Raw genomic sequence first — 56,593 nt, forward strand, 5'->3', positions numbered from 1 at the left:
GGGGAATGGGGAATGGGGGATTCGGGATTCGGGATTCGGGATTCGGGAATGGTCGCTGCAGATCCGCAGCGGCTGCAGGTAGATGCTGACGTGTCAATGGTGGCCATCGACGTTGCCGACCTGGTGCGGCAGGCATGGGTCAGCTGGGCACAGATGCAAGCTACGACCGGGAATGCCGAGCGTCGCACCTGCCGGATCGAGGTGCCGGCTTCGCGCGTGCGACAACTGCCTGGCTGGGCGTGCGAGGGTCACACGTGGTCGGCCTGCAGAAAGCCCAGCACGCTGTCGTTGAAGGCGGCCGGCGATTCGAGGTTGCAGATATGCCGGCCGGGCACCTGCGCGTAGTGGCCGCGTGGGGCGGCATAGGCGATCTCGCGCAGATCGGCCGGCGGACAGACCGGATCGTCGTCGCCGGCCAGTGCGAGCAGTGGCAGTTCCAGGGTGTCGAGCGCGCCGCGGAAGTCGGCGTCGGCCACCGCCTGGCAGCAGGCGATGTAGCCCTGCGGCGAGGTCGACACGAAGGCGGCCACGATCGTGTCCAGGCGCTGCGCATGGCGGGTGGCAAATGGCGGTGTGAACCAGCGCTGCAAGGTGGCATCGACCAGCCCCGGCAGGCCTTCGCTGCGCACCTGTTCGATCCGCGCGTTCCAGCTCTGGCTGCTGCCGATCTTCTGCGCGGTGGCGCACACCACCAGCCGGCGCAGGCGCTGCGGCGCATGCAGGCCCAGCCATTGGCCGGTGAGTCCGCCGATCGACAGGCCGCAGAAGTCGCTCTGCGCGATCTGCAACGCATCCCACAGCGCCAGCACGTCCTGGCCCAGGTCGGCAACGCGATACGGGCCGGGCGGCGTGTCCGAATCGCCATGGCCGCGGCGGTCGTAGCGCAGGATGCGGTAATGCGGCGCAAACGCGGCGATCTGCGCGTCCCACATGTGCAGGTCGGTGCCCAGGGAATTGCAGAAGGTCAGCCAGGGGCGGCCTTCGGTGCCGTCGAGACGGTAATGCAGGCGATGCGTGGGCAACTGGAGATAAGCCATCGGAGCACCGTCAGCGGGATGAGGAACCGGCCAGCACGCGATCGATCCAGACCGAGGACATGCCGCGCCAGCTGTCCACATCGAACACCGCCTGCAGTTGCGCCTGCGTGAGCACCGCGCCTACCTGCGCGTCGTCACCGAGCACCTCGCGCAGATGGCGCTGCTGCGCCTGGGCGCGTGCCACCGCCTGTTCGACCAGCGCATGCGCCTGTGGCTTGCCGAGCCGTGGTGCCAACGCAAACACCGCTGCCTCGGCGTACAACGCGCCGCCATGGCTGTGCAGGTGCGCGCGCATGGCCTCGCGGTCCAGTTGCAGGTCGGTCAGGCAGCCTTGCATCTGCGCCAGGCTGCCGGCAGTCAGGCACACGATCTGCGGCAAGGTCTCCCATTCGGCATGCCATTGCCCGGCGGCGCGCTCATGCGGCTGCGCCATCGCGCTGAACAAGGTCGCCACCAGGCCGGGCACGCGGGTGGCAGCAGCAACCGCGACGACGCTGGAGACCGGATTGCGCTTGTGCGGCATCGCCGAGGAGCCGCCCTTGCCGGCTGCGGCCGGCTCGAACACTTCGCCGACTTCCGACTGCATCAGCAACACCACGTCGCCGCCGATCTTGCCCAACATGCCGGCCAGCAGGCCGAACGCACAGCCAACCTCGACCAGGCGATCGCGTGCGGTATGCCACGGCATCGCGGGCAACGGCAGCGCCAGCGTGGTTGCCAGCGCCTGGGCGACATCCAGACCGCGCTCCTGCAACGACGCCAGCGTGCCGGCCGCGCCCCCGAACTGCAGCACCAAGCCATCGTGCTGCAGGGCCTGCAGGCGCTGGTGCGCGCGCTGCAGCGCATCCAGCCAGGCGGCGACCTTGAGCCCGAACGTGACCGGCACCGCCTGCTGCAGCAAGGTACGTCCGGGCAGGCCGGTGTTACGTTCGCGCGCGGCCAGCGCAGCCAGCTCGGCGCACAGGCCCTGCAGGCGCGGCAGCAGCAGGTCGAGCGCGGCGCGCAGCTGCAGTACCGTGCCGGTGTCGATGACGTCCTGGCTGGTGGCGCCCCAGTGCACCCAGCGCGCGGCCTGCGCATCGTGGGCGGCCACGCGCGCGGTCAGCGCCTTGACCAATGGAATGGCGGGGTTGCCGGCAAGTGCGGTGGCCTGCGCCAGCGCGGCCAGATCGTAATGCTGCACGTCGCATGCGGCCGCAATGGCTTGCGCGGCCTCGGCGGGAATCACGCCGCATTGCGCCTGCGCGCGAGCGAGCGCGGATTCGAAGTGCAGCATTGCCTGCACCCGCGCCGTGTCATCAAACAACGCGTCGCAGGCAGGCTCGCCAAACAGGGATCCCAACAGGGAAGACGTCGCAGTCATGCATGGCCTCTGGTGGCGTGCCGGCAGCATGGCACCGATGCGCGGGAGTGCCAACTGGCGTGCGCGGTGGGGCGTGGTGCAAACGCAGGTGTGCGTGGCGTGCACACGCGTTTGTCTGGCGTGGTCATGCGCGCGGCCTGCGTGTTTCGCCAATGCAACTGACCCTGCGGATCACGGCGCGGCGCGCCGGTCACGTGCCGATCGCGACGGGTCATCGACGGCATCGCGTATTGCCACGTGGTTGCTTGCCGCGCTGCATCTGCGTGCAGCGTCTGCACGCGGATGCAGGCGTCGTGCTCACGCGGACACATCGCAGCAGCCAACAGCGCGCCGACGATGCGATCAATAGTGGAAGAACACGGTTTCCGCATCGCCCTGCATATGAATGTCCCACACGTAGTCGCTGCCGCCACGCGACTGGGCCAGCAGCGTACCGCGACGTTCTGCCGGCACCAGGGCCAGGATGGGATCGCTGCCCAGCTGCGGGTCGTCGGCGAAGTACAGCCGCGTCGACACCCCACGCAACAGGCCGCGCATGAACACCAGCACGGTCAGATGCGCGGCCTGCGGCACGCCGCCGGGGCCGGCGACCCGGCCCGGCTTGATGGTGCTGAAGGAAAAACGCCCCTGCGCGTCGGTCGGCACGCGGCCCCAGCCATCGAAGCCGGGATCGTGCGCCTCGCAGCGTGCGTCGGCGGCATGCGCATAGATGCCGGCCGCATCGGCTTGCCACAGTTCCAGCACTGCGTCGGCCACCGGATTGCCGGCGCCATCGAACACGCAACCGCTGACCCGCACGTGCGTGCCTGCGGCCTGCGCAGGCGCGAGCTGCTGGCGATACAGCGGCTCCAGCCCGAGCCGGTAATACGGGCCAACAGTTTGCGACGGGGTGGTGTGCAGGCTCATCGATTCACTCCCAGACCGTTTGCTTGCGACCGCGCAACACGATGTCGAAGCGGTAGGCCAGCGCGTATTCGCTCACCGCGTTTTCCCAGTCGAAGCGGGACACCATGCGTTCGCGCGCCAGCGCATCGTCCACGCAGTTGTAGATCGGGTCGTGCGCCAGCAGCGGGTCGCCGGGGAAATACATCTGGGTGATCAGCCGCTGCCCGATGCCATCGCCATGCAGCGAAAAATGGATATGCGCCGGCCGCCAGGCGTTGTAGTGATTGCGCCACGGATACGCGCCCGGCTTGATGGTCTTGAATGCATAGCGGCCATGGTCGTCGGTGAGCACCTGGCCGGTGCCGCGGAAGTTGGGGTCCAGCGGTGCGTCATGCCGATCGCCGGCATGTTGATAGCGGCCAGCCGCATTGCATTGCCACACCTCCACCACGCTGTTGCGCACCGGCTTGCCGTTTTCGTCGAGCACGCGGCCAGACACGATGATGCGCTCGCCCAGCGGCTCGCCCGCGAAGCCGGCAGTGAGGTCGGCCGCATGCGCGCCCAGGGTGAGCCGATTCAACTGCGGCCCGGTGACTTCCGACAGCGTGGCCGGGATCTCGATTGGCGCGCGCGTGGGCCCGCGCAATGCGGTGGATGCGTAGGGTGGATGCAGGTAGGCCGGCTGCGTGCCGATCCGCGGCCGGCGATAGCCGAGCAGCGGATCGATCAATGTGTCAGAGCTGGGGTCGCGCATGCGGGATCTCCATCGGTTGCGCTGCGGCAGGATCAAGACGTGGGTGTGCGGTCACGGCAGCGGCGGTTGCAATCGGCGCACTACACGCGCTCGATTGCCAGCGCCACGCCCTGCCCCACCCCGATGCACATGCTGGCCAGCCCGAGCCGCCCGTCGACCGCTTCCAGTTGCCGCAACAAGGTCAGTGCCAGCCGCGCGCCGCTCATGCCCAGGGGATGGCCCAGCGCGATGGCGCCGCCATTGGCGTTGACGTGCGCGGCATCGTCGGCCAGGCCGAACGCGCGCGTGCAGGCCAGCACCTGCGCGGCGAAGGCTTCGTTGAGTTCGATCGCATCGAACTGCGCAATGCCCAGGCCCAGGCGTGCCAGCAGGCGCTGCGTGGCCGGCACCGGGCCGATTCCCATGTAGGCCGGCTCCACACCCGCCGAGGCGAAGCCGAGCACGCGTGCGCGCGGGGTCAGCCCATGCGCGTGCACGGCCTGCTCGGATGCCAGCAACATGGCGGCAGCGCCATCGTTGAGACCGGACGCATTGCCGGCCGTCACCGTGCCGGGCTGGCGGAACACCGGCTTGAGCTTGGCCAGCATCTCGGCGGTGGTGTTCGGGCGTGGATGCTCGTCGCGATCGACAGCGGTCGCCTCGCCCCCTTTGCGTGCGGTCACGGGCACCGGGGTGATCTCCCCCTCGAAAAATCCCGCTGCCTGTGCGGCGGCGGCGCGTTGCTGGCTACGCAGCGCGAACGCGTCCTGGTCTTCGCGCGCGATGGCGTGGCGCTGGGCGACGTTTTCGGCGGTTTCGCCCATCAGCTCCACGCCATAGGCGCCCTGCAGGCGCGGATTGACGAACCGCCAGCCCATCGTGGTGTCTTCCAGCTGTTGGGTGCGGGCGAACGCGCTCTCGGCCTTGCCCATGACCCAGGGCGCGCGGGTCATCGACTCGACCCCGCCGGCGATCGCCAGCCCCAGTTCGCCGGCACGGATGCCGCGCGCCACCGTGCCGACCGCGTCCAGCCCGGAACCGCACAGGCGATTGAGCGTGCTGCCCGGCACCGAACTGGGCAAGCCCGCCAGCAGCAGGCTCATACGCGCGACATTGCGATTGTCTTCGCCTGCCTGGTTGGCGCAGCCCAGATACACGTCGTCGATCAGCGCCGGCTCCAGTTGCGGATTGCGTGCCATCAACGCGGCGATCGGGACCGCGCCCAGGTCGTCGGCGCGCACCCCGGCCAGTGCGCCGCCGTAGCGGCCGATCGGCGTGCGGATGCCATCGATCAGATAGACCGCGCTCATGCCTCGGCTCCGGCTGCCTGCTTGCCGTGCGCCGCGTCGGTGCGTGCCTGCAGCGCGCGCAGCGCCTGCAATTCCGCGGCACTGGGCGGCGTGGTCTGCGCCAGAGCGTCGGCAAAGCGGATCGGCCAGCCGGTGGCCGCGCGCACCTGCTCGCGGGTGCTGCCGGGATGCAGCGCGGTGACGGTGAGTTCGCGGGTCACGGAGTCGGGCTCCATCACGCACAGGTCGGTGACGACCACGCTGGGGCCGGCGCCGGGCAGGCCTGCACGCTGCCGCGCATCGCCACCGTCCAGATGCCCGACCGTGGTGACGAAGTCCAGCGCGGGCACGAAGCTGCGTGTGGATTGGCGCATGATGATGAACACCTGCTTGGCGCTGGCCGCGATCTCCGGTGCCCCGCCTGCGCCGGGCAGCCGCGTCCTGGGCGCCGCGTACGGGCCGATCACCGTGGTGTTGAGGTTGGCATGGCGATCGATCTGCGCCGCGCCCAGGAAGCCCACGTCCACGCGGCCACCCTGCAGCCAGTAGCGGAAGATCTCCGGCGTGGAGACCACGGTATCGGCGGTGTCGGCCAGTTCACCGTCGCCGATCGACAACGGCAGCACGTCCGGGCGCGCGCCGATCGGGCCGGATTCGTAGATCAGGGTGACATCCGGCGCATGCGTCAGCCGCGCCAGGTTGGCGGCCGTGGACGGCAGGCCGATGCCGACGAAGCACACCGCGCCATCGGGCAGGCGCCGCGCCGCCGCCACGGTCATCATCTCGTTGGTGCTGTAGTCGCTCATGCGGCCACCTGCAGCAGCGATTGCGCGTACACGCGCTGGAACGCTGCGAAATCGTCGGTGTCGAGAATGTGCGCCTGGATCCAGGCCTGGAAGCGTGCCCGGTCGCGCGCGATGGCATCCCAGGCCAGATAGAAGCGGTTGTCGCGCGCGTAATAGCCATGCGCGTACGAGGGCGCGGCGCCACCGGGCACGTGGCAGACCGCATCGACCACCCAGCGCGGCAGGATGCAGGCGTTGGGCGGCGCCTCCAGCGTGTCGACGATTTCTTCCACCGTCACGATCACCTTGCGCGCGGCCAGCGCGGCCTCTTTCTGCACGCCCAGGATGCCCCACAGCAGCACATTGCCGCGGCGGTCGGCCTGCTGCGCATGGATCACGGTGACATCGGGGTTGATCGCCGGCGTGGTGGCCAGCGTCTCGCCGGTGTAGGGGCATTGCAGGAAGCGGATGCTGTCGTTGACGCGCGGCAGGTCCGAGCCGACGTACCCGCGCAGCACCGCAAACGGCAGGCCCGAGGCACCGGCCACATACGCGTTGGCCATGTCGGCATGGCTGTGTTCGCGGATCTGCAGCGGCTGCGGCCAGCCGCGTTCGACCGCATCGCGCAGCCGGTGCAGCGAGCCGACGCCGGGATTGCCGCCCCAGGAAAACCGCAATGCCGATGCGCAGCCGGCGCCGATCAGCTGGTCGTAGATCAGGTCCGGGGTCATGCGCACCAGGCGCAGGTCGCGCTTGCGCTGGCGGATCACCTCGTGGCCGGCCGCATGCGGAATCAGATGGGTGAAGCCTTCCATCGCCACGCAGTCGCCGTCGGCGATCAGTTGGGACATCGCTTCTGAAAGGGGGACGATCTGGGCCATTGCCTGGGTCCTGCGCAGCGAGCGTGCGGTCACGTTAGGCGCAGCTGCACGGCCCGGTCAATGCGATTATCGGTGTACCAATTCGATAATCGCACAATTTCGCTGCGCGACTGACGCTCCAACATTGTCTCCGGTGTATACATAGCTTCGCTTGCAAGCAGACGCCAGCGCTGGCATGGGCGTCAACTGGTTGCCAGCCGGCGCCCCACTGCCGATCCGCACCCCAGGTTGTATACAAACCCCAGGAGTCACGGTCATGTCCCAGTCCAAGCAGCTGTTTCCCCTCAACGCGTGGTATGCCGTCGCCTGGGACCACGAGATCAAGCACGCGCTGACCCCGCGCAAGGTCTGCAACCTGGATGTGGTGGTCTACCGCAGCACCGCCGGGGCGGTGATCGCGCTCGAAGATGCGTGCTGGCATCGCCTGGTGCCGCTGTCGATGGGCAAGCTGCGCGGCGACGATGTGGTGTGCGGGTATCACGGGCTGGTCTACAACAGCCAGGGCCGCTGCGTGCACATGCCCTCGCAGGAGACCATCAATCCCTCTGCGTGCGTGCGCAGTTTTCCGGTGGCCGAGAAGCATCGCTATGTGTGGATCTGGCCGGGCGACCCGGCGCAGGCCGACACCCGCCTGATTCCCGACCTGCACTGGGCGCACGACCCCGCCTGGGCCGGCGATGGCCGCACCATCTACGCCAAGTGCGACTACCGGCTGGTGCTGGACAACCTGATGGACCTGACCCACGAGACCTTCGTGCATGGCTCCAGCATCGGCCAGGACGAGATCGCCGAAGCGCCGTTCGAGGTGATGCATGGCGACCGCTCGGTGGTGGTGTCGCGCTGGATGCGCAATATCGACGCGCCACCGTTCTGGGCCAGCCAGATCGCGCGCCATCTGGATTACCGCGGCAAGGTCGACCGCTGGCAGATCATCCGCTTCGAAGCGCCCGGCACCATCGCCATCGATGTCGGCGTGGCCATCGCCGGCACCGGCGCGCCGGAGGGCGACCGCAGCCAGGGCGTCAACGGCTACGTGCTCAATACCATCACGCCCGAAACCGACACCACCTGCCACTACTTCTGGGCGTTCATGCGCAACTACGCGCTGCACGATCAATCCCTGACCACGCTCACCCGTGCAGGCGTCACCGGCGTGTTCGGCGAGGACGAGGCAGTGCTGGAAGCGCAGCAACGCGCCATCGACGCGCATCCGGATCACACCTTCTACAACCTCAACGTCGATGCCGGCGGGATGTGGGCACGCCGCGTGATCGACCGGCTGATCGCCCAGGAACAGCGCGCGCAGGAACTGTCGCTGCGCATGGTGGGCTGAGGCAGCGCGCCGGGAGCTCCGTATGTCGCCCACCACTCCGTTTCGCAGCAGTGCCGCGCAGACCACGCGTGCGCTGCTGTCGCTACGCGAACTGATCCTCGACGGCACCCTGCCCGCCGGAACGCGCCTGTCCGAGCTGGCGGTGGTGCAGCGGCTGGGCATGTCGCGCACCCCGGTACGCGCGGCGTTGCAGCGGCTGTGCGAGGAAGGCCTGGCCAGCGCACTGCCGGGCGGCGGCTATGCGGTGCAGGCCTTCAGCGAACGCGACGTGCACGATGCGATCGAGCTGCGCGGCACGCTCGAAGGCCTGGCCGCGCGCATCGCGGCCGAACGCGGCGCATCGGCCGCGGCACTGGCCCAGGCACGCCAACTGCTGGACACGCTCGACGGCATCGTCGGCCCGCCGCTGCAGGCCATCGACTTCAGCGCGTACGTGCAGGCCAATGCGCAATTCCACGCGCTGCTGGTGGCCATGGCCGGCAGCGATGTACTGGGCCGCGAACTCACCCGCGTGCTGCAGCTGCCGTTCGCCTCGCCCAACAGCCTGGTCATGGCGCAGACCACCAGCACCGAGGCGCGGCTGATCCTGACCCTGGCGCAGGACCAGCACCGCGAAATCATCGCCGCCATCGAGGACCGCCAGGGCGCGCGTGCCGAAGCGCTGATGCGCGAACACGCACGGCTGGCCCATCGCAATCTGCGCCACGTGCTGCAGACCCCGGCGGCGATCACCCGGGTGCGCGGTGGTGCATTGATCGGCCGCGCCCATCCCGCCACCGCTGGCAGCAGCCAGCCCGCCCTTCTGCCTGGAGTTCCCCATGCGTAAAGACACCCAGTGGCACCGCGCCCATGTCGTCAGCATCGCCGATGCCTGCGAGGGCGTGCGCGAGATCGTGCTCGACCCGGGCACCGCGGCACGCGGCTTCGAGGTCGGCAGCCATCTGGATTTTCGCCTGCAGCTGCATGGCCGCGCCGACGTGCGCTCGTACTCGCTGGTGGGCGAGCCGCGTGCCGACGGCTACTACCAGATCGCGGTACGGCAGATGCCCGACAGCCGCGGCGGCTCGCGGCACATGTGGACGCTGCAGCCCGGCGATGTGGTGGAGATCTCCCCGCCCAGCAACAACTTCGCGCTGGATGAAGGCGGCGAGGAGATCCTGCTGATCGCCGGCGGGATCGGCATCACCCCGATCATCGGCATGGCGCAGCGGCTGGCGCGCCGCCACCGCGCGTTCCGCCTGCTCTATGTCGGACGTACGCGCCGTGCAATGGCCTATGTCGACGAACTGGAAGCGCTGCTCGGCGAGCGCCTGCAACTGCACTGCGACGACGATGCCGGCCGGCCGGAGCTTGCTGCCGAGCTGGCGCGGCTGTCGCCCACTGCCGAGGTGTACGTGTGCGGCCCGCTCGGCATGCTCGAAGCGGTGCGCCAGCACTGGCACGCGGCCGGGCGTTCGCGCGCGCGGCTGCATTTCGAAACCTTCGGCAACAGCGGGCGGGTGCCGGCGCAGGCCTTCGTGGTCAAGCTGCCCGGGCTCGGGCTGGAAGTGCCGGTGGCCGAGAACGAATCGATGCTGGATGCACTGGCCGACGCCGGGGTGGAGCTGATCGCCGAATGCCGGCGTGGCGAATGCGGGCTGTGCGCGGTCGAGGTGCTGGACAGCGCGGCCGATATCGATCACCGCGATGTGTTCTTCAGCGACGAACAACGCCGCGAGAACCGCAAGCTGTGCGCCTGCGTCTCGCGCGCGGTGGGTGGCAGCATCAGCATCGATACCGGCTACCGGGGCGAGCTGGGCTGAGCGCGGCCGTCGACACGCCGACGCTCACGCGGCGCGTGTTTGCATCCTCACGCGCATGCGCGATCATCTGCGCATGGAGTCGACTCACTACAGGACGGTCCCGGCGCCGGCACTCAACCCGCGCCAGGAACAATTGGTGGCATTGGTGCGGCAGCAGGGCTTTGCCGAGGTGGAAGGGCTGGCGACGCGCTTCGAGGTGACGCCGCAGACCATCCGGCGCGACCTGACCCTGCTGTGCGATGCCGGCTTGCTGCGCCGCTATCACGGTGGCGTCAGCATGCCCTCGAGCGTGGAGAACCTGGCCTACACCGCGCGCAAGGCGCTGCAGGCGCGCGAGAAACAGCACATCGCCGCGCAGGTCGCCCGCTTCATCCCCGACGATGCTTCGCTGTTCATCAACCTGGGCACCACCAACGAAGAGGTCGCGCGCGCCTTGCTGCAGCACCGCGGCCTGCGCGTGATCACCAACAACCTCAACGTGGCGGTGATGCTCAGCGCCAATCCCAGCTTCGAGGTGATCGTGGCCGGCGGCGTGGTGCGCGGGCGCGACCAGGGAGTGACCGGCGAGGCGACGGTGGAGCTGATCCGGCAGTTCAAGGTGGACTTCGGGGTGATCGGCATTTCCGGCATCGACCTGGATGGCACCTTGCTGGATTTCGACTACCAGGAAGTGCGCGTGGCCCAGGCCATCATCGAACACTCGCGGCAGGTGCTGCTGGCCGCCGACCACAGCAAGTTCGGCCGCAACGCCATGGTGCGACTGGGCGCGATCGCCCAGGTGCACGACTGGTTCACCGACCGGCCGCCGCCGCAGGAACTGGCCACGGTGCTTGCCGAGGCCGGCACCCGCGTGCACCTGGCCGCGCCCGGCAACGCCGGCTGAGCCGATTGTTCGTTTGTGTGCGTTTGCGCAATGCACACCCCGATTGAATCGCCCGATCGATCCACCCTGGCGATCGAATTTGAGTTCCCGATAGGCTCAAACATTAGAACGTCGCCCGCAGCCCGGGCGTCGCAGCTCTTCACGTTCCAAAAAGGTTTGATGTTCGAATATGTTCGAACATGACAACTTGGGTTCGCTCCTGCGCGCCCGGACGGAGACACCGATGGGCGAGACATACGATCTTCTGGTGATAGGCGGCGGCATCAACGGGGTCGGCATCGCCCGCGATGCGGCCGGGCGTGGCCTGTCGGTGTGCCTGTGCGAGCAGGACGACCTGGCCGCGCATACCAGCAGCGCCAGCACCAAGCTCATTCACGGCGGCCTGCGCTACCTGGAGCAGTACGAGTTCGCGCTGGTCGGCAAGGCGCTGGCCGAGCGCGAAGTGCTGCTGCGGCTGGCCCCGCACATCATCTGGCCGCTGCGCTTCCTGCTGCCGCATCAACCGCATCTGCGCCCGGCCTGGATGATTCGCGCCGGCCTGTTCCTATACGACCATCTCGGCGGCAGCAAGCGCAGCCTGCCGCGCTCGCGCCGGCTGTCGCTGCGCACGCACCCGGTCGGCCAGCCGCTGCAGGAATCGCTGCGCACCGGCTTTGTCTATTCCGATGCCTGGGTGCAGGACGCGCGGCTGGTGGTGCTCAATGCGATGGACGCCGCCAGGCGCGGTGCCCAGATCCGCACGCGCACGCGCTGTGTCGGTGCCTGGCGCGATGCGGGCTTCTGGTACGCCGAACTGGAAGACCGCGACGGCCGCCGCCGCACCGTGCAGGCGCGCGCGCTCGCCAATGCGGCCGGGCCGTGGGCGGTGTCGTTCCTGGACAAGGTGGCCGCGGTGCCGCACAAGCACGCACTGCGGCTGGTCAAGGGCAGCCATATCGTGGTGCCAAAACTGTTCGACCACGACCATGCGTACATCTTCCAGCAACCGGATCGGCGCATCGTGTTCGCCATTCCGTACGAGCACGACTTCACCCTGATCGGCACCACCGACGTGGACTACCAGGCCGACCCCGCCGCGCCCAGCATCGATGCGGCCGAGGTGCAGTACCTGTGCGAGGCGGTGAACCTGTATTTCCAGCAGCAGATCACCCCTGCCGATGTGGTGTGGAGCTATAGCGGCGTACGCCCGCTGCTCGACGATGCCGAAGACAACGCCGCCGAAGTCACCCGCGATTACCAGCTGGAAGTGCTCACCGACGGCGCACCGTTGCTCAACGTCTTCGGCGGCAAGCTGACCACCTATCGCAAGCTGGCCGAAGAAGCGGTCGACCGCCTGACCCAGGCACTGGGTGCCCGCAAGCCGGCATGGACCGCGCGCGGCGATGCATTGCCCGGCGGCGAACAGCGCGATATCGCCAGCCTGCTCGAACGCGTGCGCACGGCACGCCCGTGGCTGCCGGCACCCACCGCGCAGCGGCTGGTGCGCAACTACGGCACCTGCGCGGAGCAGCTGCTGGGCGATGCGCAGGATATCGCGGCATTGGGCACGCACTTCGGTGCCGATCTGTACCAGGCCGAGGTGGACTACCTGTGCGCCCACGAGTGGGCCGTGACCGCCGACGACATCCTGTGGCGCCGCAGCAAACTCGGTCTGCGCATCGACGCGGCCGGGCGCGCGCGCCTGGAAGCGTACCTGCAGACGCAATCGGTCCGGCAGGCGGATGCCGTGCCGGCCTGATCGAACCGCGTTGCCGGCGAGGACGGGTCGTTCGGCAACGTATCCTGGCGCATTCGCCGGCATCATCCTGAGTCACGTGGAGGGCACCCCCAGATGAGCATTACCCAGCACCCCTGCGCGCCGATGCGCGCATCGCACCATCCTGCCTGCGTCGTCGCCCTCGGCATGGGGTCGCGCGCATGAGCCGCCAACTGGTGGGTGAGTTGATTTCCGAAGCGGTGGCGATGTTCATCATCATCGCGCTCGGCGATTCGGTCGCGGCCATGTACGTCCTCTACGATCCCAGCCCGTACCAGAACGCCTATTGGGGCGTCTGCATCGCCTGGGGCCTGGCGGTGACGCTGGCGATCTATGTCACCGGCTCGGTGTCCGGCACCCATGCCAATCCGGCAGTGACGCTGGCGCTGGCATTGTTCCGCGGGTTCTCCTGGAAGAAGGTGCTGCCGTACTGGGGCGCGCAGGTGATCGGTGCGTTCCTGGGCGCGGCCATCGTCTACCAGCTGTATGGCCCGGTGATCGACCACTACAACCAGGTGCAGCAGCTCACCCGCGAAGCCGGTGGCGCCGCCGGAGTGTTCTTCACCGCCCCCGGCCTTGCGGTCACGCCAATGCATGCGCTGGTCGACCAGATCATCATCACCGCGTTCCTGATCTTCGGCATCTTCGCCATCACCGAGCAGTTCAACGAAGCTGCGCCGACCGCCAATTCCGGCGCGCTGATGATCGGCCTGCTGGTGGCCACGCTGGGCGCATCGATGGGCTATCTGGAAGCCTGGGCGATGAATCCGGCGCGCGATTTCGGCCCGCGTCTGTTCGCCTACCTTGCCGGCTGGGGCGAGGCCGCGTTGCCGGCCAAGGACAACTACTGGTGGATTCCCATTGTCGGCCCGTTGATCGGCGGCCCGATCGGCGCGCTCGCCTACCAGTGGCTGATCCTGCCGTTCCTGCCGGCACGCGTGCGCCATCTGCAGGGCGGCAAACCGCTCGATCCGCGCTGATCGCCCTGCTGCACGACTGACAGCACAGCGCCGCCGCCGGGCAGGCTGGGTTTTATCGGCCTTTCGCGCAGCGGCGTGCACTGCCCCCTTTCTCGCCGTGCGTCAGCGCCGGCATTGTTCGAGGAATCTCCGATGGAAAAGCAATACGTCCTTGCGATCGATCAAGGCACCACCAGTTCACGGGCGATGTTGTTCGATCGCAACGGCAAGGTGGCCGGCGTGGCGCAGCGCGAGTTCGGCCAGATCTTTCCGCAGCCGGGCTGGGTGGAACACAACCCGCGCGAGATCATGACCAGCGTCTACACCACGATCACCGAGTTGCTCAACAACGCGCAGATCGATGCGCGCTCGATCGCCGGTATCGGCATCACCAACCAGCGCGAGACCGCGGTGGTGTGGGACAAGGCCACCGGCCAGCCGATCTACAACGCCATCGTCTGGCAATCGCGGCAGACCAAGGACATCTGCACGCAGCTCAAGGAGGCCGGGCACGAGCAGATGGTGCGCGACAAGACCGGCCTGCTGATCGATGCGTACTTTTCCGGCACCAAGGTCAAATGGATCCTCGACCACGTCGACGGCGCCCGCGAGCGCGCGCGTAACGGCGAGCTGGCCTTCGGCACCATCGACAGCTGGCTGATCTGGAATCTCACCGGCGGCAAGGTGCACGTCACCGACTACACCAATGCCTCGCGCACCTTGATGTACAACATCCACACGCTGGAATGGGATGCCGAGCTGCTGGCCATGCTCGACGTGCCGAAGGAGATGCTGCCGGAGGTGCGCTCGTCCAGCGAAATCTACGGCATGACCCAGACCCAGTATTTCTATGGCGAGCAGGTGCCGATCGCGGGCATCGCCGGCGACCAGCAGGCGGCGTTGTTCGGCCAGGCCTGCTTCGAACCGGGCATGGCCAAGAACACCTACGGCACCGGTTGCTTTGCGCTGATGAACACCGGCGACAAGGCGGTCGCATCCAAGGCCGGCCTGTTGACCACGATTGCCTGGGGCATCGACGGCAAGGTCGAATATGCGCTGGAAGGCTCGATCTTCGTCGCAGGGTCGGTGGTGCAATGGCTGCGCGACGGCCTGCGCATGCTCGGCAAGGCCAGCGACTCGCAGGCCTATGCCGAACGCGCCGGCGACAACGACGGGGTCTATCTGGTGCCGGCCTTCGTCGGCCTGGGCGCGCCGTACTGGCGCAGTGATATCCGCGGCGCGGTGTTCGGGCTGACCCGCGGCACCACCAAGGAACATTTCGTGCGCGCGGCGGTGGAATCGATGGCGTACCAGACCCGCGACGTGTTGACCGCGATGCAGGCCGATTCGGGCATCGAACTGAAGGAACTGCGCGCCGACGGCGGCGCAATCGCCAACGATTTCATGGCGCAGTTCCAGAGCGACATGCTCAACGTGCCGGTGCTGCGCCCGGAAGTAGCCGAAACCACCGCGCTCGGCGCGGCCTATCTGGCCGGCTTGGCAACCGGGTTCTGGAGCAGCCGCGAAGAGATCGCCAAGCAGTGGGCGGTGGATCGCCGCTTCGAGCCGACCATGGCCGAGGACAAGCGCGAACAACTGTATGCCGGCTGGCAGCAGGCGGTGGAAGCGACGATGGGCTTCCGCATCAGCTGACCGCTGCCATCAAGACGACAACGCCCGCCATCAGGCGGGCGTTGTCGTTTTCGTCAACCACGTGCATGGTTGTTACTCCCTGCACGGATCACGCATTGCAGAGCTGCACGCTGCAGCCCTGCAACGCAGCAGCGATTACTGCCCGCCGGTATTGGCGCGGCCGGCAATGGTGTCCGGATCCCAGTGCTCCTTGATCAGGCCCTTTTCGATGCGGAACATGTCGAACCAGGTGGTGGTGTAGGTCTTGCTCGGATCGCGCGGATCCGGCAGCGTGCGCACCGACACCAGCGTGACCAGGTCACGGTCGGCGGTGATGGCCACCAGCGGCAGCTGCACGCGTTCCTGCACCGGTGTCGGCGGCACGAACGCGGTCAGGAACGCGATGAAGGCATCGCGGCCGTTCGCCACGTTCGGGTTGTGCTGGATGTAGTTCTTGTCCATGTATTTCGGCGCTTCCTGCACCTGCCCGGCCTCGAACACGATGCGCCAGAAGTCGTAAACCAGCCGCTTGTTGACAGTCTCGGGCCAGGTGGAGCCGAGCAGCATCTTCTGGTGGTTGGGATTTTCGGTCACCGCGGTCTGCGCGAACGCAGCCACCGGCGCTACCAGCATGACCAGTAGCAAGGCGCGGGAGAACAGCTTATTCATGGAAGACTCCTTATGTGGAGACGGGCGCTACGCTGGCTGGAACGCCAGCACGGTGCGCCGCTGATTGGGGGAATGACGCGCCTTGGCAGACAGGGTTTCTACGCGTCGCCGCCAGCCTAACGGCCGCGTCTGCTCGCCCGCTAGCCGCCCTGGAGTGCACCAGGGCACTTCCGGCATTGGTGGTAATCCGAAGGTAACCACTGCAGCCGAATTCTCAGGGGCACACGAGGGATCTCCGGCATCGGTCATGGCCACACTTACTCCGGCAGTTCCACCAGTGGCAGGCCGGCATAGTTTTCAGCCACCGTCGCGCGCCCTGCCTCGCTGCCCAGCAGATACTCCAGCTCCGCGGCATGAATGCGTGCGGTGAACGCGTCCTGGTCGGCGAAGGTATGCAGCAAGGTGGTCATCCACCATGAAAACCGTTCGGCCTTCCAGACGCGTTGCAGCGCCAGCGCCGAGTACCGTTGCAGCACCTCGGCGTCGCCACGCGCGTTCCAGCGCTCGAACAATTGCGCAAGCAGGCCGACATCGGCCAGGGCCAGATTCAAGCCCTTGGCACCGGTGGGCGGCACGATATGTGCCGCATCGCCGGCCAGGAACAGGCGCCCGTACTGCATCGGCTCGGCGACGAAGCTACGCAACGGCGCAATGCTCTTCTCGATCGATGGCCCGGTGATCAGTTGCGCAGCCAGCGTCTCGGGTAACCGCGCACGCAATGCATCCCAGAACGCCTGGTCGCTCCATGCCTCTACCCGCGCATCGGCCGGTACCTGTACGTAGTAGCGCGAACGCGTCGGCGAGCGCATCGAACACAACGCGAAGCCGCGCGGGTGCTGCGCGTAGACCAACTCGTCGTGGACCGGCGGGGTGTCGGCAAGCACCCCAAGCCACCCGAACGGATACACCCGCTCGAACAGGCGCAGTCGCTCGGGCGGAATGCTGGCGCGGCTGATGCCATGGAAGCCGTCGCAGCCGACGATGTAGTCGCAGTCGATGCGCTGGCGCCGGCCCTCATGGGTGAACTCCACCGCGGGTGCGTCGCCATCCACCCCGCACAGCGTCACGTCCTGCGCGCTGTAGTACGTCGGTGCAGCGCTGCGTGCACGTGCCTGCATCAGATCGGCAGTGACCTCGGTCTGGCCGTAGACGGTGACGCTGCGCCCGCAACCGCGCAGCAGGTCGATCCGCTCCCGGCGGCCATCCAGCGACAGTTCGAAGCCGTGATGCGGCAGGCCCTCTCGCTGCACGCGTTCGCCAACCCCTGCCCGCTGCAACAGCGCCACACTGCCCTGTTCCAGCACGCCGGCACGAATCCGTCCCAGCACGTGGTCCGGCGTCTGCCGCTCGATCACCACGGTGTCGATGCCGGCCCGTAGCAACAGCTCGCCCAGCAACAGGCCGGATGGGCCGGCGCCGATGATCGCAATTTGGGTGCGCATGCAATGCTCCTGCCCCAGCTGACGGATGCAGGCCAGTGTGGGTAGCCAAGCGCGTGCAGTGAAGGGATGATTGCGCGCAGTGCTTGGACTTTTCGACGATGCCCAGACGCGCGCACGCCATTGCTGCAGCCACCGCGGTGCCCGCCTTCGGCCTGTACGGCGAGCAGCACGCCGACACGCCCGAGTTGTTGCATTGGGAGTCGATTGCCGCACGCAGCCGGCTACATGACTGGCACATCGCTCCGCACCGGCACGAGGACCTGGCACAGTTGCTGTACGTGCAACGCGGGCCGGCGACGCTGCAGCTGGATGGCCGCAGCCAGCGCCTGCGTGGCGCGCGCGTGATCTGGCTGCCGCCGCTGTGCGTGCATGGCTTCGGGTTCGATCCGCGGGTCCGCGGCCACATCATCACCTTGTGCATGCCGCTGGTGCGCGGCGCCTTGAGTGCTGCACCACTGTTGCAGGCTGCCCTGACCATCCCGCAGGTCCTGCACGCACAACGCGCACGCGGGCTGCTCGACGTGCTGTTCGCCAGCATTGCCGACGACCACGCCTGCCGACGCGTCGGCCATGAGGCCGCATTGCACGCCGCCGCAGCGCAGTTGTTGATCTGGACCGCCCGCACGGCGCTGGAACACGCGCAGGATGCCGCTGCGGTAAGTCCGTATGCCGACCCGGCACTACGCCATCTCCGCGGCTATCAGGCCTTGATCGACCAGCACTACCGTGCGCATTGGCCGATCTCCCGCTATGCCGAGCAATTGGGCCTGACGCCGGGCCATCTCAATGCGTTGTGCCAGCGACTGGCCGGCGCCTCGGCACTGCAATTACTGCAGCGCCGCATCATGCTCGAAGCCCGCCGCAGCCTGCGCTACACCAGCCTGAGCGTGCAGCAGATCGCCGCCGACCTTGGATTTTTCGACGCTGCGTACTTCAGCCGCTATTTCGTACGTCACGCTGGCTGTTCGCCGACGCGCTTTCGCGCTTGCGATTAAGAGCGGCCGATCCGTGGGCTGGTTGTAGGGTTTTCAACAAAGTAACCAGCGGACTGTCCGGTGCGGTGTCCTCGCCGGTTGCCGGACCGTGTGGCGGCATGGATGCCGCCACCGAGCCCCCCAGGGACGGGTTCACGGCGTGTCCCGCGAGCGGTGAAGGCAGCACGCACTCGATGCCGTCAGTTTGCTGCAGGGCCCTTGCCCGCCCACCATCGCGGGACACGCCGCAAGTACGTCCTTGTAGGCTCCGGCGCGGCATCCATGCCGCTCAGGGTCCCGCGACGGCGAGCGGGCAAGGACCAGTCCAGATGGTCTGGTGTGCACGGCTAAGAGCCGTGCTGGATGCGCCTTGTTCGACCATGGAGCATCGGCTCCATGTCTGATACACCGCAGTGCAGACAGCTTTTCGAACCAGCGCCGACCAATTGTCTGATGCGGTGTCCTCGCCGGTTGCGGGACCGTGTGGCGGCATGGATGCCGCCACCGAGCCTCCAGGGAAGGATTCACGGCGTGTCCCGCAACCGGTGAGGTCACCGTGCCCTCACCGCTGCGAGTGTGCTACAGGGCCCTTGGCGCAGTCGGTCGCCCCACACCGGTCAGAACGGGTATTGCGGCACTTCGTTCTTGATCGTCAGCCACTGCCAGTGGGTGTACTGCTCCCAGTCGGCCGGCCCGCCGACACTGGTGCCGTTGCCCGAGGCACCGGTACCGCCGAAGGGGTTGATGACTTCGTCGGACACGGTCTGATCGTTGATGTGCAACAGGCCGGTATGGAGCTTGTCGCCCAGGTTCATCGCGCGCGACACCGACGCCGACAGGATGCCGGCGGCCAGGCCGTACTCGCCATGGTTGGCCAGTTCCGCGGCTTCTTCGTCGGTGTCGAACACGGTGATGTTGATCACCGGCCCGAAGACTTCCTCGTCGAATGCACGCATGCCCGGACGCACGTTGGACAGCACCGTCGGCGCATAGAACAGGCCTTCGTTGCTGGCACCGGCTTCCACCACCGCACCGGCGGCGACGCTGTCGTCCACGATATCGATCACACGCTGCAGCTGGCGCTGGTCGATGATCGGACCCAGGGCCACGGTGCCGCTGACCGGATCGCCAACCGGCAGATGCCTGGCCTTTTCAGCCAGCCGCTGGGTCAGCGCATCGGCAATGCCACGCTGGACCAGCACGCGGCCGGTGGCCATGCAGATCTGCCCTTGATGCATGTAGGCGCCGAACGCCACGGCAGAGGCCGCCCTGTCCAGATCGGCGTCGTCGAGCACGATCACCGCGTTGTTGCCGCCCAACTCCAGCGATACCTTCTTCAGGTGCCGGCCCGCGATCTCGCCGATGCGTCGCCCGGCAGCGGTGGAGCCGGTAAAGGCAATCATCGGGACATCCGGCGATTCGACCAGCGCCTGGCCGATGGCGGCATCGCCGTGCAGCACGTGCAACAAGCCCTTCGGCAGGCCCGCTTCCTCCAGCACCTGCGCGATGACCACGCCACCGGTGTACGGTGTGCGCGGGTCAGGCTTGAGCACCACCGCATTGCCCATCGCCAGCGCCGGAGCCACCGACCGCAGCGACAGGATCAACGGGAAATTGAACGGGGAAATCACCGCGATCACGCCCAGCGGCAGATGCCGGGCCAGGCTGAGCTGGCCGGCGCCGGTGGGCAGCACCTGGCCGACGGCCTGCAGCGGCAGCGCCGCCGCCTGCTGATAGAACACCACTGACTCGTTCACTTCGCGCTGGGCCTTGGGCAGGATGCCGCCGGTCTCGCGCGCGATCAGCAGCGCCGCTTCCGCACTGCGTGCTTCCATCAGCTGCGCGGCACGGTGAAACACGGCAGCGCGCTCACGCGGCGTCGTGGCTGCCCAGGCACGTTGCGCTTTTTTCGCCAGCGCCACGGCAGCGGCGACATCGGCCAGATCGGCCTTGCCGACTTCGTGCAGCAGCTTGCCGGTGGCCGGTTCGATGATCTGCGCGGTGCCGCCGTTGCCGGGCACCCAGTCGCCATTGAAGATACAGCCATGCCACGCCGGGACGGACGACGCGGCAATCGCGGTGTTGGGGAGAGCGTTCATGGTCTAGCCTCCTGCTGAGGGGGTGGTGTTACAGGGTGGTGGACGCCAGCCCGCCATCGACCGGCAAGGTGATGCCGTTGATCCAGCGCGCAGCATCGGAGGCGAGAAACACGATGGCCTCGGCCACCTCGTCGGCGTACGCCGGACGCGTCATGCGCTTGGCGTCTTCCTTGACGCGCTCCTCGCCGAGCATGGTGACGAAATCGCCGAGAATCGGCGTAAACACCGGTCCGGGCGCGACGTTGTTGACGCGCACGCCATGCTCGGCGAACCAGGGCCGCGACTGCAGCAGGGTCCATACGATCAGCGCTTCCTTGAAATACTGGTAGCAGGTGTCGTGGCTCACCGGATGCGCCTGCAACCACGCAGTGCCGGACGTAAAGCTGTCGGTGGCGGCCAGCTGCTTGTGCAGCTCCAGGCGTTGCGGCCATTCGGCGCCCAGGATGGAGGCCACGTTGATGATGGAACCGCCAGCCGTCATGCGCGGCAGCAGCGCCTGGCTCAAATGGCGCAGACCCAGGTAGTTGACGCGCGCCACGACCTCCAGCGGTGCGGTGCCGGGAACGCCGGCCACGTTGGCCAGCGCGTCGATGCGCTCCGGCAAGGCCTGCACCAGCGCATCGATGGACGCCGGATCGCCAAGATCGGCCTGGTGGAACCCGTGCAGCGACATCTGCACCGGCGTGCGATCGACGCCGATCACCCTGGCGCCATGGAAACGGGCCAAGCGCGCCACTTCGGCACCAATGCCCGATGCCACGCCGGTGACCACGATCGTCTTGTTCTGCAAATTCATTGCCACTCTCCGAAGAGGCCGGCCGTACCGGCGCTAGAACACATGGACGTACTGCAGGTTGACGTTGTTGCCGGAGGCAGCGTTCTTGACCTCCACCGGCAGATACACATTGGCAAACAGCATGTTGTTGGCATCCATCCGCCATACACCGCCGGGGCCGGCATAGAACACGCGTTGGCGGGTGTCGGCCACGCGCTGCCCGTTGGTGCGGTTGTCGCGGAACTGGGTGAGGTAATAGGCATTCACGCCAAGGCGGATGTCGGGCACCACTTCCCAGGACGTGGCGAAGTTGATCCAGCCCGCATCGCCGGCCTGGCCGTTGCGGAACGCAAAACCCGGCGGCAGGTTCGGACGCCGCTCGCTGCGGAAGTTGTAGATGTAGTTGATGCGTGCGCTGACTTCCCAGTTGGGCGTCGGGAGCACGGTGAACGCGTATTGCGGCACCAGCGACCAGTAGCCGGCACCCTGATTGAGGTCGCGGTCGCGGTCGAACTTGCCGGTCGGCGCGATCGCATTGATTTCGAAACGCTGCGAAAACACCGGCCTGCCATTGCGGATCACCGGCAGCATCTGCAGATAGGGGCCAAAGGTCAGGTCACCCACACCGGCACCGTTGTCGCGCAAGCTGGCAATGCTGTTGCGCCCGAACGAGGCATCCAGGTTGATCAGCGGCAGCAGCGTGTTGATGCCCACTGCACCGCCAAAGAGCTTGTACGGCGTGACATAGGCGACCTGGGTCAGCAGCAGGGTCGAATCGATGCGCGGGCGATCGAACACCGGCACGTCGTTGCCGCGGGAATCCTTGATCGCATCCAGTGAGCTCTGACGCAGATAGGTGATCACCGCCCAGCCGGGAGTGGTGCGGGTGAAGCCGTCCAGATAGCTGGTACCGCCGGTATTGATGCCGTTGGTCAGCGTCGTACTCTGCGGCAGGTTCTGCGCCGCGGCGGTGCCCGCAGCGAGCAGCGCCACCATGGCAAGCGCTGCGCGGCGCAGCCCCGACGCGCGGGAAGACAACCCAGACAGGACCGATCGATAGTTCACTGCAAACATCTCCAGCATGGGGAGGGACAGCGGACACTGCGGCGGAACAACGGTCAGGCAGGCGCGATCGACACGCCGGCGACGGCGCGTGCAAAGCTCAGGTAGAAAGCGGGCCGTGCGCCTGCACGGCAGCTGCGGATCAGGCGGTGTCCAGACGGTCCAGCCGGTCGAGCGCGCGCAGCAACGGCGCCTCGCTGCTGCCAAGCACCACGCTGAGTTGCTGTTCCATCCGCAGCACTTCGGCCTCGGCGGCGCTCAGCAGGGTCACGCCGGCGGTGGTCAGCGACAGATGCTGCATGCGTCGGTCCTGGCGTCCCCGCACCTGCCGCAGCAGGCGGCGCTTGACCAGGCGTGCTACCACGATCGCCAGGTTGGGCGCCGACACGTGCAGCACATCGCCGATCTGGCGTTGATTGATGCCCGGGTTGCCGTCCACCAGCATCAGCAGCGAGAAGTCCACCGGCTTGAGATCGAACGCTGCCACGCAGTCCTGAAACATCCGCCGCACCAGCAACTCGGTGCGGGTGATGCGGTAGCCCAGCAGCCGCAGCAGGCGCGCCTGATCCACCGTGGTGACGGCATCCGGCGGCAGGGCGGCATTGGCAGTGACGGACATGACGGTTCTCGCAGCGAAGACGACGGGCGGACCGGTGCGCGCAACGCACACTGCCCGCAACGCCGGTCCGCGGCGTGAGCTGCATTGTAGACGCGCTCAGGCATGCCGAGGGGGCCTTGGCCCCGTCGTGCAGGCAGGCCACAGCATGCAGGTGCCGGTCCAGCGCCAGCACATGGCGGGCGTCTGCGGCGGCAGGCAGGTGTGGGAAGCGACGGTCATCCAGGCACGGCTGAGACATGGGTTACAGGTCGGCAAGTGATTGCGTTCCGGAATAGTTATGGATCATAACTACATTGCCAAGCTGCAGCGCAGCATGGTCGCGCTCGCCAGGCTGACCAATGCGCCTGGTGGTGGTGCGGCAACCGGCTTGCGGCCGGCGCGCCGGGCACGGGTGCGTGCGGTATGCCGGGCCTGGCAGCGGTGGCGGCAAGCACGACGACAACGCTGCGGTTGTCACCACGCGACGCTTGCGCATCCAGCCCAATCGCCCAGCGGGATTCCTCAACTGGCGAGGCGCTCGCTCGATGCATCTGCGTGCCAGCTAGGCCAACTGCTAACTGGTGGCCTACGGGTTACGAATTACCGATTACGGCAACCATAGCTTCTCGAGGTCGCGGAAGCCCCAGTCGGTGGGGCTTTCCATCTGTGCGATGCGGTCCTGGCAATCCGGCCGCGACAGATCGATGTCCTGCACCAGCACATGGCTGCGCAACTTGGCCGAATAGAACACGCGGACCTTGGGCTTGAGCAGCGCATCGGCGGTCTGCTCGATCACCACCGCCAGTTTCTGCGACTCCAGCCGCACCAGCGAGCCGACCGGATAAATCCCCAGCCGGCGCACAAAGGCCTGGAACACCACCGGGTCGAAATGCCCCTGCCACGACGCCATGCGCTTGAGCGATTCGGCCGGATCCCAGCCGCGCTTGTAGGGGCGGTCGGAGCTGATGGCGTCGTACACATCGCACACCGCACCCATCCGCGACATCAGTGAGATGTCCTCGCCCGCCAGCCGATTCGGGTAGCCGCTGCCGTCCATTTTCTCGTGATGGTGCAGCGCGATCTCCAGCACCACCGCGTTCTGCACGCCGCCGGCCACCAGCAGGCGATGGCCATCCAGCGGATGCTGGCGCATGACCTCCATTTCGTCGTCGGTGAGCTTGCCCGGCTTGTTGAGGATGTCCAGCGGCGTCACCGCCTTGCCCATGTCGTGCAGCAGGCCGCCCATGGCCGCCTCGACGACCTGCCCTTCGGGCAAGCCGAGCTGGCGCGCCAGCCCGCTCATCAGGCCGGCCACCGCCATCGAATGCAGATAGGTGTAGTCGTCGGCGGTCTTGAGCCTTGCCACGCTGATCAGGGCCTGCGGATGCCGCAGGACCGACTCGTTGATGGCTTCCACCAGCGGCATCGCCGCCTCGGTGTCGACGGTGCGTCCAAGCCGCACGTCACGGAACATCGCCTCGACCGTGTCGCGCCCGTCTTCGAAGATCTTGCGTGCGCGCACCACTTCGGACTCGATGCCGACCTGCGCGGTGACGCTATTTGTGCGTGCGGTGCGCGTGGCGGTGGGCGGCTCGGGGGGCAGTGATGCTGGCGGTACCGCCGGCTCGGGCTCCGGGCTGGGTGCGTCCGGCGCCGCCGTTTCCAGGTCCAGGCCACGCGCGGTGTCGATCACCAGTTGCTCGATCCGGCTGCCATGGATCTTCTCCACGTCATCCGAATCGACCAGGAACGAGGTCTTCCAGAACGGATGGTGCACCCACGCGCCCAGCAGCTTGTAGACATACATGCCGGGGCGGAGTTGATCGGAGTCGATGGTTCTGAGCATGCCGGCGCTGATCTGCAAATGGTCCGCGGAAGAGCCCGCCACAACGATGGAGGGTCTGTCGGGGTATCGGCAGTGCGCAGCATTTCTTTGGCCCGGTCGACCTCGCTCAGCTGCGTGACAACCGCCAGCCGGGCAGTTCAGCGCTCCGGCAGGCGCATGCCCAGCACGGCGACGGCCGCAAGCAGCAACGGCACGCTGCAGGCCAGGTACAGGGCCGCCGGCGACCAGCCCGCGTCCACCAGCACGCCCACGCACAGTGGCGAGGCGATCGCGCCGAAGCGGCCCACCCCGATCGCCCAGCCCATGCCGGTGGAACGCACCGCCGCAGTGAAGACCACCGGCGCCACCGCATACAGCCCGGCGATGGCGGCAAACAGCGCCGCGCCGCTCAGCACCGCCGTGGCAAACGCCCAACTCAGCACGGTGCTGTAGAGGCCAAAGGCCAGCAGCGCCAGCGCCGAGATCCCAAGCGCGCCGGCGGTCAGCCGCGACAGGCGCGCACGTGCGGCCAGCGCGCTGAAGACCGCCCCGCCGGCAATGCCGCCCAGATTCAACAAGACACCACCGGTTACACCCTGCGCCGCCGACAAGCCGGCCACGACCAGCAGCTTCGGGGTCCAGCTGAGTACGAAATAGAACGCGAACATCAGCAGAAAGAACGCCAGCGCGATCAACAGCGACTGCCGCCGCAATGCCGGCACGAACAGGGCCGCATAGCCCTGCGCCCGATTGGGAATCTGCGGCGGTGACGGCAGTACCGCATGCGGCGGCATGCCCATGCGTGCGAGCACCGCGTTGAAGCGTTCAGCTGCATCGGGCGGGCGCCGCGCGATCAAAAAATCCAGCGACTCGGGCAGAAACGCCAGCACCAAGGGCACGCACAGCAGCGACCCGAGCGCACCGAGCACAAACACCGCGTGCCAGGACCATTGCTGCAACAGCAACGCCGCGATTGCGCCGCCCAGCGTTGCGCCGATCGGGTAACCGGTGGCCTGCAGCGCCAATGCCGTGCTGCGCCACCGGGCGGTGGAATACTCGGCAGCGATGACCGCAACGCAGGCCAGCATGCCGCCGATGCCGATGCCGGTGAACGCACGCAACGCGCCGAGTTGCCACACGTCGGTGGCCAGCGCCGAGGCCCCCATGCCCACGGTCAAGATTGCCAGGCAGGCCAGGATCGTCGCGCGCCGCCCGATGCGATCGGCCAGCGGCGCCAACATCAGCGATCCTGCTGCCATGCCGACCAGGCCGGCACTGAACAAGGCCCCGAGCAGCTTGCCCGACAACTGCCATTGCGCCGACACATGCGGGGCGGTGAAGGCCATCGCCATTACATCGAAACCATCGAGCATGGTCAGCAACACGCACACCGCCACCGCCCTCCACTGGAACGGCGTCATGCGTTCCAGTACGAAGGGTGCAGGTGTCGCGGCGCTCGGGGTCATCGGGTGATCCTGGTGTAGGAATGGCAGGTGCGTCGGCAGCTGCAGGCGTGGCCATGCGAGCGTGCAGGGGCAGCACGACGAAGACGCGAGCAAGCCTCGAAGCAGCAACGACACTCGACAATGCATCGGCACTGCAACGCAGCACGAGCGCCGCGTTGCAAAACGCCATCGGCACGCTAGGCCGATCGCAGGGGACGTTCAATACAACCGCACGCACTGGTGTGCGCTTATCGAACAGGCTGGCAGAGCGCTTCGCCTGCCTCGCCATGCATTCGTTGAGGTGTTTGCATGGCGGCACCCGGGGTAGGCGGATTGCTTGCACGGACACGATCGACCTCGCGCCTACCGCTGCAGCGCGTGACCTGGCGTGCGATCGGACGGGGTAACCGCCACGTTCGTCTGGTCCGGAGTGCGAAGCGCATTGCTGCACTCGTCGCGCAGGCATGGCATGCGAGATTTCGCGGTAGCGAACTTTGAACGACGCAAGATGCGCATGACTGCAAACCTCCACACGCAGTGCAACTCGATCCCTTCGAAGCTGCAGCAAACATTCAGGCGTAGCCCCACAGGTTCTGGCGTCGGTCGTTTCAACACGCCGCGCCGCTGCGTCATCCACGGCCACAGCCAGACAGGTCATTTGCCACGCCAGCGCTTGCCGCATGCGACAGTCGCCCCGCTATCATGCCGGCAGTGCCCGCACCGGGCGGCACGCCGACATGCTGGAGATCATCGTGACCCCGATTCGCTCGTTCCTGGACCACACCCCGCAACTGGGCGCACGCGTCTATGTCGACCCTGCCTGCACCATCATCGGCAAGGTGAGCCTGGGCGATGATGTATCGGTGTGGCCGGGCACGGTGATTCGCGGCGACGTCAATCACGTGCAGATCGGCGCACGTACCAATGTGCAGGACGGCACCATCATCCACGTCAGTCACCATAGCCCGTTCAACAAGGCCGGCTACCCGACGCTGATCGGCGCCGACGTCACGGTTGGCCACGGCACCATCCTGCATGCCTGCACCATCGAAGACCTGTGCCTGATCGGCATGGGCGCCTGCGTGCTAGACGGCGCCACCGTCAAGCGCTACGGCTTTGTCGGTGCCGGCGCGGTGGTCGGCCCGGGCAAGATCGTCGGCGAAGGCGAATTGTGGCTGGGCAATCCCGCGCGCCTGGCCCGCACCCTCAGCGACAAGGAAATCGAAAGCCTGCATTACTCCGCGCAGCATTACGTGCGGCTCAAGGATCAGTATCTGGGCGGCGCCAGCGCCGGCTGAATCCGGGTCCCCGCCCTGCGGCTGCAGGCCAGCATCGGCCCTCTGCGACACGGGTACACCGCCTTCGAGCTGGATGCACCTGCCGCAGACGCCCGTGGCTTGATGCTGGCAGGCCGACGCGCAGAGAGATGACGGCAGCAACGCGCCGCACGTTGCGCATCCCTGGCCGCCCGGGATGCAGCGCAGCCGCAGCCAGCTGCGGGTTGCATGGCGGCGGGGTTGCATGGCGGCAAGAACGCCGGCGACCTGACGCCGCTTACGGCCGCGTGGCCTGCTCCAGTGCCCTCAACGTGGCCAGCGCCTGGGCGCGCGAAGCGCCGCACATGTCCTCGGATGGACGCAGGCTGGCGCACACCACCGGCCGCGTCGGCAAGCCGAACAGGCGACACCGGCCCTGGCCATCGAGCTGCACGCAGGGCACGCCCGCCGGCTTGCCCTGCGGCATGCCGGGGATCGCCGAACTGATCGACGGGGCAATACAACAGGCCGCGCAGCCGGCGCGGCACGGGAAGTCCATGCGCATGCCATCAGTGTAAACCGCCGCGTCCTCCGGGCCGCGGCGGCGCCGGGGTTAGAGAGGTGGCGGCACGTAGCCGGACAGGCGCACGTCGAAGAAGGCCTGCACCGCAGCGAGATTGCTCTTGGCCTGGATGTCCGCGCCCACGTCGTAGCTCATGCCCAGCACATCGTCATCCGGCCAGCCGGGGCCGAAGCACCACTGCGTGCTGGGGATATTGTTGGCCTGCAGATGGGCCAGCATCCGGGTGGTGGCGACCTCCGCGCTGTGGTTGTCGGCCGGATAGCCATGCTCACCCAGATAGCCGCGTTTGCCGGCATGCTGCAGGGCTTCGATGAAGGGCGCCACCATCTCGATGCCGGTGTCCGGCTTGACCACCTCGTTGCGCCCGCCGGGCCCGACCCAGTTGCCGCCGCCAGCTCCGTCGCTATCCAGGTAGTTGTGCGCTTCGTAGACGATGCGGTTGTAGGGATCGGGGATGTCGAACAGGCCCATCGAGTCCTGCTGCCAGAGCCGGGCACTGGCATAGCCGTTGCCGCACACGAACACGAAGTGGTCGCGGTCGCGATCGATGATGGTCTTGCAGCACGCGGTGGCGGTGTTCTGCCAGTGCGCCGACATCGACAGCACGCTGCCATCGGCGTTGCGCTCCTTTCCCTGGTATGGCTCGTTCATCACGCCCCAGCCGAACACCGCCGGGTGTTGCCTGAAGCGGTTGACGATGCGTGCCCACAGGTCGGGCAGGCCGGCCTCGTTGTAGAGCGTGCACCCCGGCGTGCCGATCACGCGGTATTCGTAGAGCTTGAGCAACTGGTCGCGGCGATCGAAATAGCCCTGGTAGCCGAAGCTGCGCAGCGGATAGGTGTCGGCCCAGACCTCGGCTGCGGCCGGGTCGTCGACGCGGTTGCCGCGTGCATCGACAAGCGTGCCGCTGGCGTCGCGCCGGTAGCCGGACTTGGCGGCCACCCGCTGCGGCAGGCGCATGTAGTCGTGCAGCTCCACGATGGCGCGCTTGCCGCGTGCAGCGATGTGGTCCAGTGCGTCCTGGACCTGGCGGCAGTAGGTCTCGTTCAGGGCCACGCCCTGCCCACGCGTGAAGCGCGCAGCGGTGGTCGGCAGCCGGAACAGCGGGCAGGCCCCGGCGGCAGCCACGTGCTGCGCGGTGATGGCGCGGTAGTGCGTGCCGATCTCGGCATTCTCCACATAGCTGTTGGAGGCCAGGCCCGACAGGTTCAGGCCCGCGAACGGCAGGGTGGCGCTCTGCGCGGCCGCGCGGCCGCCCCACCCGAGGCCCGCCAGCGCCGCCGCGCCGGCTGCGCCCTGCAGCACGCGACGCCGCGTGATGCCGGCCGTTGCCGCCGGCGTCTGGTCGATGGGATGCGACGTTGCCGCCGTGCGGCGTGAATGAGGATGGTCGGACATGGGCGCCTCCTGCGGTGCCGTTGGTGGAGATCCTTGGCGGTGCTGCTCCCCACATTGGCCGCACCGGTCTAGGGACAATCCTGCCGATGTCCCGGCGGCGCGATCTGCGCTCCGGTTCGCACTCCGGGCACTGCATGCGCGCCCGCATACGTTTACATCGCATTACATGCCGGGCCGACAACGTGATGCAGCGGGAGCCGGGGCGCGTGTTCACGTGCAGTGCCGGCCGGCGCTGCTGCATTCCGCGTGCGCTGCGCACGATGCCCTCGCCCGCCCGCCAGCACGGCGTGCATGCGCCCGCGTGCTACCGTGCCAGATCACCGGAACGCGCCGCGACCGTTGCAGCAGCAACAGTTGCGACGCGGTCTAATTGCCAGCCACCGCTCGCCAATCAGCCGTCGACTTCGCCATGCCCGAGTACCGCTCCAAGACCTCCACCCACGGCCGCAACATGGCCGGCGCCCGCGCACTGTGGCGCGCCACCGGCATGCGCGATGGCGACTTCCACAAGCCCATTATCGCCATCGCCAACTCGTTCACCCAGTTCGTGCCCGGGCACGTGCACCTGAAGGATCTCGGCCAGCTTGTCGCGCGCGAGATCGAACGCGTCGGCGGCGTGGCTAAGGAGTTCGACACCATCGCCGTGGACGACGGCATCGCCATGGGCCACGACGGCATGCTGTATTCGCTGCCCAGCCGCGAGATCATCGCCGACTCGGTCGAGTACATGGTCAACGCGCACTGCGCCGACGCGCTGGTGTGCATTTCCAACTGCGACAAGATCACCCCCGGCATGTTGATGGCCGCGCTGCGGCTCAACATCCCCACCGTGTTCGTCTCCGGCGGCCCGATGGAAGCCGGCAAGACCAAGCTGGCCGAACACAAGCTCGACCTGATCGACGCGATGGTGATCGCCGCCGACGACAGCGCCTCCGACGAAAAGGTGGCCGAGTTCGAGCGCAGCGCCTGCCCCACCTGCGGCTCGTGCTCGGGCATGTTCACCGCCAACTCGATGAACTGCCTGACCGAAGCGCTGGGCCTGTCGCTGCCCGGCAACGGCACCGTGGTGGCCACGCATGCCGACCGCGAGCAATTGTTTTTGCGCGCCGGGCGCGTGGCGGTGGAGCTGTGCCATCGCTGGTATGGCGGCGAAGACCCCACCGCGCTGCCGCGCGGCATCGCCACCTTCGAAGCGTTCGAGAATGCGATGACGCTGGACATCGCCATGGGCGGCTCCACCAACACCATCCTGCATCTGCTCGCCGCCGCGCAGGAAGGCGAGGTGGCATTCGGCATGCGCGACATCGACCGCCTGTCCAAGCGCGTGCCGCAGCTGTGCAAGGTCGCCCCGAACACGCCGAGATACCATATTGAAGATGTGCATCGCGCCGGCGGCATCATGGCCATCCTCGGCGAGCTGGCACGCGGCGGTTTGCTGCATACCAACGCCGCCACAGTGCACGCACGCACGCTGGCCGACGCCATCGCGCAGTGGGACGTCACCCAGACCGACGCGGAAACGGTGCACACGTTCTACAAGGCCGGCCCGGCCGGCATCCCCACGCAGATCGCCTTCAGCCAGGCCACGCGCTGGGACAGCCTGGATACCGACCGCAGCGAAGGCTGCATCCGCGATGTCGCTCACGCCTTCTCGCAGGAAGGCGGCCTGGCCGTGCTGTACGGCAATATCGCCCGCGACGGCTGCGTGGTGAAGACCGCAGGCGTGGACGAATCCATCCACGTGTTCGAAGGCAATGTGCGTGTCTTTGAGAGCCAGGATTCGGCGGTCAAGGGCATCCTTGCCGACGAAGTGAAGGCCGGCGACATCGTGGTGATCCGCTACGAAGGCCCCAAGGGCGGCCCCGGCATGCAGGAAATGCTCTACCCCACCAGCTATCTCAAATCCAAGGGCCTGGGCAAGCAATGCGCCCTGCTCACCGACGGCCGCTTCTCCGGCGGCACCTCGGGCCTGTCGATCGGCCACGCCTCGCCGGAAGCCGCCGCAGGCGGCGCGATCGGCCTGGTGCGCGACGGCGACAAGATCCTGATCGATATCCCGAATCGTTCGATCAACCTACTGATCTCGGACGAGGAACTTGCCCTGCGTCGCGCCGAGCAGGATGCCAAGGGCTGGAAGCCGGTCGAGGTGCGTCCACGCAAAGTCACCACGGCGCTGAAGGCGTATGCGTTGCTGGCGACCAGTGCGGACAAGGGTGCGGTGCGGGACAAGGCGTTGTTGGACGGCTGAGGCATTGCCATGAGGACCGCGGATTTTTAGCGGTCTTCATCGTATCCGGCATCGGACTGTGGAAGGCACTTCAGTCCCGACACCTGACCGCACCGCCACAGCGGGTTGGCTTTTCCTGGCGGCAACATCATCCACCGCCGATGCCCAGCCCATCCAGCGGGCTGTGCACCGCCGACGCCGCGTGCCCCAGCACATGCATGTAGATCTACGTGGTTGCCACATCCTTGTGGCCCAACAGCTCCTGCACTGTGCGCGCGCGAGCTACTCGGCAGAGAGCACCACTGGAATGGGCCGCCACCGCTTGGCGCGCACTAGATTCTCCATCCAGGGCAACTCCATGCCCAGAACCTCGCGATACAGGAACAGCAGTGCCGCCAGCGCCTGATTCTGCGTGCCGGCCGACACCTGCCCTGCGTCACCAGTTCGGTGAGAAACGCCTCGACCTCCACCTGCCCCATCTGTACTGGGTGCCGTTTGCCGTTGGCCAGAATGAAGCGTCGGATCCAGCCCACAAATGCATGCTCGGTACGCAGGCTGTAGTGACGAAGCCGCAGCCGAGCACGGACCTGATCCAACAGCTTCGGAGTCAGAGGCGTCATTACGCCTGCATCGCCGCAGGTGTAACTCATACGCTTACTCGAACGTAGGCTAACGCAACCAGCATCGGCACAAAGACTGCCGGTGGCCATCCGGTAAGTTATTGTCAAGGAATAGGAATTCCTCCTTTCCAGACCTCCGGCCTTAGTCGATACTTGGCGCAACACCGCTCTTAGGCGGTCCAATAGTGGTTAGGCAGCTATGCAAAATTCCGTCTCGCGCTTTCAAGGCAAATCGTTTGGTTGGGGGTTCATCCTTTTCATCGGTTTGTTTTCGGCGTCCGCTTTCTGGGGCGAGTCGGCGGGCCTTAGCAAATTGGCTGCCGCCATTCTGTTCGGTGTGAGCGGTTTTATTCCATTCCTCATTCAGGCCTTTACTGGTTGCGCACTTGATGGCGCGTGGATAGCCAGATTCAGCCGCAGAGAGCATCCAACCAAGTATTGGCTGTTGCTTGCTCTTTCTGCTGCTATTGGCATCGGCTTCTCATATGACGCGTACAGCACGTACATGGAGGCTGCACATGTCGCGGCCTAACAATTCATTCAAGCCGAACCCGCATCGGGGCAGCGCTCGGGCGCTTTTCCGCTACGCTAGCACCCAACCACCGCCCCGTTACGGGTCGGCTTAATTCAGGCGTTAGGCGGGCTATGACAGACCAACTCGGATCCGAACAAAGAGCATTACGCCAAGCAGTTGGTGAGGTGCTGCACTACATCTGGGATCCAATCGGAGTAGCAGGCGTTCCGCAAGCCCGTAATGAGTACGACGGCTACGTTGACCACATTTGCAGCCTGTTGTGGCAGGGCGCCGACAACTCCGCAATCGCTAGGCATCTTGTGCAGATTGCTGACCAACGCATGGGACTTCCGGGAACGGAGACCCGTGCTGAACTCGCGGCCGATAAACTCCTGGAGTGGCGAGATACGGTTGCACGCTAGCCCACCTAACAATTCATTCCAGCCGAACTCGCTTCGTGGTCGGCTTAATTCCGGCGTTAGCGCACCATGATTCCATGGGACCTTGAAGATTGGATCATTGAGGTCGGCCACACCGTCGTTGAGAGGCAGACCTCAGGCTCGGGCGACCTGCCACCACTTGATAACTTTCTATACGAGATTTGGCTCCTCGACACAGAGACACGCAATGGCGGCCTTTCGCAGTACTTCTTCAATCGCGGCATATCCCAATGGCGGTCCTGCGTATCAGCATCGATAAGCAATGGCTTATCTAACTTTGCGCCATTCGCCAGTGTCGTTGACACGATCATTTCTGACGCAACTGAGCCAGGTGAGGCCATAATTGATGCAGGTAGTTCCGAGGACATTTGGCTCGCGCACCAAGAGGCTGTTGTTAGACAACTTAGGGAGTTGCACCGAGGTGCGCCCTAACAATTCATTCAAGCCGAACCCGCTTCGCAGGTCGGCTTAATTCAGGCGTTAGAGCCCACATGGAGATGACATGGGTCTGAGTATTTCGGTCGGAGGCATGGAGGACCAAGAGATGTACGCTCCCGTGGCGCGAGCCTTAACGGAGGCGGGCTTGCCCGGTCACGCGGAGCCGTCAAGCTCTGAGGACGAGCCGTTCTTCTCCTGCCAGATGTGGGGCTATTCAGGGATCCACTACCTGCGGAGGCTGGCTGCGTACATCGGCCAAGGGCTCGAGGTACCTGGGCCGGCAGACGACGATCCGGCTGCAGACCCCGTGCTTGCCGAGTACTACGATCTCTTGGCCCCGGGCTTTGAGCATCTCGTACTTCACAGCGATGCCGAAGGCTTTTACGCACCCCAAGATTTCGAGTCGGTCATCTTCCCAAGTGAGGAGGTCGATTTGCCCGGAGGCATGCTCGGCTCGTCCCCGAGGCTTCTAGAAGAATGTCGCCGCCTAGCGGCATGGCTGGAACTTCCGCCAGAAATAGATCCTGAAAGTGAGGAAGTTTGGGAGGCTGCCGATCTGCAGCAGCAGCCCGGACTAAAGTGGAAGCGATACGGTATTGAGTCGTTTACGTGCCTCCGCCTCATTGGGGCAGCAGAGGCGTCTGTGTTCTCCGGAGCTGCAATCGTGTTCTGCTAAGTGGGTTCTAACAATTTATCCAAGCCGACGCCGCTTAGCGACGCGGCTTAACTCGGGCGTTAGGCGCTAAACAATCTTTCTGGCGAGACCAAGCAATGTCAGAGCAAAGTTGGCTTGCTTACACCGGAGCAATTGCGGGCATCATCGGCGCCGTCACTGGCATCGCTGGGGCTGTTCTCGCTTTCCTGGCGTTTCGACGCACTGGCCAGCTCAAATCCCTTGATCTTCGCCTAGAGCTACGTCGCGCCGAAATCACGTTGCATTCGGATATCCACGGTCTGGCTCCCCTGCTGGAGAGCGCAAAGACCTCACGGACGCGGCTCGCTGCCGCTCAAGGCACCTATAATTCTGGCGCTACAAAGCATTGGCTTGCTCAATGGGATGCAGACTTGGCAGATGCCAGCTCGCTCATTGAGGGCGCGTCGGTTCTGGATATTGATTGCTCAGCATTCTCTCAAGCAGAGCTCGAGGCGCGACTTGTCACGGTTCATAAGCTTCAGCGTCAAGTTGCTCTATTCGCTGGCAAGTACCAAGGTTCACTTGCTGCGGATGATGTTGGTCGGGAGCAGCTTCGGGCAGATCAACAGGTAATCACTCAGGCGCGCATCGAGGGCAAGATATGAGGCATGCGTCTAACAATTCATTCAAGCCGAACCCACTTCGTGGGTAGACTTAATTCAAGCGTTAGGGGCAGCGGGAGTGAGCAACGTGGGCAAGATCCTTCGGTTCGTACGCGGCGTGCTGAGCTTTGGCCAAGCCGATGCCACCAGCAAATTTGAGCAACCCCAAGACGAACCTCTGTTTATGGCGATGCCCAACGGGGAGCTTGCGGACGCCGCCCGAGCAGCTAACGGCTCGCTAGGCCACTTTCGTCGGCTCCTAGCCGATGGGACGCCGACTGACGTCTCGTCAATGGTAAAAACACGCATCTCTGATCCGGCAAGTGGCGTGATGTGGCTTTGGCTAACCGTGGAGTCCGCTACGCCTTCTGGATTCAACGCGTCCGTATTCGAGGCGCCGCCTGAGTTCACTGACATCTCCCCCGGCACAAGGAAGTTCGTGCCAGAATCAGAAGTAGCGGATTGGGCTTTGGTCAACTCGGGCGTTATGCAAGGTGGCTACTCGCTTCGCATTCAACGAAGCCGCCTTCCTGCAGCCGAGCGCGAGCCGTTTGATCGCTACATCGGAGTGAGCAGTTATGCACCGCTGCCTGCCCCCTAACAATTCATCCAGGCCGACGCCGCTATTCGGCGCTGCTTGACTCTGGAGTTAGCACCCTATGAAAGATTCGCTATCCGTCAATGAAGCGCTGGACCAGCTAGGCCATCTCGACGGAAAGCCTGTGACCGTCCATGGAATTCTCCACGTTGAGTTCGAGCACGTTGCCATCTGGCACTATCCCAAGGTCGAGAGGCACGACATCGAACCATTCGGCCAAGCCAGTTCCAGCATTTGGCTTAGTACCGCCACGGGCAGCGTGCAACTCAATTAGAGGGGCTTGGAGAAACTTCACGGACATCGCGTATCGGTTTTAGGTACGCTCCATTCACCAGGACCACACTTTCGTGGTTGCGGGCATCTTTCTGGCACCCCTGGGGAAATCCTGGTCAGCTCCATCGACCACCTGTAAGGATGCTAACAATTCATTCAAACCGAACCAGCTTCGCAGGTCGACTTAAATCAGGCGTTAGGCACTATGCCAAAGTGTTTCGTAATCGAGGACGAGAGCCACGCCGAGCAGATCGTTGAGTACGCGTCGCTGGACGACGCTGGGCAGCCTTCGCGGATCGGCTTAATTAAGGCGTTAGACGTGCAAGACAATAACCCGTTACTTGCGAAGCTGGAGGCCGAGCTATCCGACACTACGGATGTGTACGTCAATTACGACGTTGACGCGAAAAGCTACTTTGCTGGTCTAACGGATAGCATCCGCCACAACGTCTGCAAACCATTTCCTGTTAGCGATACAGTCATGGCGCCTGGCTTTCCCGACATTGCGCTTGGCCAAGTCATCTCGGGTCAATGCGTCGCTCATCAAGCAGGCTACTGGCTCGTGTACCAACCAGAGCAGAACCTCTTCTATTGCTTTTGGGGTGAGAGTGCAAGCAACCTTGGTGCCCATGGCGTGTTCGGCAGCCCACTGCATTACTGGTCTGCGTAGGCACGTCTAACAATCCATTCATGCAGAACTCGCTTTGCGAGTCGGCTTAATTCAGGCGACAGGCATCGCATGAAAGTTCGATGGCTATTTGTTGCATGGGGAATTTTTGCAGCTCTGGTTCTTTTCCTGCGTTTCGGTGTGGTCGGTCCACGAGAGCGGCTGACCACGCTCTATATCGTAGGTAGTCTTGCACTTGCCGGCGGAGGTGGCACCCTACTCAACATCCGCTTTCGTCGAGATCTTCTGGCTGTTGATCGAGCCACCTGGGAACACCTCACGCAATTTCCTGGGCTTGGTCCTGGCTACCACAACAATTTTCGTGAGCTGGGCTGGATCGCACGACCGTCGTCTACTATCCCGCCCCACCTCAAACCGCTGTGGCTTCGGACAGGTAAGCTCGTCTGGCTACCAGTTGTTTGGTTCCTAACCACACCGGCAATCTGCGTTATTGTAGGCATCGGCGGTGCCTAGCAATTCATTCAAGCCAGACCCGCTTTGCGGGCCTCCTTAATTCAGGCGTTAAATGCGATGGGAAGAGAACTTCCACTTCCAGATGGGGCTGCCGAGGACTTGGATGCCTTTGAGGTGGCACGGATTTGGGTGACGCGGCAAGACCTTTTGGTATCCCTCAATGTTGGCCTTTATCCACCAGAGGAGAGTGCTGGAGAGACGACTGCTTGGGGAGACATTCTGGCTGATACGGTCAAGCATTTGGCCAAAGCTCTCTCACTCCGCTACGACCAAAATCCGGCGGTGCTAGAGCAAGAGATCATTGCCAGGTGTAATCTGTCGCTCGGACAGCTCCGCAAAGACATCTCGGGCAGCCTTAAAGATTTCAGCTAACAAGTCATTTAAGCCGAACCCTCTTCGCGGGTCGGCTCAACCAGGCGTTAGGCGGCAGAGCAGACATGATTGCAACTCTATTCATCACACTTCTCGCTGCTAGCTCGTCGACTGTGCCTGCCACTGAACATCCCGCGCTTTAATGCAACATTGGACCGGCCTTGAAGCGGTTCGGAGGCAATAACTGGCTGGTGTATGGCTGCACCGATGGCCGTTCCGTAGTGATCACTGCCGACACGCCCAATCCCGCTACTCCGTTCTTCTTTATCCTCGCGCCGGACGGTAACGGTGGCATTAGGCTGTACGGCGAAGGTACTGGGACCGAGTCCGCCACCAAACCCGCGTATGACAGTCTCAGCAAGATGTCCAGCTCGGACCTGGCCGTGCTTTTTCAGGGGGCTAGTCGTGCCAGTCGGCGGTAAGCTGCCGCTGAACACTTCATTCAAGCCGAACACGCTTCGCGGGTCGGCTTAATTCCAACGCTACACCCCACAGGAGGGATTCTTGAGCCCCAAGCAACGCCATCGCCGCATCCCACAAGCTTTACTGTTGGCGGTAGCCCTGATCTCGGGTACTTTGGCGACCCTCTTTGGCTTCTTCTACTTTTCGTTCTATTGGCCATATCGCTGCCTTTTCAACGAGGAGGGGCGCTATTTCGACGGGCGTAATTTAGTTGTCTATCACGAGCAGAACGGCCTGCTCATAGTTCCCGCTCTTGCATTCTTGGCGTCTGCGTTATTCTTTGCTTTCGTATGGTGGGTTCGCCGTCGGCCCGTCGGGAGCATCACGGATGGACCCTAATAATTCATTCAAGCCGAATCCGCTCAGCGACGCGGCTTAATTCAGGCGTTAGGTCGCAAGGGAGACCGCGTGGAAGGCCCAACCAACAAGCTCCTCATCGTCGGCGGCGCACTGAGTGGCGTTGCAGCACTGGCACATCTTGCGTGCTTAGTAGTGGGCGCACCACTGTTCCGCCTCTTGGGCGCCGAAGAGCAGATGGCGCAACTTCACGCTGAAGGCAGCTGGTATCCCACAGTGGTCACGCTCGCAATCGCCGCCGTCTTGGCCACTTGGGGAGCGTACGCGCTCTCGGCCGCGGGCGTATTCCGGCCGTTTCCGCTACGTCGAACAGTCCTTATGGCGGTCACAGGTATTTACATCGTTCGCGGTGTAGCGTTCGTCCCGGTCATGGCCTACTTCCCTGGCAACAGCCTCACCTTCTGGGTCGTGAGCTCGGCGATCTGTCTCGCCATTGGTCTGGTGCACCTCGCGGGGCTTTGCCAGTCGTGGGGCAGACTGCGTCAGCTTGCGGCCTAACAATTCATCCAAGCCGAACCCGCTTCGCGGGTCGGCTTAATTCAGGCGTTAGCCGGCAAAGGAACTCATAGTGCACCTAGACGAAAAGCAGCGAGGAGTCGCCCTTGGCATGGTTTCGGGCCTCGTTGCCTCTTTGCTGGTTGTCTTCCTGGCATCAAGGGCATTTTTGGGGTGGCGCGCCGCAGATCGCATTGCAATCAGCCTGTTGTTGCCCGCCATAGCAATGTGCGTGGCGATTGCTCGTATGGCCAAACATCGTTTCTTCACACCTGCTGACATTGACGGCAGCGCATTGAGCGTGGGGACTATCCAGGCCAGAACGTTAGAATCTCTACTGCAAAATACGATGGAACAGCTGGCGTTGGCACTCCCTGTCTACGTTGCTGCCCTTGTCAGTACTCGCCCCAGCATTCAAGCCGCAGCTCCAGTATGCGCTTGTGCCTTCTTGCTTGGCAGGCTGACATTCTTTGCCTCGTATAGTGGCGGCGCACGCGCTCGTGCATTTGGCTTCGCACTTACCTTCTATCCCACAGTGCTACTTCTCATCTGGCAACTCATGATTCTGCTCTCGACGGTTGCTAGCTAACGATGAATAGGTCTCAGACCATTGAGGACTGGGCTTCAGTATACATCGCGTTTCAACAAGATAGCCGCAGCTCGGAGTCTTCTCTCGTATGTGGGTGCGCCCTAATAATTCCTTCAAGCCGACGCCGCTTCTCGGCGCGGCTTAATTCTGGCGTTAGGCGCTATTGGATAAAGCGCCATAATTAATTTAAAAATTGCTCATCCGGGCCACCCGCGTGCCCCGCAACACTGCGCCATTGGCTACGGCTACTACCCCGACAGCCACCAACGCATCCCCACGCTGCGCCTACTCGGCCGCTGGCTGGAACTGCTGGGCTTCACCATCGACAGCGAGCTCGACATTCGCATGTGCAACGGCGAGCTGGTCGTCAGCGTGGCAGCCAAAGACTAAGCAGGTGCGCCGCGCAGCATGCATGCCCACGCTAGCATCGAGCGTAACGCGCTTTATTACCATGCTGTGTGCGCTCACCGCTCCTCGCGCAGGAGGACAAAGATTGAACATCCGGCTGTCATCCTGCCTCTCACGTTGGAACAACTCGACTAAGGCATAGCACATGGTCATGGGCAGCCGCGCTGGCATCACGAGCGTTTGCTGCAAAGGTTTGCGGCGATTGACGGCCATCGACGACTCGGCGAGGATTGTTTTCACACCGCACACGGGCAGCCCCAGTAATGGTCAGGCAACTTTGGAGGTTTGGATGGAGTTGATGCTTCTACTGGGTGCGGTACTTGCTCTTGGCAATATCGTCGCATCGGTTGCAGTGCTTCGCGTTTCGACGCTGTCGCCATCACAACGCGCATTGCAAGTTGCTGTCATCTGGCTTGTTCCAGTCATCGGCGCCGTCGTTTGTACCGCGTTTGCTTCTTCTCAGGCAGCTGGCTCCACATCGTCCGATACAAGTGACCCGTTCTATCTGTCATCCGATGGTGGCGCATCGGGTGGTCAGGACATTGGTTTTTCCGGTTGCGATGCGGGGGACTCTGGCTGCGCCGGGAGCAGTGACTAGTGGCGACGCCTGGCAATTCATTCAAGCCGGATCCACCTCGCGGGCTGGCTTAATCCAGTTATTAGACCGCTAGAGATATTTCGAGAGAGACAGATGATTCTTTGGGGATGGGGCGAGCGAGTGCTGACCTTCGACCTGGAAGAACATGAGTACTGCCAGAGGTGCGAGCAGAAGCAAGACTTCACACTGCGTCTCAAGTACAAGTACGGACACTTCTATCATCTCTTCGGGTGGGTCATCTCCAAGCAGTACCAGCTCATTTGTCCTGTTTGCTCCCACGGCTGGATAGTTAGCGCTTCGGCGGCAGAAGCGCAGATCGGGTGCAACCCGGTGCCGTTCCATCAAAGATCAGGATGGATCGTCATGCTTGTGCTTGCAGCAATCATTTGGTTTGCAGCCGTGACGTATCGGCATGCGGCCTGACAATTCACTCAAGCCGGAACCACGTCGCGGGTCGGCTTGACCTGGCGATTAGGCCCTATGAGAAAGATCATTGCAGCCCTTGCTTTTCTCCTCTTCGCATCAGGCGTAGCCTGCTCGGCATCCGCTACAAAAATTGACGTCTCTGGTCTCTCCGAAGCTTCCATGAGCTTCGATCAGGATGGGGTTGGACCATTCCTGCATGAGTTGTCTGGCTCTGTCAGTACCAATCTAGACGCCGACGCACTCAAAGAATCAATCGATGCGTTGCCGGTTGAGACAGTGGGCAATTGGGAGTTCTCGGCCACCTTAAATGGTAAACGCGAGCGCTTGGTGGTGGTTGCGTTCAAGGATGATGTGGACGCCCCTGACCTTGCGTTCTACACCTCACCGGAGCTAGCCGCCAAGGTTCAGCAACAACTTGAATCATTTGCGCAGGCTCAGGGGTGGTAAGCCCCAACACCTCATTTAGGCGTTAGGCCGCTCTGCACATGTGCACACATCCGAAATCAACAAAGACGTCAGTTGGATATCGCGCGCTTCGGCTATTGGCTGCGCTACTGGTGGTCTTCGGTGCTTCCGTTACGTTCACCTGGTGGCATCACACCAAAACTCTTTCGCCCTGCGCCACTTTTGCCTCCACCGCAAGAGACCCGGTCGCGTGTCATTCTGGCCTTTGGCTGTTCGGCATGTCCTGGGCGGGGCTTGCCGCTTTTCTGTTTACGCTCTTCGGCGTCTGCTTGCTCTTCTCGTGGGCATGGTCCTTGACTCGCCGCAGGCGAAGCTAAAGCACTAAAATCTGTCCAGTCGCCCAGTGATCCGATCTCCTAGTCACGCCTTACCGCCAAGGAAAGCATGTTCTCCATCTTCAAGAAGAAAGCTGCTCCATTGCTGATCGTTCGAGCCAATGGGCAGGAGTTGTGTCGCGTTGACCAGAACGATGTTCCGTGCGAGATCAAGCCTTCTGCGTGGTTGAAGGCCGACAGCATCCTGGAGTTTGCCGACTCGGCGGGGGAGGTGCACCGGCATGAACTTGGTACTGCGACCGGGTGGTTCCACTTCTCGGTTCGCGTACATCCCAGCCTCGGGTGCCAGGCGGACTGCGTCATTTCGCAGACCGAGCAGCTCGATCCGGACGCATTTGCGACCGGCAAGGCATCCGGGATCAGGTTTCAGCCGTTCTTCCTGCCGGGTGCCAGCGTCAACAGTTCCGCCCTTGCGGGCAAGGGGCTGTTTGCCAGGGGGCTGCACTTCAACGGCTTGGTCACAAATAGCAACGTGGTGCTTTCCTGCGAATGCGACCATTGCAAGCGTTCGTTCCTGATCCGCTCCTATCACGCGGGTTTCAGCAACGCGGGATACTTTTACTCGGGGTCTGGCAGTTACACCATCACCGTTGATAGCCATCTGCCTGGCAGCCCTGCAGCGCTGTCCGAGCCAGATGCCGAAGCGCTTGCTGCGCTGGAAGATGCACTGCCGTTGGCACCGGATGGGTCCCGCTACGCCTACCTCAATCCCTTTCGATGCCCGCATTGTTCCGAGCCTTACATCGATTTTGAGGCGAACCCGGGTTTGCGGGCGAGTGAGTACTACGGGAACTACTTCGAGGGTTCGACGCTGCTGCGGTACGCGCCGGCGGATGTCTAGCATCCTTCCTGATGGCTCCATTGTTGCGTTGCCGCTGGTCTGGCCGAGGTCGCAAAGCAACGCTTTATAACGATTCCGAACGCGCTTGAGCAGGCGTGCATTGCCGTCTCATGTGCTGAAAATCAGCTTTTCTTGTTGTCGTGATGTCACGCTTCCGCTACGCAGCGCGTAGGCCCGGTGTTGCAACGTGAGCCCAAGACATTAAAATCAAAGCAGTGGTCTGCGTCAGTGACCGCCTGCGCAATGCAACGCTATCGCCAGGCGGATCGGTTCAACCATCAACGAAGGAATGCTCATGTTGAAGCCAGCAGATACCAAGCTCTATTCCAAATTGGTCGGCACCAGCATTGCCATCGGAGCAGGCCTGGGGTCGGCCCTCGGGGCAGCAATGGGCAACCTGCCTCAAGGCATTGGCCTGGGTCTGTCGCTTGGCTCCGTGTTCGGCATTGCCTTGGCGCGTCGGCGTGGTGCCATCTGACGCCTGCATGACGTGACACGCGCATGTCCCTCGGCCGACTGCGTTTTTTCGCCGGGGCCGACTCTGATGCCGCCTTGTAACAGCTATGAAATGCAGCCTTGGCAGCGGATCCGCAACTGTCTTGGTACCGCGCCTCGATGCCGGTCGGCAAGGCGCTGTCATGCGCTACCATTAGGTCGATGAACGTTAGATCGTGTCTTGCAGTATTCCTGCTCGGTGCCTGTGCATCGGTCTCAGCCCAAGGGATTTCGCCCGCCACCACGCGCGAGGTCGGTCAGCTTTTCAGGGTCCTTGAACAATCCAACTGCGAGTTTTCGCGCAATGGGTCGTGGTACGCGGCGCCGAAAGCCAGCGAACATTTGCAGCGCAAGTACGACTACTTACAGAAGAAGGGGCTGGTGACGTCCACCGAGTCCTTTATCGAACTTGCCGCCACCAAGAGCAGCATGTCGGGCAAGCCGTATCAGGTGCGTTGCGGCAATGCTGCACCTGTATCGAGCCAATCCTGGTTCAGCGGCAAGCTGCAGGAGCTACGCAAGTAGTCAGCAGGCGTCAGCATCAGGCCCTGCGCTGCAGCATCTGCCTTGCAGCGCCGCCTGATGCAGGCGCTGGCAACTGCCGCTGGACAGCCTCTGTGGACCGGCCGGCCGAAAGCGATGGTTGCACTATCGGCCTTAGAAGACCCGGCTTCAGCTCCGGCGATCAGGCAAGATCACGCGTGGTGCTATCGCGCGCCGAAGATACGCTGATGTAGATCAGGCAACGCGCAGCCGCTGCACTTCACCAACGCTGCCATCGCGCTCGTCGGCCACAAACGCACTCACCGCATCTTCCAGCTGCGCGGCGTGGTCGCCCATGGCGCGTGCGGCGGCGCTGGCGTCCTGCATGCGGGTGACGCCGTCGCGCATGTCCGTATCCACACCGGCGAGGGTGTGATGCACCTGCGCGATGCTGCCCGCCTCTTGTTGTGAGGCGGTGGCGATCCTGCTGAGCGTGCTGCTGACCTGGCCGATGGTGGCGACGATGTGCTGCATGCCTTCGCCTGCGTGGCGCACCTGTTGCACGCCGGCCTGCATATGCGTGACCGATTCGCCGATCAGGGTCTTGATCTGGCTGGCGGCGGTGGACGAGCGCAAGGCCAGCGCGCGCACCTCGCCGGCGACCACGGCAAAGCCGCGGCCTTCTTCGCCGGCGCGTGCGGCTTCGACCGCGGCATTGAGGGCAAGGATATTGGTCTGGAAGGCGATGCCGTCGATGACCGAGACGATGTCCTGGATGCGCCGCGAGGCCTGTTCCATCTGCTGCATGGTGCCCATCGCCTGGTGCATGGTGTCGCCGCCGCTGCGCGCGGCCTCGGAGGCGGCGGCGGTGAGCTTGTCGGCGTCGGCCGCCTGCGCGGTGTGCTGCTGCATGGTGCCGAGCACGGCCTGCATCTGGGTGGCGGTACGGCCCAGGGTGGCCGACTGCCGCTGCACCTGCTGCTCCAGCGCATCGTTGCGGGTGAGGATCTGGCCGGCGGCGTGATTGATCGCGGTGCTGGAGCTGCGGATCTGCGCAATGATGCGCGCCAGCTCGTCGGCGGTGGCATTGGCGTCGCGCTTCATCTGCTCGAACACGCCTTCGCAGTGACGATCGATGCGCTGGGACAAATCACCACGCGACATCGCCGCCAGCATGCGGCGCATGTCCCGCAGGCTGTCGTCGGTGATGGCGAGGAACTGGTTGACGCCCTCGGCCAGCTGCCCGAGCGTGCCGCCGCTGGCGTGCCCCTGCAGACGGGCGCCGAGCTCGCCGCGCGTCGCCTGTGCAATGACGGTGGCCAGCTGTTCTTCCAATGCTAGATCCTGCGTGCGGTCCTGCCACTCCACCACCACGCCCAGCGAGGCGCCGTCGTGATCGCGAACGGGGGTGATGTTTTCCTGCAGCTGCAGCGCCGCCAGCGCGCGCGTCCTGCTGGTGCCGGCGTCATGCCCGGCCTGCACCGCGTCGGCCAGTGCGCTGTGCAGCACCTGTGGGTCGACCTGCGTGCTCAGTTGCTGGAACGACTGGTTGCGATAGATGGCAGCGCCCTGCCCGTCCACGATGGCCACCGCCATTGCCGATGCATCCAGCGCCAGGCGGATACGGCGATTTTCCAGCAGCAGTTGCTGCTGTTGGGCGATGCGCTCTTCCACCTGCACGCTCATGCGCACCAGCGCCTGCGCCAGCGAGCCGCTGCGGAAGGGCTGCTGCAGGATGGCCGGCGGCAAGGTCGCACCGGTGGCCAGGGTGTCGGCCAGTTCGACCAGTGCCTCGGCCTCGTGGTCGAGGGCATCGACCTGGCGGCGCAGTTGAATCGCCATCACGCAGACGAAGGCGGTTTCGACGATCACATAGCCGGCGTGCAGCACCACGATGCCGAAGCCGCTGCCGACAGTGAACGCCTGCACCGGCATGCCACGCGACTGCAGCCAGTAGAACGCCAGGTGATGCACGGCGATGGCGCCTGCGGCGACCACCACCGGCAGCCAGTCGCGGTAGTACAGCAGCAGCGCCAGGATCACGAATACACCGAAGTGCATTTCCACCAGGCCATGCGCCTGCTGGATGGTGGCCGCGACCAGGGCCATCAGCACCAGCGCATTGGTGATGCGGGTCAGGCGCGTACCGGGGTTGGCCTGCACTTGCCAGGCCATCAGCAACAGGCTGGGCAGCGTGACGGCGACAAACGTGGTCCATTGGCCCTGGTACCAGGCCAGGCCCAGCGAGCCGATGCCCTGCAGCACGGCCAGCCACAGGAACAGCCGGTCGGCCTTGATCGCCAGGCGGGTGGCGTAGGTGGAGGTCGGCGGTGCCGATGCGGACAGTTCCATCATGACAGCGACTCCACGGCACAAGGACAAGGGGACACCAGCGCGGCACCGGGGGTGCGCGCCAGGACATCGGGTAACCAGCGCGACCACTCCGCCGCGCCGGCCGTGCCGCACACGGCGCCACCGTCTGCAGGGCCGGCATAGCGCGGTTGGCCGTCGGCGCCGAGCAGCCAGACGGCATAGCCGCTGCCACGCAACGCAGGGGTGTCGAGCATGCGCACCTGTCCGCCACGCGCGCGCACCGCGCTGCTGAGCACGGTCCAGGCGCGATCGGCGGCCAGATCGCTACACGCACAAGCACCTGCGACGCCGATCAGCATCGGCGTCTGCTGCGCGGCCGGCAGGCTGGCCTGGACCTGCGTCCATGCACTTGCCACGTCGTTGGCGTGCGCAGGTGGCGTGGTCCAGGCCACGGCGATCCAGCCGCACCATAGCGCGAGCAGGGCAGCGCCCAGGGTGCGTCGCGTTGAGGCGGACAAGGTGCCGAAGACAGGCATGGCGCGGTGGATTCACGAGATCAGGTGAGCCCTTATCGGATACCGGTGCATGCGCTTGAGCAGGCGTGCGATTGAAATTAGCGATGGCGGTGATAGCGCGCGGCCGGCCCTTGATGCCGCAAGGGTTTGCGGGCTGCGGCCCTGATGGTGGCGCCATCGGGCGTTTATCCGGCGCGGGATTTTGTGAGCACCATTTCACAGTTGCCATTGGTGCACCGGCGTGCCGGCGGTGCCGCAGAGACGGCGGCGGCAACGTGCGCAGCGGCCAGCGCGGCAGCTCGCTGTTGGCGCAAGGCGGCCGTGATGCCCTCACCCGTGGTGTGGATCACGCGCCGGACTGCGCCTGTCGACAGCAGCGGCGCACGACACGCCCTCGCCGGGGCTGACCCGCGCTTGAGGGACCGAAGACCGATGCGCCACCAATGCACGGCAGCCCTTGGCAAACGTGGCATCGGCCCACTGCTGCATCCCTGTCCCGCACACCGACGATCAACCAGCGCGCCGACTGGCCCACCTGGCAGTCAGCGCCACCAGCTTTCTCTTCATTACGGCAGGCGGATGCCTATGCCATCGCTTCGTCGGCATCCAGCGCAACCGCCGCCTGCTGGGCACGATCGAAGCGTTCGCGTGCGGAGCGGATGGCGGCATGGTTTTCGCCTGCCCAGTTGAGCAGCTGCGAGATCGGGTCGAGCAGCGCCACGCCGAGCTTGGACAAGGCATATTCCACGCTGGGCGGCTTGGTTGCGTAGACCTTGCGGGTGATCATGCCGTTGCGCTCGAGGTTGCGCAGGGTCTGGGTCAGCATCCGCTTGGAGATGTCCGGCACGGCGCGCTGGATGGCGCTGAAGCGGGAGGGACCGGGGATCAGCGTCAGCAGGATCAACATGGTCCATTTGTCGCCGATCTGATCGAGCACGTCGCGCACCGGGCACTTGGTCGCATCGAACGGCATGCCTTGCAGGGACGGCGGCGGTGGAAACAGAGCAATCGCGTTCACTGGGATATCTCACGGTAACCAGGGGGTGGAAAACTGCCTCCTTGCGGAGGTTTGAACGGCACTGACAATAGGTGCGCGGACCAAGAGTCTAGATAGTAGACCACACCTCTTATCAATACCTACTGGAGTTCACCATGGCACACACCTCCCCCCTGATCCTCGTCACCGGCGCCAGCGGGCAGCTGGGCGCATTGGTGGTCGAAGCACTGCTGGCGCGTGTCCCGGCCGGTCGGATCGTAGCAACGGCCCGCGATACAGCGTCACTCGCGCAGTTCGCAAAACGCGACATCAACGTGCGTCGCGCCGACTATGCGGACCCGCAGAGCCTGGACCAGGCCTTCGCGGGCGTGGGCCGGGTGCTATTGGTGTCGTCCAACGCGGTGGGCGAGCGCGTGCCGCAGCACCGCAACGTGATCGAGGCGGCCAAGCGCGCCGGCGTGGACCTGCTGGCCTACACCAGCGTGCTGCACGCCGATACCAGCACGCTGTCGCTGGCACCCGAGCATGTCACCACCGAAGCGCTGCTGCGCGACAGCGGCGTGCCGCATGTGCTGCTGCGCAATGGCTGGTACACCGAGAACTACACCGGTTCGATCGCGGCCGAAGTGGCGCATGGCGCGGTGATCGGCAGCGCCGGCGAGGGCCGGATCAGCGCGGCCACGCGCGCCGACTATGCCGAGGCCGCCGCAGCGGTGCTGGCCGCCGACACGCCGCAGGCCGGCAAGGTCTACGAGCTGGCCGGCGATACCGCCTTCACGATGGCCGAGTACGCCGCCGAGGTGGCGCGGCAGTCCGGCAAGCCGGTGGCCTACCACGACCTGCCCGAAGCCGACTACGCGGCGGCGTTGGTGCAGATCGGCCTGCCGGCCGCCTTCGCACAGGTGCTGGCGCAATGCTCTGCGTCCTCGCGTGGCGGCAGCCTGTTCGACGACAGCCACACGCTGAGCCAGCTGATCGGCCGCCCGACCACGTCGCTGCCCGATGCGGTGGCGGCGGCGTTGCAGGCGGCGCCGGCCGGCTGAGGCGAGCCCTGGCATCGCGCTGCTCGACACCCTGCAGCAGCACTGGCCCGGCAACCTGCCAGGCGTTGAGTGATCCGGCGAAGGCGGGCGACGACCCGCCTTCGCCCCGCTCTGATTCACCGCCCCCTCGCCCGCTCGCGAGAGAGGTAACCGCCGCGCCGCGGCCCTGTACGGCGTGCGCCTGCGGCCTTGCACGGGCACCCGCATCCTGCTTCACCGTCTCCGCGTGGCCCTGCGTGGCCTGGTGCCAGCATGGCACCACAGGCGCCCGGCGCCCGACCTGCGCGCCGATGGGCCCGCCTTCCGTGCGTCGCACAACTGACACGCGCCGGACACGCAGCTGACACAGCCTTGCGCCTTGCAGGCTGCCGATGTCACCAAACTGACATCAAATCTAAATATAACTGCACGCATTGCCGCACCGTCAGGACGACCGGTCGCCCTGGTGGCGTGCCGGTGCCGTGTTCGCCGCCCCGCCGGGCAGCGCCGGCCTGATGCTGCCGCCGACCCGTTTCCCTTGCACGAGCCGGACCCATGAAAAAACGCAATCTCGCCACCGTCCTGTGCGCCCTCAGCGCGACCGCCAGTGGCAGCACGCTGGCTGCCGAGCTGGAGCTGTACGTGGACCGCAAGACCAAGCAGATCTTCGCCGAGCCGGCCCCGGGCCGCGACAAGCTGGGCAAGTTCGTGCAGGTGGACGAGAACGGCAAGCTGCCGGCGTCGGCGATGCCGGCCGCCCCGGCATTGCCGCCCGCCCCCGCAGCGCCGTTGCCAGCCGATACCGCCATCGCCCAGGCCGCACCTGCGCCCGTGCCCGCACCAGCGCCGGCCAAGGCCAGCGAGGCCGGCAAGAAGTGGTACGACAAGCTGAGCCTGCGCGGCTACACGCAGATCCGCTACAACCAGGGCATCGGCGGCGACGCGCAGGATCTGCGCGCGCCGGGCGACCGCTTTCTTGGCAACGACCAGAGCCTGGGCATCCGCCGCGCGCGCCTGGTGCTCAGCGGCGATCTCAACGAGCACGTGTCGCTGTACTTCCAGCCGGACTTTGCGAGCACGCCGACCGGGTCGACCACCTCCAACTTCGCGCAGCTGCGCGATGCGTATGCCGACATCTACTTCGACAAGAAGCGCGAGTACCGCGTGCGTGTGGGCCAGTCGAAGATGCCGTACGGCTGGGAGAACCTGCAGTCCAGCCAGAACCGTCTCACGCTGGACCGCGCCGACGCACTCAACTCCGGCCTGCGCGACGAACGCGATATCGGTGCGGTGTTCTACTACAGCCCCACCGTGGCCAAGGGCCGCTTCCAGGACCTGGTCAAGTCAGGCTTGAAGGGCTCGGGCGACTACGGCGTGATCGGTGCCGGCGTGTACAACGGCCAGGGCGCCAACCGCGCCGAGCGCAACGACAGCATGCATGCGGTGGTGCACGCCACCTACCCGTTCAAGTTCGCCAACGGCCAGTACCTGGAAGTGGGTGCCGACGCCTACAGCGGCCGCTTCGTGCCGACCGCGGCGGCGGTCAACATCGGTGGACGCAGTTTCACCCCGGCCATCACCGACCCGAACGGCTACACCGACCAGCGCGTGGCCGCGCACATCATCTACTACCCGCAACCGTTCGGCCTGCAGGCCGAGTGGACGGTGGGCCGCGGCCCGGAGCTGGATGTGGAACAGCGGCGCATCCGCACCCGCTCGCTGAGCGGCGGCTATGTGCAGGCGATGTACAAGCACGATGGCAGCTACGGCACCTTGCTGCCGTACCTGAAGTGGCAGACCTACCGCGGCGGATCCAAGTTCGATACCAATGCGCCGCGCATGCGCCTGGACGAAGTGGAAGCCGGCGTCGAGTGGCAGCCGATGGATGCGCTGGAACTGGTGTTCGCCTATTCGAAGATGAAGCGCACCGACGTCACCACCGCGCCGTACCCGGTGGTGGAAGGCGACCTGCTGCGGCTGCAGCTGCAGGTCAATTACTGACCCCTGCCAGCCGATGAATAACGAACAAGCCCCCGCATGCGGGGGCTTGTTCGTTGTTGCTCCACCGGTCGTGACCAGCCGTGGCGGCGGCAGGATCGTACTCGCCCCGGCCCTGGTGCCTTGACCGCCGATCCAGTGCCGGCACCGGCGTGCTAGCGGGCTGCCAGCTCTCCACGAATGATCTCTGCGCCTGCACTGAGCGCCTTGAGCTTGCCCCTTGCAACGTCCCGGGCAAGCGGCGCCATCCCGCAGTTGGTGGACGGGTAGAGCTTGTCGGCATCGACAAAGCGAAGCGCCTTGCGCAGCGTCTCGGCCACCTCCTGCGGTGTTTCGACGGTATTGCTCGCCACGTCGATGGCCCCGACCATCACCTTCTTGCCGCGCACCAGTTCGATCAGATCGATCGGCACGTGCGAGTTGTGGCATTCCAGCGAGATGATGTCGATCGACGATGTCTGCAGCTTGGGAAACGACTCTTCGTACTGACGCCACTCCGAGCCCAGGGTCTGTTTCCAGTCGGTATTGGCCTTGATGCCGTAGCCATAGCAGATATGGACGGCGGTCTCGCACTTGAGCCCTTCGACCGCGCGTTCGAGGGTGGCCACCCCCCAGTCATTGACCTCGTCGAAGAAGACATTGAAGGCCGGCTCGTCGAACTGGATCATATCCACGCCGGCCGCTTCGAGCTCCCTGGCTTCCTCATTGAGGATCTTGGCAAATTCCCATGCCAGCTTTTCGCGGCTTTTGTAGTGCGCATCAAACAGGGTGTCGATCATCGTCATGGGACCGGGCAGCGCCCATTTGATCGGCTGCCGGGTCTGCTGGCGCAGGAACCTGGCATCATCCACGAAGACGGGCTGGGGGCGGCTGACCGCGCCAACCACGGTCGGCACGCTGGCGTCGTAGCGATTGCGAATCCTGACGGTTTCGCGCTTTTCGAAATCGACGCCACTGAGGTGTTCGATGAAAGTGGTGACGAAATGCTGGCGGGTCTGCTCGCCATCACTGACGATATCGATGCCGGCATGCTGCTGTTCCTGCAGCGACAGGCGCAATGCGTCCTGCTTGCCTTCGATCAGTTCGGCGTCCTGCAGCTTCCAGGGAGACCAGAGTTTTTCCGGCTGCGCGAGCCAGGAAGGCTTGGGCAGGCTACCGGCGGTAGACGTGGGGAGCAGCTTTTTCATGATGAGTGGTGTCTTGCGTTCCTGTTGATTAGACAGCGTGGCTGGAGGCCCACTGCGCGAGCATCGTCCCGTAGGGCCTGATGAAGTGCTCCTCGGTGAATTTCCCCTGCGTCACCGCGAGCTGGCTGCGCTCTTCGCGGTCGTAGACGATCTGGGTAGCGGAATAATCCTGGTGCTTCAGGCTCGGCTGGTAGATGGCCCCTGCCGCGGAATTGGCGTTGTAGATCTCTGGCCGGTAGATCTTCTGGAACGTTTCCATGGTGCTGATGGTGCCGATCAGCTCGAGGTTGGTGTAGTCGTTGAGCAGGTCGCCGATAAAGTAAAAAGCCAGCGGGGCAACGCTGTTCGGCGGCATGAAATAGCGCACCTGCAGGCCCATCTTGGCGAAATACCGATCGGTCAACGAGAAGTCGTCCTGCCGGTATTCGATGCCCAGGATGGGGTGCCGGTTTCCGGTTCGATGGTAGACCCTGCTGGTGGAGACGCTGATGCAGATGACCGGCGGTTTGGTGAAACGCGCCGTGTAGGCGTCCGAGTCCACGAAGTGCTTGAACAGCGTTCCGTGCAGGCTGCCGAAATCGTCCGGGATGCTGAAGCCGGACGCATCCTGATTGTGCGCTGGCAGCAGCACGCTGAAATCGTAGTCGCGCACGTAGGAGGAAAAATTGTTCCCTGCAATGCCCTCGATGCGCGCGCCGGTGGTCTTGTCGAGGATGCTGGGCTTCAGGATCTCAATCAGCGGAAAGGCATCGCTGTGTTCGCGCGCATCGATGTGCATCTGGACCGAGATGATGTCCAGCTCGACAGCGTAGCGGTCGCGCCCGGGGTTATCCCAATGCGCCAGGTCGTTGCAGCGGTTGTCGATCATCGCAAGCGTGTTGCGCAGGTTTTCCTGCCGACGCTGCCCTCTGGCCAGGTTGGCAAAGTTGGTCGTGTTGCGCGTATTGGCCGCGGGACGGTAGTCCTCGTCAAACCGGACGCTGTTGATGCTGAAGGTGAATTCTTGAGTCATTGCAAGCTGACGCCTTGTTTCCGAGTTGAATACGAGCGCAGGTCTCGGCGCAGGTATGGATACCCGCCGGGTGGATGCCGCCACTCCGGACCGGCGCGCAATCACCCACCGATCCTGTGGCCGGCGACGGGTGTGGCGGCCCGCCGAGCAGCCGTGGGCTGGATGGCCTCAGGCCGCAGCCACGTCTTCTGCAGCGATGGCACGTGCCTGCCGCGTCAATGCGATCAGCGGCAGTGCCCGCTGCACCGCCAGCCTGGCCCGCTCGGCCAGAGCCTCGTTGTGCACGCGGTAGTCCAGGAAGTCGCGGTCGGTGGCGTAGACGCCCAGTGGCAACGTGCGTGCCTGGAAGAAGCTGAAAAGTGGCCGCAACTGGTGGTCGATCACCAATGCATGGCGCTCGCTGCCACCGGTTGCCGCCAGCAGCACCGGCGTGTCGATCAAGGCATCCTGGTGGATGAAGTCGAAGAAGTGCTTGAACAGCCCGGTGAAGGAGCCGCGATAGACCGGCGTGGTCACCACCACGACGTCGGCCTGCTCCACCGCCGACAGTGCCTGCTCCACCGTCGCCGGCAGCTGCGAGCGCCACACCGCACCGGCAAACTGCGGTGCCAACGCCCCGAGTTCCACCAGCTGTTGCTCGCACGGCACGGCCTCGGCGATCAGGCCCAGCAGGTGCTCGGCCAGGGCGACGGCCTTGGAGGGGCGCTGCAGCCCGCCGGAGACCGCGACGACACGGAGGGGATGTGGCACGTTGACAGTCATGCGGGGTTGACCTGAAACGACGAACTCCGATGCTAGGGCTCGCATTCAATGAAGTAAAATGGTGTTATTTCAACAATCCATGAATTCGGATCATCTGAATGCTTGAGCGCATCCATCTCACCATCGTCCAGCAGGTCGAGCAGCAGGGCTCGCTGACCGCCGCCGCAGGTGTGCTGAACCTGACCCAGTCGGCGCTGAGCCACAGCATGAAGAAGCTGGAGCAGCAGCTGGGCACCGACGTGTGGCTGCGCGAAGGCCGCAACCTGCGCCTGACCCAGGCGGGCCAGTACCTGCTGGCAGTGGCCAACCGGGTGCTGCCGCAACTGGACCTGGCCGAAGAGCGCCTGGGGCAGTTCGCGCAGGGCGAACGCGGCGCGCTGCGCATCGGCATGGAATGCCATCCCTGCTACCAGTGGCTGCTCAAGCTGGTGGCGCCCTACCTGGCCACCTGGCCGGACGTGGATGTGGACGTCAAGCAGAAGTTCCAGTTCGGCGGCATCGGCGCGCTGTTCGGCTACGAGATCGACCTGCTGGTCACGCCCGACCCGTTGTACAAGCCCGGGCTGCGGTTCGAGCCGGTGTTCGACTACGAGCAGGTGCTGGTCGTGGCCAAGGGCCATGCGCTGGCGTCGGCGGCCTACGTCAAGCCCCAGCAGCTGACCCGGGAGGTGCTGATCAGCTATCCGGTGGACCTGGAGCGCCTGGACATCTACAGCCAGTTCCTGCTGCCGGCCGGGGTCACGCCCCGGCGCCACAAGGCCATCGAGACCACCGACATCATGATGCAGATGGTCGCCAGTGGCCGCGGCGTGGCCGCGATGCCACGCTGGCTGGTGGAGGAATATGCGTCCAGGATGGACGTGGTGCCGGTGCGGCTGGGCGCGCGCGGCATCCCCAAGCAGATCTTCCTGGGCGCACGCGAGGCGGATATCGCCGTCGACTACCTGCGTGCCTTCATCGAACTGGCGCGCCAGCCCGCCAATGGCACCGCCAACACCACCGCCGACACAACGACCACTCCGCCGGGAGCCCACTGATGGACAGCATCGCCACGCGCACGCCACTTCCACTGCCTGCCGGCCACGACAAGGTCTTGCTGCATTCCTGCTGCGCGCCATGCTCGGGTGAGGTGATGGAGGCCATGCTGGCGTCCGGCGTCGACTACACCATCTTCTTCTACAACCCCAACATTCACCCGCGCAAGGAATACGAGCTGCGCAAGGACGAGAACATCCGCTTTGCGCAGCAGTGCGGCGTGCCCTTCGTCGATGCCGACTACGATCGGGACAACTGGTTCGAGCGGGCCCGCGGGATGGAGAACGAACCCGAACGCGGCATCCGGTGCACGATGTGCTTCGACATGCGGTTCGAACGCACCGCGCTGTATGCGCACGAACACGGCTTCCCGGTGATCACCAGCTCGCTGGGCATCTCGCGCTGGAAGAACATGCAGCAGATCAACGACTGCGGCGTTCGCGCTGCGGCCAGGTATCCCGGCCTGACGTACTGGGAGTACAACTGGCGCAAGGGCGGCGGTTCCTCGCGCATGGTCGAGATCAGCAAGCGCGAGAACTTCTATCAGCAGGAATACTGCGGCTGCGTCTACTCGCTGCGTGACACCAACCGGCACCGCGCCGAAAGCGGTCGCAATCGCATACAACTGGGCGTGAAATTCTATGGCGATGGGGAACAGCAAGACTAAGCGCCTCGCCAGGGCAACGACGCTGTCCGGGATTTCAGTCTGTGTCATGGCGCCCTTCCCGCTCACCCAGGGCCCACGTAGCGGCGCCACCCAATGACCACCAACGCACGGCAAGATCGTTTGACTCATCCGGTTACGCACCGCCTGGCCAGCACCATCACCGATGCCTATTCCCTGGAGGTCAGCGCAACCGCCATTGCCGGGCTGAGCGCAGCGGCGCCCGCGATCATGCGTGGCGCGACCATTGCCATCCCCTACCTGCCCAACCAGGACGACGCCGCGCGGCTGGCCGCCGCATGCATGGTGCGCAAGCTCGGCTTTGCGCCCATGCCGCACCTGTCCGCGCGCCGCATCGGCTCGCGCGACGCACTGCACGCCTTCGTCAGGCGCGCCGTCGATGAGGCTGGCGTCGAGCGTTGCCTGGTGATCGCGGGCGATCCACCGTCGCCGATCGGGCCGTTTCCGGACAGCGTGACGCTGATCGACACCGGGGTCTTCGAGCGCTGCGGCATCCGGACCATCGCCGTGGCAGGGCATCCGGAAGGACATCCGGGCATGCCTGCAAGCGAGCGCTGGGATGTGCTGGAACGCAAGTGTCGCAGCATCGCCGAGCGCGGCATGGCACCGCTGATCGTCACCCAGTTCGCCTTCGATGCCGACCTCGTGCTGACGTGGTTGCACGCGCTGCGCGCGCGTGGCATCGCACACCCCGTGCGGGTGGGCGTGCCTGGTCCCGCCGGCGTGGCGGTGCTTGCGCGCTATGCCGCACGCTGCGGTGTCGGCGCCTGCACCGCGATGCTGTCCAAGTACGGCATCTCGCTGGGCAAGCTGTTGGGCACCGCCGGGCCGGATCGGTTTGTCGATCGCCTGGCCACCGGCCTCACCGGAACGCATGGAGAGGTCAGCCTGCACTTCTTCCCGTTCGGCGGCATCGCGCAGACGGTCGCGTGGGTGGAGCAGTACCGCGCCCGCACCGCGCCGCACCGCGCCGACTGACACCTGCCGGGCACGCCGCGCGTCATCGGCCGCAGACCTCGAATGGGCGAGCACGAACGTGCGGGTGGGCGAGCTGTCCACGACCTGGATCACAGTCTGGAATGCTTCATTTCTGTGGCTGTGCTTGCGGCGCGCCGGGTGCTGCAGCGCACAGCGGACCTGTCACACGGGCGCGGTATAACCATCGGCGAATCGCGGCGAGGGGGCGCTGCATCCGGTGTCGTTGCACTGCGCGACGGCATCGCTTCTGCAACGTTCAAGGAGAGATGTCGCCATGCCGAAGCCGTCGCTGTTGTCCTTGCTGTGCACCCTGTCGCTGGTTTCCCTGCCGCTTGCCGCGGCCGAGCTGCAGCCCAAACAACTGGCTGGCCCGCCGGAGGAGTTCGCGCAGATGCGCGCACCCGACCCGGCCGAGTCGGCGATTCTGTCCAAGAGCGCCTTGCTGCCGGTGGAATTGACGCCAGCCGGCAACTCCGCACGCTGGCAAGGCACGCTGCCGGTGGAAAACGGCCATCTACGTTTCATGGTGCTGGCCGGTGACCAGCCGTGGGAGGCGGCGGTGACTGCACCACGCATTGCCGGCGCGCGCGCGGCCGCCGTTGCTCCGCAACTGCAGGCGCAGCGCACGCTGCTGGGCACCGCAGAAAGCGGCACCAGCGGCATGCGCTATGCGGTGGAATCGGCGCAGAACGGAGCGTGGTCGCTGACCCTGCAATCGGCAACGCCGGTGGCGCAACGCGGCTATGTGCTGA

Annotated in this window: 56 protein-coding genes and 2 pseudogenes (1 of these 58 cut by a window edge); 34 read left to right on the forward strand and 24 right to left on the reverse strand. The window is 65.0% G+C overall.

Annotated features, from left to right (window positions below):
* Positions 1-248: 248 nt before the first annotated feature.
* The 7 genes from pcaD to EO174_RS00130 form a co-directional block, all read right to left on the reverse strand.
* Positions 249-1,037, reverse strand: coding sequence for a 3-oxoadipate enol-lactonase (gene pcaD, locus EO174_RS00100; protein WP_126941554.1), 789 nt, complete (start codon positions 1,035-1,037; stop codon positions 249-251).
* A gap of 10 nt (positions 1,038-1,047) precedes the next feature.
* Positions 1,048-2,430 carry a 3-carboxy-cis,cis-muconate cycloisomerase gene (locus EO174_RS00105; RefSeq protein ID WP_206515024.1) on the reverse strand — a complete coding sequence of 461 codons (1,383 nt, stop codon included), beginning with the start codon at positions 2,428-2,430 and terminating at the stop codon, positions 1,048-1,050.
* Between the two features lie 312 nt (positions 2,431-2,742).
* Positions 2,743-3,306, reverse strand: a complete 564-nt coding sequence (pcaG, locus tag EO174_RS00110; protein WP_126941556.1) for a protocatechuate 3,4-dioxygenase subunit alpha — start codon at positions 3,304-3,306, stop codon at positions 2,743-2,745.
* 4 nt (positions 3,307-3,310) lie between these two features.
* Entirely contained in the window at positions 3,311-4,039 is a 729-nt protein-coding gene (pcaH, locus tag EO174_RS00115; RefSeq protein ID WP_126941557.1) for a protocatechuate 3,4-dioxygenase subunit beta, read from the reverse strand.
* 80 nt (positions 4,040-4,119) lie between these two features.
* On the reverse strand, positions 4,120-5,328 hold the full coding sequence (pcaF, locus tag EO174_RS00120; RefSeq protein WP_104650584.1) for a 3-oxoadipyl-CoA thiolase: 1,209 nt from the start codon (positions 5,326-5,328) through the stop codon (positions 4,120-4,122).
* The gene (locus EO174_RS00125; protein ID WP_126941558.1) at positions 5,325-6,113 is read right to left on the reverse strand and encodes a CoA-transferase subunit beta; all 789 of its coding nucleotides are present in this window, start codon (positions 6,111-6,113) and stop codon (positions 5,325-5,327) included. Before EO174_RS00125 ends, pcaF begins: the two co-directional genes overlap by 4 nt.
* Positions 6,110-6,973: a CoA-transferase gene (locus EO174_RS00130; protein WP_126941559.1), complete on the reverse strand. Its 864-nt coding sequence runs from the start codon at positions 6,971-6,973 to the stop codon at positions 6,110-6,112. The genes EO174_RS00125 and EO174_RS00130 overlap by 4 nt, the downstream gene beginning before the upstream one ends.
* Before the next feature lie 256 nt (positions 6,974-7,229).
* On the opposite strand from EO174_RS00130, the gene EO174_RS00135 reads away from it, so the two are divergent.
* The 7 genes from EO174_RS00135 to glpK all read left to right on the forward strand — a co-directional run bounded on the left by EO174_RS00135 (position 7,230) and on the right by glpK (position 15,359).
* Entirely contained in the window at positions 7,230-8,306 is a 1,077-nt protein-coding gene (locus EO174_RS00135; RefSeq protein ID WP_104583851.1) for an aromatic ring-hydroxylating dioxygenase subunit alpha, read from the forward strand.
* A 22-nt stretch (positions 8,307-8,328) separates the two neighbouring features.
* Entirely contained in the window at positions 8,329-9,132 is an 804-nt protein-coding gene (locus EO174_RS00140; protein ID WP_104650581.1) for a GntR family transcriptional regulator, read from the forward strand.
* Entirely contained in the window at positions 9,125-10,108 is a 984-nt protein-coding gene (locus EO174_RS00145; RefSeq protein WP_126941560.1) for a PDR/VanB family oxidoreductase, read from the forward strand. Before EO174_RS00140 ends, EO174_RS00145 begins: the two co-directional genes overlap by 8 nt.
* 55 nt (positions 10,109-10,163) lie before the next feature.
* Positions 10,164-10,991 (forward strand): DeoR family transcriptional regulator, encoded by an 828-nt coding sequence (locus tag EO174_RS00150; protein WP_126941561.1) that lies wholly within the window; start codon positions 10,164-10,166, stop codon positions 10,989-10,991.
* Positions 10,992-11,214: 223 nt separating this feature from the next.
* Positions 11,215-12,729, forward strand: coding sequence for a glycerol-3-phosphate dehydrogenase (gene glpD / locus EO174_RS00155; RefSeq protein ID WP_126941562.1), 1,515 nt, complete (start codon positions 11,215-11,217; stop codon positions 12,727-12,729).
* 179 nt (positions 12,730-12,908) lie between these two features.
* Complete coding sequence (locus EO174_RS00160; protein WP_016904933.1) at positions 12,909-13,727, forward strand: MIP/aquaporin family protein; 819 nt, start codon at positions 12,909-12,911, stop codon at positions 13,725-13,727.
* Between the two features lie 132 nt (positions 13,728-13,859).
* Positions 13,860-15,359 carry a glycerol kinase GlpK gene (gene glpK, locus EO174_RS00165; protein ID WP_104583856.1) on the forward strand — a complete coding sequence of 500 codons (1,500 nt, stop codon included), beginning with the start codon at positions 13,860-13,862 and terminating at the stop codon, positions 15,357-15,359.
* 135 nt (positions 15,360-15,494) lie between these two features.
* Here the strand turns inward: glpK and EO174_RS00170 are convergent, their stop codons facing one another.
* Positions 15,495-16,007, reverse strand: coding sequence for a nuclear transport factor 2 family protein (locus EO174_RS00170; protein WP_104583857.1), 513 nt, complete (start codon positions 16,005-16,007; stop codon positions 15,495-15,497).
* Between the two features lie 257 nt (positions 16,008-16,264).
* The gene (gene pobA, locus EO174_RS00175; RefSeq protein ID WP_126941563.1) at positions 16,265-17,449 is read right to left on the reverse strand and encodes a 4-hydroxybenzoate 3-monooxygenase; all 1,185 of its coding nucleotides are present in this window, start codon (positions 17,447-17,449) and stop codon (positions 16,265-16,267) included.
* A 98-nt stretch (positions 17,450-17,547) separates the two neighbouring features.
* Here pobA and EO174_RS00180 point away from each other — a divergent pair, with 98 nt between their 5' ends.
* On the forward strand, positions 17,548-18,444 hold the full coding sequence (locus EO174_RS00180; RefSeq protein WP_126941564.1) for a helix-turn-helix domain-containing protein: 897 nt from the start codon (positions 17,548-17,550) through the stop codon (positions 18,442-18,444).
* Positions 18,445-19,040: 596 nt separating this feature from the next.
* Here the strand turns inward: EO174_RS00180 and EO174_RS00185 are convergent.
* The 6 genes from EO174_RS00185 to EO174_RS00215 all read right to left on the reverse strand — a co-directional run bounded on the left by EO174_RS00185 (position 19,041) and on the right by EO174_RS00215 (position 26,248).
* On the reverse strand, positions 19,041-20,522 hold the full coding sequence (locus tag EO174_RS00185) for a benzaldehyde dehydrogenase (RefSeq protein ID WP_104650575.1): 1,482 nt from the start codon (positions 20,520-20,522) through the stop codon (positions 19,041-19,043).
* Between the two features lie 28 nt (positions 20,523-20,550).
* Positions 20,551-21,318 carry a coniferyl-alcohol dehydrogenase gene (locus EO174_RS00190; protein ID WP_104650574.1) on the reverse strand — a complete coding sequence of 256 codons (768 nt, stop codon included), beginning with the start codon at positions 21,316-21,318 and terminating at the stop codon, positions 20,551-20,553.
* 33 nt (positions 21,319-21,351) lie between these two features.
* The gene (locus tag EO174_RS00195; RefSeq protein WP_126941565.1) at positions 21,352-22,293 is read right to left on the reverse strand and encodes a transporter; all 942 of its coding nucleotides are present in this window, start codon (positions 22,291-22,293) and stop codon (positions 21,352-21,354) included.
* 208 nt (positions 22,294-22,501) lie between these two features.
* Complete coding sequence (locus EO174_RS00200) at positions 22,502-22,978, reverse strand: MarR family transcriptional regulator (protein WP_104583863.1); 477 nt, start codon at positions 22,976-22,978, stop codon at positions 22,502-22,504.
* A gap of 586 nt (positions 22,979-23,564) precedes the next feature.
* Positions 23,565-24,803, reverse strand: coding sequence for an HD-GYP domain-containing protein (locus EO174_RS00210; RefSeq protein ID WP_126941567.1), 1,239 nt, complete (start codon positions 24,801-24,803; stop codon positions 23,565-23,567).
* Between the two features lie 137 nt (positions 24,804-24,940).
* On the reverse strand, positions 24,941-26,248 hold the full coding sequence (locus tag EO174_RS00215; protein ID WP_126941568.1) for an MFS transporter: 1,308 nt from the start codon (positions 26,246-26,248) through the stop codon (positions 24,941-24,943).
* A gap of 731 nt (positions 26,249-26,979) precedes the next feature.
* Here EO174_RS00215 and EO174_RS00220 point away from each other — a divergent pair.
* Positions 26,980-27,525: a gamma carbonic anhydrase family protein gene (locus EO174_RS00220; protein ID WP_026064577.1), complete on the forward strand. Its 546-nt coding sequence runs from the start codon at positions 26,980-26,982 to the stop codon at positions 27,523-27,525.
* Positions 27,526-27,781: 256 nt separating this feature from the next.
* Here EO174_RS00220 and EO174_RS00225 read toward each other — a convergent pair whose 3' ends face one another.
* Both EO174_RS00225 and EO174_RS00230 read right to left on the reverse strand, forming a co-directional pair.
* On the reverse strand, positions 27,782-28,048 hold the full coding sequence (locus EO174_RS00225) for a YkgJ family cysteine cluster protein (protein WP_126941569.1): 267 nt from the start codon (positions 28,046-28,048) through the stop codon (positions 27,782-27,784).
* A gap of 48 nt (positions 28,049-28,096) precedes the next feature.
* Positions 28,097-29,464 (reverse strand): cellulase family glycosylhydrolase, encoded by a 1,368-nt coding sequence (locus tag EO174_RS00230; protein ID WP_126941570.1) that lies wholly within the window; start codon positions 29,462-29,464, stop codon positions 28,097-28,099.
* Between the two features lie 409 nt (positions 29,465-29,873).
* Between EO174_RS00230 and ilvD the strand changes: the two genes are divergently transcribed.
* Positions 29,874-31,712: a dihydroxy-acid dehydratase gene (gene ilvD / locus EO174_RS00235; RefSeq protein WP_104583867.1), complete on the forward strand. Its 1,839-nt coding sequence runs from the start codon at positions 29,874-29,876 to the stop codon at positions 31,710-31,712.
* A 264-nt stretch (positions 31,713-31,976) separates the two neighbouring features.
* On the opposite strand, the pseudogene EO174_RS00245 reads toward ilvD, so the two are convergent.
* Positions 31,977-32,311: pseudogene (locus tag EO174_RS00245) on the reverse strand (phage integrase N-terminal SAM-like domain-containing protein); the annotation flags it as partial.
* 199 nt (positions 32,312-32,510) lie between these two features.
* Between EO174_RS00245 and EO174_RS00250 the strand changes: the two are divergent.
* From EO174_RS00250 to EO174_RS00345, 18 genes and pseudogenes are all read left to right on the forward strand, one after another.
* The gene (locus EO174_RS00250; RefSeq protein WP_126941571.1) at positions 32,511-32,843 is read left to right on the forward strand and encodes a hypothetical protein; all 333 of its coding nucleotides are present in this window, start codon (positions 32,511-32,513) and stop codon (positions 32,841-32,843) included.
* Positions 32,844-33,767: 924 nt separating this feature from the next.
* Positions 33,768-34,379 carry a hypothetical protein gene (locus EO174_RS00260; RefSeq protein ID WP_126941572.1) on the forward strand — a complete coding sequence of 204 codons (612 nt, stop codon included), beginning with the start codon at positions 33,768-33,770 and terminating at the stop codon, positions 34,377-34,379.
* A 95-nt stretch (positions 34,380-34,474) separates the two neighbouring features.
* Positions 34,475-35,002, forward strand: a complete 528-nt coding sequence (locus EO174_RS00265) for a hypothetical protein (RefSeq protein WP_126941573.1) — start codon at positions 34,475-34,477, stop codon at positions 35,000-35,002.
* Between the two features lie 85 nt (positions 35,003-35,087).
* Positions 35,088-35,600: a DUF2314 domain-containing protein gene (locus EO174_RS00270; RefSeq protein WP_126941574.1), complete on the forward strand. Its 513-nt coding sequence runs from the start codon at positions 35,088-35,090 to the stop codon at positions 35,598-35,600.
* Positions 35,601-35,658: 58 nt separating this feature from the next.
* Entirely contained in the window at positions 35,659-35,871 is a 213-nt protein-coding gene (locus tag EO174_RS00275) for a hypothetical protein (protein WP_104583872.1), read from the forward strand.
* A 204-nt stretch (positions 35,872-36,075) separates the two neighbouring features.
* Positions 36,076-36,540: a hypothetical protein gene (locus EO174_RS00280; RefSeq protein ID WP_126941575.1), complete on the forward strand. Its 465-nt coding sequence runs from the start codon at positions 36,076-36,078 to the stop codon at positions 36,538-36,540.
* Between the two features lie 69 nt (positions 36,541-36,609).
* The gene (locus tag EO174_RS00285) at positions 36,610-37,011 is read left to right on the forward strand and encodes a hypothetical protein (RefSeq protein ID WP_126941576.1); all 402 of its coding nucleotides are present in this window, start codon (positions 36,610-36,612) and stop codon (positions 37,009-37,011) included.
* A 57-nt stretch (positions 37,012-37,068) separates the two neighbouring features.
* Positions 37,069-37,383: a DUF5076 domain-containing protein gene (locus EO174_RS00290; protein WP_104583875.1), complete on the forward strand. Its 315-nt coding sequence runs from the start codon at positions 37,069-37,071 to the stop codon at positions 37,381-37,383.
* 504 nt (positions 37,384-37,887) lie between these two features.
* On the forward strand, positions 37,888-38,184 hold the full coding sequence (locus EO174_RS00295) for a hypothetical protein (protein WP_126941577.1): 297 nt from the start codon (positions 37,888-37,890) through the stop codon (positions 38,182-38,184).
* 69 nt (positions 38,185-38,253) lie between these two features.
* A complete protein-coding gene (locus tag EO174_RS00300; protein WP_126941578.1) occupies positions 38,254-38,700 on the forward strand; it encodes a hypothetical protein in 447 nt (148 codons plus the stop codon).
* 223 nt (positions 38,701-38,923) lie between these two features.
* Positions 38,924-39,286 (forward strand): MAPEG family protein, encoded by a 363-nt coding sequence (locus EO174_RS00305; RefSeq protein ID WP_241239959.1) that lies wholly within the window; start codon positions 38,924-38,926, stop codon positions 39,284-39,286.
* Between the two features lie 204 nt (positions 39,287-39,490).
* Positions 39,491-39,676: pseudogene (locus tag EO174_RS23390) on the forward strand (SymE family type I addiction module toxin); the annotation flags it as partial.
* A 307-nt stretch (positions 39,677-39,983) separates the two neighbouring features.
* A complete protein-coding gene (locus tag EO174_RS00320) occupies positions 39,984-40,292 on the forward strand; it encodes a hypothetical protein (RefSeq protein ID WP_126941580.1) in 309 nt (102 codons plus the stop codon).
* Between the two features lie 93 nt (positions 40,293-40,385).
* Positions 40,386-40,715: a hypothetical protein gene (locus tag EO174_RS00325; protein WP_126941581.1), complete on the forward strand. Its 330-nt coding sequence runs from the start codon at positions 40,386-40,388 to the stop codon at positions 40,713-40,715.
* A 57-nt stretch (positions 40,716-40,772) separates the two neighbouring features.
* A complete protein-coding gene (locus EO174_RS00330) occupies positions 40,773-41,165 on the forward strand; it encodes a hypothetical protein (RefSeq protein WP_126941582.1) in 393 nt (130 codons plus the stop codon).
* 402 nt (positions 41,166-41,567) lie between these two features.
* Positions 41,568-42,359 carry a hypothetical protein gene (locus tag EO174_RS00335; RefSeq protein WP_126941583.1) on the forward strand — a complete coding sequence of 264 codons (792 nt, stop codon included), beginning with the start codon at positions 41,568-41,570 and terminating at the stop codon, positions 42,357-42,359.
* Between the two features lie 295 nt (positions 42,360-42,654).
* Positions 42,655-42,837 carry a hypothetical protein gene (locus tag EO174_RS00340; protein ID WP_126941584.1) on the forward strand — a complete coding sequence of 61 codons (183 nt, stop codon included), beginning with the start codon at positions 42,655-42,657 and terminating at the stop codon, positions 42,835-42,837.
* A gap of 98 nt (positions 42,838-42,935) precedes the next feature.
* On the forward strand, positions 42,936-43,379 hold the full coding sequence (locus EO174_RS00345; protein WP_241239952.1) for a YfeK family protein: 444 nt from the start codon (positions 42,936-42,938) through the stop codon (positions 43,377-43,379).
* 213 nt (positions 43,380-43,592) lie between these two features.
* On the opposite strand, the gene EO174_RS00350 is transcribed toward EO174_RS00345, so the two are convergent.
* The 3 genes from EO174_RS00350 to EO174_RS00360 all read right to left on the reverse strand — a co-directional run bounded on the left by EO174_RS00350 (position 43,593) and on the right by EO174_RS00360 (position 47,183).
* Positions 43,593-45,692: a methyl-accepting chemotaxis protein gene (locus EO174_RS00350; RefSeq protein ID WP_241239953.1), complete on the reverse strand. Its 2,100-nt coding sequence runs from the start codon at positions 45,690-45,692 to the stop codon at positions 43,593-43,595.
* Positions 45,689-46,186 carry a hypothetical protein gene (locus tag EO174_RS00355; RefSeq protein WP_126941585.1) on the reverse strand — a complete coding sequence of 166 codons (498 nt, stop codon included), beginning with the start codon at positions 46,184-46,186 and terminating at the stop codon, positions 45,689-45,691. The genes EO174_RS00350 and EO174_RS00355 overlap by 4 nt, the downstream gene beginning before the upstream one ends.
* A 562-nt stretch (positions 46,187-46,748) precedes the next feature.
* Positions 46,749-47,183 (reverse strand): helix-turn-helix domain-containing protein, encoded by a 435-nt coding sequence (locus EO174_RS00360; protein ID WP_104583885.1) that lies wholly within the window; start codon positions 47,181-47,183, stop codon positions 46,749-46,751.
* 134 nt (positions 47,184-47,317) lie between these two features.
* On the opposite strand from EO174_RS00360, the gene EO174_RS00365 reads away from it, so the two are divergent.
* Positions 47,318-48,205, forward strand: coding sequence for an SDR family oxidoreductase (locus EO174_RS00365; RefSeq protein ID WP_119129346.1), 888 nt, complete (start codon positions 47,318-47,320; stop codon positions 48,203-48,205).
* Between the two features lie 534 nt (positions 48,206-48,739).
* On the forward strand, positions 48,740-50,185 hold the full coding sequence (locus EO174_RS00375) for an OprO/OprP family phosphate-selective porin (RefSeq protein WP_126941587.1): 1,446 nt from the start codon (positions 48,740-48,742) through the stop codon (positions 50,183-50,185).
* A gap of 152 nt (positions 50,186-50,337) precedes the next feature.
* Here EO174_RS00375 and EO174_RS00380 read toward each other — a convergent pair whose 3' ends face one another.
* The 3 genes from EO174_RS00380 to msuE form a co-directional block, all read right to left on the reverse strand.
* On the reverse strand, positions 50,338-51,369 hold the full coding sequence (locus EO174_RS00380; protein WP_126941588.1) for a methionine synthase: 1,032 nt from the start codon (positions 51,367-51,369) through the stop codon (positions 50,338-50,340).
* A gap of 28 nt (positions 51,370-51,397) precedes the next feature.
* On the reverse strand, positions 51,398-52,381 hold the full coding sequence (locus EO174_RS00385) for a DUF1852 domain-containing protein (protein WP_119130251.1): 984 nt from the start codon (positions 52,379-52,381) through the stop codon (positions 51,398-51,400).
* A 168-nt stretch (positions 52,382-52,549) separates the two neighbouring features.
* Positions 52,550-53,143 (reverse strand): FMN reductase, encoded by a 594-nt coding sequence (msuE, locus tag EO174_RS00390; protein WP_164739280.1) that lies wholly within the window; start codon positions 53,141-53,143, stop codon positions 52,550-52,552.
* A gap of 98 nt (positions 53,144-53,241) precedes the next feature.
* Here msuE and EO174_RS00395 point away from each other — a divergent pair, with 98 nt between their 5' ends.
* The 4 genes from EO174_RS00395 to EO174_RS00410 all read left to right on the forward strand — a co-directional run.
* The gene (locus tag EO174_RS00395) at positions 53,242-54,180 is read left to right on the forward strand and encodes a LysR family transcriptional regulator (protein ID WP_104583889.1); all 939 of its coding nucleotides are present in this window, start codon (positions 53,242-53,244) and stop codon (positions 54,178-54,180) included.
* On the forward strand, positions 54,180-54,845 hold the full coding sequence (locus EO174_RS00400) for an epoxyqueuosine reductase QueH (RefSeq protein ID WP_126941589.1): 666 nt from the start codon (positions 54,180-54,182) through the stop codon (positions 54,843-54,845). Before EO174_RS00395 ends, EO174_RS00400 begins: the two co-directional genes overlap by 1 nt.
* Positions 54,846-54,938: 93 nt before the next feature.
* On the forward strand, positions 54,939-55,841 hold the full coding sequence (locus EO174_RS00405; protein WP_126941590.1) for a methylenetetrahydrofolate reductase: 903 nt from the start codon (positions 54,939-54,941) through the stop codon (positions 55,839-55,841).
* Positions 55,842-56,115: 274 nt separating this feature from the next.
* Positions 56,116-56,593 carry the beginning of a choice-of-anchor X domain-containing protein gene (locus EO174_RS00410; RefSeq protein ID WP_164740020.1) on the forward strand. The gene runs 1,481 nt beyond the window's last position, so only the first 478 of its 1,959 coding nucleotides appear in the window; the start codon lies at positions 56,116-56,118; its stop codon lies off the right edge, out of view.

The sequence above is a fragment of the Xanthomonas sp. BRIP62418 genome, from assembly GCF_003993495.1.
GTDB lineage: Bacteria > Pseudomonadota > Gammaproteobacteria > Xanthomonadales > Xanthomonadaceae > Xanthomonas > Xanthomonas euroxanthea.

Bases quoted from the DNA above. Each gene is read 5' to 3' on its own strand.
- pcaD (WP_126941554.1), bottom strand. From the start codon at position 1,037: ATGGCTTATCTCCAGTTGCCCACGCATCGCCTGCATTACCGTCTCGAC.
- EO174_RS00105 (WP_206515024.1), bottom strand. From the start codon at position 2,430: ATGCTGCCGGCACGCCACCAGAGGCCATGCATGACTGCGACGTCTTCC.
- pcaG (WP_126941556.1), bottom strand. From the start codon at position 3,306: ATGAGCCTGCACACCACCCCGTCGCAAACTGTTGGCCCGTATTACCGG.
- pcaH (WP_126941557.1), bottom strand. From the start codon at position 4,039: ATGCGCGACCCCAGCTCTGACACATTGATCGATCCGCTGCTCGGCTAT.
- pcaF (WP_104650584.1), bottom strand. From the start codon at position 5,328: ATGAGCGCGGTCTATCTGATCGATGGCATCCGCACGCCGATCGGCCGC.
- EO174_RS00125 (WP_126941558.1), bottom strand. From the start codon at position 6,113: ATGAGCGACTACAGCACCAACGAGATGATGACCGTGGCGGCGGCGCGG.
- EO174_RS00130 (WP_126941559.1), bottom strand. From the start codon at position 6,973: ATGGCCCAGATCGTCCCCCTTTCAGAAGCGATGTCCCAACTGATCGCC.
- EO174_RS00135 (WP_104583851.1), top strand. From the start codon at position 7,230: ATGTCCCAGTCCAAGCAGCTGTTTCCCCTCAACGCGTGGTATGCCGTC.
- EO174_RS00140 (WP_104650581.1), top strand. From the start codon at position 8,329: ATGTCGCCCACCACTCCGTTTCGCAGCAGTGCCGCGCAGACCACGCGT.
- EO174_RS00145 (WP_126941560.1), top strand. From the start codon at position 9,125: ATGCGTAAAGACACCCAGTGGCACCGCGCCCATGTCGTCAGCATCGCC.
- EO174_RS00150 (WP_126941561.1), top strand. From the start codon at position 10,164: ATGCGCGATCATCTGCGCATGGAGTCGACTCACTACAGGACGGTCCCG.
- glpD (WP_126941562.1), top strand. From the start codon at position 11,215: ATGGGCGAGACATACGATCTTCTGGTGATAGGCGGCGGCATCAACGGG.
- EO174_RS00160 (WP_016904933.1), top strand. From the start codon at position 12,909: ATGAGCCGCCAACTGGTGGGTGAGTTGATTTCCGAAGCGGTGGCGATG.
- glpK (WP_104583856.1), top strand. From the start codon at position 13,860: ATGGAAAAGCAATACGTCCTTGCGATCGATCAAGGCACCACCAGTTCA.
- EO174_RS00170 (WP_104583857.1), bottom strand. From the start codon at position 16,007: ATGAATAAGCTGTTCTCCCGCGCCTTGCTACTGGTCATGCTGGTAGCG.
- pobA (WP_126941563.1), bottom strand. From the start codon at position 17,449: ATGCGCACCCAAATTGCGATCATCGGCGCCGGCCCATCCGGCCTGTTG.
- EO174_RS00180 (WP_126941564.1), top strand. From the start codon at position 17,548: ATGCCCAGACGCGCGCACGCCATTGCTGCAGCCACCGCGGTGCCCGCC.
- EO174_RS00185 (WP_104650575.1), bottom strand. From the start codon at position 20,522: ATGAACGCTCTCCCCAACACCGCGATTGCCGCGTCGTCCGTCCCGGCG.
- EO174_RS00190 (WP_104650574.1), bottom strand. From the start codon at position 21,318: ATGAATTTGCAGAACAAGACGATCGTGGTCACCGGCGTGGCATCGGGC.
- EO174_RS00195 (WP_126941565.1), bottom strand. From the start codon at position 22,293: ATGGTGGCGCTGCTCGCTGCGGGCACCGCCGCGGCGCAGAACCTGCCG.
- EO174_RS00200 (WP_104583863.1), bottom strand. From the start codon at position 22,978: ATGTCCGTCACTGCCAATGCCGCCCTGCCGCCGGATGCCGTCACCACG.
- EO174_RS00210 (WP_126941567.1), bottom strand. From the start codon at position 24,803: ATGCTCAGAACCATCGACTCCGATCAACTCCGCCCCGGCATGTATGTC.
- EO174_RS00215 (WP_126941568.1), bottom strand. From the start codon at position 26,248: ATGACCCCGAGCGCCGCGACACCTGCACCCTTCGTACTGGAACGCATG.
- EO174_RS00225 (WP_126941569.1), bottom strand. From the start codon at position 28,048: ATGCGCATGGACTTCCCGTGCCGCGCCGGCTGCGCGGCCTGTTGTATT.
- EO174_RS00230 (WP_126941570.1), bottom strand. From the start codon at position 29,464: ATGTCCGACCATCCTCATTCACGCCGCACGGCGGCAACGTCGCATCCC.
- ilvD (WP_104583867.1), top strand. From the start codon at position 29,874: ATGCCCGAGTACCGCTCCAAGACCTCCACCCACGGCCGCAACATGGCC.
- EO174_RS00250 (WP_126941571.1), top strand. From the start codon at position 32,511: ATGCAAAATTCCGTCTCGCGCTTTCAAGGCAAATCGTTTGGTTGGGGG.
- EO174_RS00260 (WP_126941572.1), top strand. From the start codon at position 33,768: ATGGGTCTGAGTATTTCGGTCGGAGGCATGGAGGACCAAGAGATGTAC.
- EO174_RS00265 (WP_126941573.1), top strand. From the start codon at position 34,475: ATGTCAGAGCAAAGTTGGCTTGCTTACACCGGAGCAATTGCGGGCATC.
- EO174_RS00275 (WP_104583872.1), top strand. From the start codon at position 35,659: ATGAAAGATTCGCTATCCGTCAATGAAGCGCTGGACCAGCTAGGCCAT.
- EO174_RS00280 (WP_126941575.1), top strand. From the start codon at position 36,076: ATGCCAAAGTGTTTCGTAATCGAGGACGAGAGCCACGCCGAGCAGATC.
- EO174_RS00285 (WP_126941576.1), top strand. From the start codon at position 36,610: ATGAAAGTTCGATGGCTATTTGTTGCATGGGGAATTTTTGCAGCTCTG.
- EO174_RS00290 (WP_104583875.1), top strand. From the start codon at position 37,069: ATGGGAAGAGAACTTCCACTTCCAGATGGGGCTGCCGAGGACTTGGAT.
- EO174_RS00305 (WP_241239959.1), top strand. From the start codon at position 38,924: ATGTGCGTGGCGATTGCTCGTATGGCCAAACATCGTTTCTTCACACCT.
- EO174_RS00320 (WP_126941580.1), top strand. From the start codon at position 39,984: ATGGAGTTGATGCTTCTACTGGGTGCGGTACTTGCTCTTGGCAATATC.
- EO174_RS00325 (WP_126941581.1), top strand. From the start codon at position 40,386: ATGATTCTTTGGGGATGGGGCGAGCGAGTGCTGACCTTCGACCTGGAA.
- EO174_RS00330 (WP_126941582.1), top strand. From the start codon at position 40,773: ATGAGAAAGATCATTGCAGCCCTTGCTTTTCTCCTCTTCGCATCAGGC.
- EO174_RS00335 (WP_126941583.1), top strand. From the start codon at position 41,568: ATGTTCTCCATCTTCAAGAAGAAAGCTGCTCCATTGCTGATCGTTCGA.
- EO174_RS00340 (WP_126941584.1), top strand. From the start codon at position 42,655: ATGTTGAAGCCAGCAGATACCAAGCTCTATTCCAAATTGGTCGGCACC.
- EO174_RS00350 (WP_241239953.1), bottom strand. From the start codon at position 45,692: ATGATGGAACTGTCCGCATCGGCACCGCCGACCTCCACCTACGCCACC.
- EO174_RS00355 (WP_126941585.1), bottom strand. From the start codon at position 46,186: ATGCCTGTCTTCGGCACCTTGTCCGCCTCAACGCGACGCACCCTGGGC.
- EO174_RS00365 (WP_119129346.1), top strand. From the start codon at position 47,318: ATGGCACACACCTCCCCCCTGATCCTCGTCACCGGCGCCAGCGGGCAG.
- EO174_RS00375 (WP_126941587.1), top strand. From the start codon at position 48,740: ATGAAAAAACGCAATCTCGCCACCGTCCTGTGCGCCCTCAGCGCGACC.
- EO174_RS00380 (WP_126941588.1), bottom strand. From the start codon at position 51,369: ATGAAAAAGCTGCTCCCCACGTCTACCGCCGGTAGCCTGCCCAAGCCT.
- EO174_RS00385 (WP_119130251.1), bottom strand. From the start codon at position 52,381: ATGACTCAAGAATTCACCTTCAGCATCAACAGCGTCCGGTTTGACGAG.
- msuE (WP_164739280.1), bottom strand. From the start codon at position 53,143: ATGACTGTCAACGTGCCACATCCCCTCCGTGTCGTCGCGGTCTCCGGC.
- EO174_RS00395 (WP_104583889.1), top strand. From the start codon at position 53,242: ATGCTTGAGCGCATCCATCTCACCATCGTCCAGCAGGTCGAGCAGCAG.
- EO174_RS00400 (WP_126941589.1), top strand. From the start codon at position 54,180: ATGGACAGCATCGCCACGCGCACGCCACTTCCACTGCCTGCCGGCCAC.
- EO174_RS00405 (WP_126941590.1), top strand. From the start codon at position 54,939: ATGACCACCAACGCACGGCAAGATCGTTTGACTCATCCGGTTACGCAC.